This window comes from Mesorhizobium sp. WSM4313 (assembly GCF_002294725.1).
Taxonomy (GTDB): domain Bacteria; phylum Pseudomonadota; class Alphaproteobacteria; order Rhizobiales; family Rhizobiaceae; genus Mesorhizobium.
Genome location: NZ_NSFT01000014.1, coordinates 58,657 through 115,534, shown reverse-complemented (window position 1 = coordinate 115,534; position 56,878 = coordinate 58,657). Strand labels below are relative to the sequence as shown.

The 56,878-nt window shown below is 64.3% G+C and carries 53 protein-coding genes (2 of these 53 running past the window's edge); 20 read left to right on the top strand and 33 right to left on the bottom strand.

Features of this window, described 5'->3' with window-relative positions; genetic code table 11:
- Positions 1–207 carry the 3' end of an ornithine cyclodeaminase family protein gene (locus CK219_RS24925; RefSeq protein ID WP_095769261.1) on the top strand. It extends 756 nt beyond the left edge of the window, so 207 of the gene's 963 nt are visible here — the last part of the coding sequence; its start codon lies off the left edge, out of view; its stop codon occupies positions 205–207.
- 45 nt (positions 208–252) lie between these two features.
- On the opposite strand, the gene CK219_RS24920 is transcribed toward CK219_RS24925, so the two are convergent.
- A complete protein-coding gene (locus CK219_RS24920) occupies positions 253–624 on the bottom strand; it encodes a VOC family protein (RefSeq protein WP_095769260.1) in 372 nt (123 codons plus the stop codon).
- 70 nt (positions 625–694) lie between these two features.
- Positions 695–1,405 (bottom strand): YafY family protein, encoded by a 711-nt coding sequence (locus CK219_RS24915; protein ID WP_095769259.1) that lies wholly within the window; start codon positions 1,403–1,405, stop codon positions 695–697.
- Positions 1,406–1,506: 101 nt separating this feature from the next.
- Here CK219_RS24915 and CK219_RS24910 point away from each other — a divergent pair, with 101 nt between their 5' ends.
- From CK219_RS24910 to CK219_RS24880, 7 genes are all read left to right on the top strand, one after another.
- Complete coding sequence (locus tag CK219_RS24910; protein WP_095769258.1) at positions 1,507–1,992, top strand: hypothetical protein; 486 nt, start codon at positions 1,507–1,509, stop codon at positions 1,990–1,992.
- Between the two features lie 88 nt (positions 1,993–2,080).
- On the top strand, positions 2,081–3,163 hold the full coding sequence (locus CK219_RS24905; protein ID WP_095769257.1) for a class I SAM-dependent rRNA methyltransferase: 1,083 nt from the start codon (positions 2,081–2,083) through the stop codon (positions 3,161–3,163).
- A complete protein-coding gene (locus CK219_RS24900) occupies positions 3,164–4,024 on the top strand; it encodes an RNA methyltransferase (protein ID WP_095769256.1) in 861 nt (286 codons plus the stop codon).
- Between the two features lie 10 nt (positions 4,025–4,034).
- A complete protein-coding gene (gene lspA / locus CK219_RS24895; RefSeq protein ID WP_095769307.1) occupies positions 4,035–4,523 on the top strand; it encodes a signal peptidase II in 489 nt (162 codons plus the stop codon).
- Positions 4,524–4,578: 55 nt separating this feature from the next.
- Positions 4,579–5,568, top strand: a complete 990-nt coding sequence (locus CK219_RS24890) for an MDR family oxidoreductase (protein ID WP_095769255.1) — start codon at positions 4,579–4,581, stop codon at positions 5,566–5,568.
- 124 nt (positions 5,569–5,692) lie between these two features.
- Positions 5,693–7,975 carry a PAS domain-containing hybrid sensor histidine kinase/response regulator gene (locus tag CK219_RS24885; protein ID WP_095769254.1) on the top strand — a complete coding sequence of 761 codons (2,283 nt, stop codon included), beginning with the start codon at positions 5,693–5,695 and terminating at the stop codon, positions 7,973–7,975.
- A 183-nt stretch (positions 7,976–8,158) separates the two neighbouring features.
- The gene (locus CK219_RS24880; protein ID WP_095769253.1) at positions 8,159–9,046 is read left to right on the top strand and encodes a GNAT family N-acetyltransferase; all 888 of its coding nucleotides are present in this window, start codon (positions 8,159–8,161) and stop codon (positions 9,044–9,046) included.
- A 128-nt stretch (positions 9,047–9,174) separates the two neighbouring features.
- Here CK219_RS24880 and CK219_RS24875 read toward each other — a convergent pair whose 3' ends face one another.
- Positions 9,175–9,807 carry a trimeric intracellular cation channel family protein gene (locus CK219_RS24875; protein WP_095769252.1) on the bottom strand — a complete coding sequence of 211 codons (633 nt, stop codon included), beginning with the start codon at positions 9,805–9,807 and terminating at the stop codon, positions 9,175–9,177.
- A gap of 95 nt (positions 9,808–9,902) precedes the next feature.
- Positions 9,903–10,535 (bottom strand): nucleotide exchange factor GrpE, encoded by a 633-nt coding sequence (gene grpE / locus CK219_RS24870; RefSeq protein ID WP_095769251.1) that lies wholly within the window; start codon positions 10,533–10,535, stop codon positions 9,903–9,905.
- Positions 10,536–10,753: 218 nt separating this feature from the next.
- Here grpE and CK219_RS24865 point away from each other — a divergent pair, with 218 nt between their 5' ends.
- On the top strand, positions 10,754–10,954 hold the full coding sequence (locus CK219_RS24865) for a hypothetical protein (protein ID WP_095769250.1): 201 nt from the start codon (positions 10,754–10,756) through the stop codon (positions 10,952–10,954).
- A gap of 23 nt (positions 10,955–10,977) precedes the next feature.
- Here CK219_RS24865 and CK219_RS24860 read toward each other — a convergent pair whose 3' ends face one another.
- From CK219_RS24860 to cysG, 6 genes are all read right to left on the bottom strand, one after another.
- Positions 10,978–11,598 carry a DJ-1/PfpI family protein gene (locus CK219_RS24860; protein WP_095769249.1) on the bottom strand — a complete coding sequence of 207 codons (621 nt, stop codon included), beginning with the start codon at positions 11,596–11,598 and terminating at the stop codon, positions 10,978–10,980.
- A 214-nt stretch (positions 11,599–11,812) separates the two neighbouring features.
- Positions 11,813–12,346, bottom strand: coding sequence for a DUF934 domain-containing protein (locus tag CK219_RS24855; protein ID WP_095769248.1), 534 nt, complete (start codon positions 12,344–12,346; stop codon positions 11,813–11,815).
- 97 nt (positions 12,347–12,443) lie between these two features.
- Positions 12,444–13,205 (bottom strand): phosphoadenylyl-sulfate reductase, encoded by a 762-nt coding sequence (locus CK219_RS24850; RefSeq protein ID WP_095769247.1) that lies wholly within the window; start codon positions 13,203–13,205, stop codon positions 12,444–12,446.
- Positions 13,180–14,850 carry a nitrite/sulfite reductase gene (locus CK219_RS24845; RefSeq protein WP_095769246.1) on the bottom strand — a complete coding sequence of 557 codons (1,671 nt, stop codon included), beginning with the start codon at positions 14,848–14,850 and terminating at the stop codon, positions 13,180–13,182. Before CK219_RS24845 ends, CK219_RS24850 begins: the two co-directional genes overlap by 26 nt.
- 43 nt (positions 14,851–14,893) lie before the next feature.
- The gene (locus tag CK219_RS24840; RefSeq protein WP_095769245.1) at positions 14,894–15,199 is read right to left on the bottom strand and encodes a DUF2849 domain-containing protein; all 306 of its coding nucleotides are present in this window, start codon (positions 15,197–15,199) and stop codon (positions 14,894–14,896) included.
- Entirely contained in the window at positions 15,196–16,644 is a 1,449-nt protein-coding gene (cysG, locus tag CK219_RS24835; RefSeq protein ID WP_095769244.1) for a siroheme synthase CysG, read from the bottom strand. The genes CK219_RS24840 and cysG overlap by 4 nt, the downstream gene beginning before the upstream one ends.
- A gap of 416 nt (positions 16,645–17,060) precedes the next feature.
- Here cysG and CK219_RS24830 point away from each other — a divergent pair, with 416 nt between their 5' ends.
- Together CK219_RS24830 and ybaL are read left to right on the top strand one after the other, a co-directional pair.
- A complete protein-coding gene (locus CK219_RS24830) occupies positions 17,061–17,501 on the top strand; it encodes a host attachment family protein (protein ID WP_095769243.1) in 441 nt (146 codons plus the stop codon).
- Positions 17,502–17,715: 214 nt separating this feature from the next.
- Entirely contained in the window at positions 17,716–19,515 is a 1,800-nt protein-coding gene (ybaL, locus tag CK219_RS24825; RefSeq protein WP_176477138.1) for a YbaL family putative K(+) efflux transporter, read from the top strand.
- Between the two features lie 6 nt (positions 19,516–19,521).
- Here the strand turns inward: ybaL and CK219_RS24820 are convergent, their stop codons facing one another.
- Positions 19,522–20,328, bottom strand: coding sequence for a helix-turn-helix transcriptional regulator (locus tag CK219_RS24820; RefSeq protein ID WP_095769242.1), 807 nt, complete (start codon positions 20,326–20,328; stop codon positions 19,522–19,524).
- A 124-nt stretch (positions 20,329–20,452) separates the two neighbouring features.
- Between CK219_RS24820 and CK219_RS24815 the strand changes: the two genes are divergently transcribed.
- Positions 20,453–21,373, top strand: a complete 921-nt coding sequence (locus tag CK219_RS24815; protein WP_095769241.1) for a zinc-binding dehydrogenase — start codon at positions 20,453–20,455, stop codon at positions 21,371–21,373.
- Between the two features lie 21 nt (positions 21,374–21,394).
- Here the strand turns inward: CK219_RS24815 and CK219_RS24810 are convergent, their stop codons facing one another.
- The 7 genes from CK219_RS24810 to CK219_RS24780 form a co-directional block, all read right to left on the bottom strand.
- Positions 21,395–22,144 carry an SDR family oxidoreductase gene (locus tag CK219_RS24810; RefSeq protein WP_095769240.1) on the bottom strand — a complete coding sequence of 250 codons (750 nt, stop codon included), beginning with the start codon at positions 22,142–22,144 and terminating at the stop codon, positions 21,395–21,397.
- Between the two features lie 65 nt (positions 22,145–22,209).
- Positions 22,210–24,486 (bottom strand): transglycosylase domain-containing protein, encoded by a 2,277-nt coding sequence (locus CK219_RS24805; RefSeq protein WP_095769239.1) that lies wholly within the window; start codon positions 24,484–24,486, stop codon positions 22,210–22,212.
- Between the two features lie 199 nt (positions 24,487–24,685).
- On the bottom strand, positions 24,686–26,653 hold the full coding sequence (locus CK219_RS24800) for an acyltransferase family protein (protein WP_095769238.1): 1,968 nt from the start codon (positions 26,651–26,653) through the stop codon (positions 24,686–24,688).
- A 48-nt stretch (positions 26,654–26,701) separates the two neighbouring features.
- Complete coding sequence (locus tag CK219_RS24795) at positions 26,702–26,848, bottom strand: hypothetical protein (protein ID WP_095769237.1); 147 nt, start codon at positions 26,846–26,848, stop codon at positions 26,702–26,704.
- Between the two features lie 60 nt (positions 26,849–26,908).
- Complete coding sequence (locus CK219_RS24790) at positions 26,909–27,115, bottom strand: hypothetical protein (protein WP_095769236.1); 207 nt, start codon at positions 27,113–27,115, stop codon at positions 26,909–26,911.
- Positions 27,116–27,154: 39 nt separating this feature from the next.
- Positions 27,155–27,775, bottom strand: a complete 621-nt coding sequence (locus CK219_RS24785; protein WP_095769235.1) for a ribonuclease D — start codon at positions 27,773–27,775, stop codon at positions 27,155–27,157.
- 135 nt (positions 27,776–27,910) lie between these two features.
- Positions 27,911–29,296: a M20/M25/M40 family metallo-hydrolase gene (locus CK219_RS24780; RefSeq protein ID WP_095769234.1), complete on the bottom strand. Its 1,386-nt coding sequence runs from the start codon at positions 29,294–29,296 to the stop codon at positions 27,911–27,913.
- 426 nt (positions 29,297–29,722) lie between these two features.
- On the opposite strand from CK219_RS24780, the gene polA reads away from it, so the two are divergent.
- Positions 29,723–32,686: a DNA polymerase I gene (polA, locus tag CK219_RS24775; RefSeq protein ID WP_095769233.1), complete on the top strand. Its 2,964-nt coding sequence runs from the start codon at positions 29,723–29,725 to the stop codon at positions 32,684–32,686.
- 239 nt (positions 32,687–32,925) lie between these two features.
- On the opposite strand, the gene CK219_RS24770 is transcribed toward polA, so the two are convergent.
- From CK219_RS24770 to CK219_RS24735, 8 genes are all read right to left on the bottom strand, one after another.
- Positions 32,926–33,330, bottom strand: coding sequence for a Fur family transcriptional regulator (locus CK219_RS24770; protein ID WP_095769232.1), 405 nt, complete (start codon positions 33,328–33,330; stop codon positions 32,926–32,928).
- A gap of 250 nt (positions 33,331–33,580) precedes the next feature.
- Positions 33,581–34,627: an L-glyceraldehyde 3-phosphate reductase gene (gene mgrA, locus CK219_RS24765; RefSeq protein WP_095769231.1), complete on the bottom strand. Its 1,047-nt coding sequence runs from the start codon at positions 34,625–34,627 to the stop codon at positions 33,581–33,583.
- A gap of 112 nt (positions 34,628–34,739) precedes the next feature.
- Entirely contained in the window at positions 34,740–35,882 is a 1,143-nt protein-coding gene (locus CK219_RS24760; RefSeq protein ID WP_095769230.1) for a Gfo/Idh/MocA family oxidoreductase, read from the bottom strand.
- Between the two features lie 5 nt (positions 35,883–35,887).
- A complete protein-coding gene (locus CK219_RS24755) occupies positions 35,888–36,640 on the bottom strand; it encodes a sugar phosphate isomerase/epimerase (protein WP_095769229.1) in 753 nt (250 codons plus the stop codon).
- Between the two features lie 22 nt (positions 36,641–36,662).
- Positions 36,663–37,763, bottom strand: coding sequence for a sn-glycerol-3-phosphate ABC transporter ATP-binding protein UgpC (ugpC, locus tag CK219_RS24750; protein WP_095769306.1), 1,101 nt, complete (start codon positions 37,761–37,763; stop codon positions 36,663–36,665).
- Between the two features lie 2 nt (positions 37,764–37,765).
- Entirely contained in the window at positions 37,766–38,698 is a 933-nt protein-coding gene (locus CK219_RS24745) for a carbohydrate ABC transporter permease (RefSeq protein WP_176477137.1), read from the bottom strand.
- Complete coding sequence (locus CK219_RS24740; protein ID WP_095769228.1) at positions 38,691–39,584, bottom strand: sugar ABC transporter permease; 894 nt, start codon at positions 39,582–39,584, stop codon at positions 38,691–38,693. Before CK219_RS24740 ends, CK219_RS24745 begins: the two co-directional genes overlap by 8 nt.
- An 85-nt stretch (positions 39,585–39,669) precedes the next feature.
- Entirely contained in the window at positions 39,670–40,908 is a 1,239-nt protein-coding gene (locus CK219_RS24735) for an ABC transporter substrate-binding protein (RefSeq protein ID WP_095769227.1), read from the bottom strand.
- Between the two features lie 384 nt (positions 40,909–41,292).
- On the opposite strand from CK219_RS24735, the gene CK219_RS24730 reads away from it, so the two are divergent.
- Complete coding sequence (locus CK219_RS24730; RefSeq protein WP_095769304.1) at positions 41,293–42,339, top strand: LacI family transcriptional regulator; 1,047 nt, start codon at positions 41,293–41,295, stop codon at positions 42,337–42,339.
- 133 nt (positions 42,340–42,472) lie between these two features.
- On the opposite strand, the gene gndA is transcribed toward CK219_RS24730, so the two are convergent.
- From gndA to CK219_RS24700, 6 genes are all read right to left on the bottom strand, one after another.
- Positions 42,473–43,960 carry an NADP-dependent phosphogluconate dehydrogenase gene (gene gndA, locus CK219_RS24725; RefSeq protein WP_280950924.1) on the bottom strand — a complete coding sequence of 496 codons (1,488 nt, stop codon included), beginning with the start codon at positions 43,958–43,960 and terminating at the stop codon, positions 42,473–42,475.
- Between the two features lie 195 nt (positions 43,961–44,155).
- Positions 44,156–45,784 carry a copper resistance CopC/CopD family protein gene (locus CK219_RS24720; RefSeq protein ID WP_245340610.1) on the bottom strand — a complete coding sequence of 543 codons (1,629 nt, stop codon included), beginning with the start codon at positions 45,782–45,784 and terminating at the stop codon, positions 44,156–44,158.
- A 52-nt stretch (positions 45,785–45,836) separates the two neighbouring features.
- Positions 45,837–46,355, bottom strand: a complete 519-nt coding sequence (locus CK219_RS24715; RefSeq protein ID WP_095769225.1) for a YcnI family protein — start codon at positions 46,353–46,355, stop codon at positions 45,837–45,839.
- 30 nt (positions 46,356–46,385) lie between these two features.
- Positions 46,386–46,943 (bottom strand): copper chaperone PCu(A)C, encoded by a 558-nt coding sequence (locus CK219_RS24710; protein ID WP_095769224.1) that lies wholly within the window; start codon positions 46,941–46,943, stop codon positions 46,386–46,388.
- A gap of 88 nt (positions 46,944–47,031) precedes the next feature.
- Positions 47,032–47,379: a hypothetical protein gene (locus CK219_RS24705; RefSeq protein ID WP_095769223.1), complete on the bottom strand. Its 348-nt coding sequence runs from the start codon at positions 47,377–47,379 to the stop codon at positions 47,032–47,034.
- Between the two features lie 321 nt (positions 47,380–47,700).
- Positions 47,701–48,603: a GntR family transcriptional regulator gene (locus CK219_RS24700; protein ID WP_095769222.1), complete on the bottom strand. Its 903-nt coding sequence runs from the start codon at positions 48,601–48,603 to the stop codon at positions 47,701–47,703.
- Between the two features lie 355 nt (positions 48,604–48,958).
- Here CK219_RS24700 and CK219_RS24695 point away from each other — a divergent pair, with 355 nt between their 5' ends.
- The 5 genes from CK219_RS24695 (at position 48,959) to CK219_RS24675 (ending at position 55,556) form a co-directional block, all read left to right on the top strand.
- Entirely contained in the window at positions 48,959–50,464 is a 1,506-nt protein-coding gene (locus tag CK219_RS24695) for an altronate dehydratase family protein (RefSeq protein ID WP_095769221.1), read from the top strand.
- A 338-nt stretch (positions 50,465–50,802) separates the two neighbouring features.
- Positions 50,803–51,798, top strand: coding sequence for an ABC transporter substrate-binding protein (locus CK219_RS24690; RefSeq protein WP_095769220.1), 996 nt, complete (start codon positions 50,803–50,805; stop codon positions 51,796–51,798).
- Positions 51,799–51,955: 157 nt separating this feature from the next.
- Positions 51,956–53,509, top strand: coding sequence for a sugar ABC transporter ATP-binding protein (locus CK219_RS24685; protein WP_095769219.1), 1,554 nt, complete (start codon positions 51,956–51,958; stop codon positions 53,507–53,509).
- Positions 53,506–54,471: an ABC transporter permease gene (locus tag CK219_RS24680; protein ID WP_095769218.1), complete on the top strand. Its 966-nt coding sequence runs from the start codon at positions 53,506–53,508 to the stop codon at positions 54,469–54,471. The genes CK219_RS24685 and CK219_RS24680 overlap by 4 nt, the downstream gene beginning before the upstream one ends.
- Before the next feature lie 68 nt (positions 54,472–54,539).
- Positions 54,540–55,556 carry a zinc-binding alcohol dehydrogenase family protein gene (locus CK219_RS24675; RefSeq protein ID WP_095769217.1) on the top strand — a complete coding sequence of 339 codons (1,017 nt, stop codon included), beginning with the start codon at positions 54,540–54,542 and terminating at the stop codon, positions 55,554–55,556.
- 306 nt (positions 55,557–55,862) lie between these two features.
- Here the strand turns inward: CK219_RS24675 and phnF are convergent, their stop codons facing one another.
- Positions 55,863–56,609 carry a phosphonate metabolism transcriptional regulator PhnF gene (gene phnF / locus CK219_RS24670; RefSeq protein ID WP_095769216.1) on the bottom strand — a complete coding sequence of 249 codons (747 nt, stop codon included), beginning with the start codon at positions 56,607–56,609 and terminating at the stop codon, positions 55,863–55,865.
- 139 nt (positions 56,610–56,748) lie between these two features.
- Here phnF and phnG point away from each other — a divergent pair, with 139 nt between their 5' ends.
- Positions 56,749–56,878, top strand: partial view of a phosphonate C-P lyase system protein PhnG gene (gene phnG, locus CK219_RS24665; RefSeq protein ID WP_095769215.1) — the 5' portion only. Its footprint extends 332 nt past the window's final position; the window shows 130 of its 462 coding nt (coding positions 1–130); it begins with the start codon at positions 56,749–56,751; the stop codon falls past the right edge of the window.

Here is a 56,878-nt window from a genome sequence, read left to right as displayed (position 1 = left end):
GGCGCCACCAAGGAGGCAGGCGACATCGTCCAGCCGCTGGCGTCAGGCGTGCTGAAGCCGGAAGCGATCGTCGCCGACCTGCACGAGCTCGCGCGCGGCGAGAAACAGGGCCGCCAAACCGACGACGAGATCACGCTGTTCAAGTCGGTCGGCGCGGCGCTAGAGGATCTCGCCGCCGGCGTCGCCGTCTACAACGCGCTCAAATAGGCAGTAGGGATTGGGCAGCAGGCAATAGGGAAGATAGCCTGCTGCCTACTGCCCATTCGGCCAATAGACGCGCAGGCGATGATTGTCAGGATCGAGGGCGACGAAGGTGCGGCCGAAGTCGAGATCTAGTGGCGCCTGCAGTACCTTAAGGCCCCTGCCAGTCCAATCCGCATGGGTGGCGTCGACCGCAGCCGCATTCTCGACCGCGATCACGAGCTCGCCGCCACCGCCTGCCGCCGCCGCAGCCGGCTCGACCGTGTGGCGCGACCAGAGGCCGAGCTTGAAACCTTTGTCGAGCACGAACATGACGAAGGTCGGCGAGGATTCGACCGGCTCGCGTCCGAGCAACCTGGCGTAGAAAGCGCCACTGTTTTCAGGGCTGTCGACATAGAGGATCACGAAATTCGGCGTGGTCATATCTGATCTCCAAAGTGTCTGAACCTTGGAGACGATATGCGAACCTGCTGTCAGATTCTGGCAGCAGCGATCAGCCGGAAGCGTCTTTCGCGCCGTTCCGGCCGGGCGCGTCAAGACTCGCCCGCCACTCCTTCAGCATCGCATGGCGGCGGCGCGGATAGCGGATGTCTGTCGCTGTCAGGCCGGACATCCGGTCGGCGCGGAAATGCCGGAAATCCTGGCGCGTTTCGCACCACGCCACCATCACCCGCACCTTGTCGAAGAAGGCGAGCGCGAACGGCCAGACCAGGCGCTTCGATGCCGCTCCCCCGGCGTCGCGATAGAGGAAGCCAAGCTTGCGCTCGTCGCGGATCGCCTGCCGCACGATGCCGAGGTCGATCGCTTCGGCATTCTCCGAGCCCGGTCCGACAAGCAGCGTCGTCGCGTCGAGATCGTCGCGCAGATCATCCGGCAGCACCGCCGCGATCTTGGCCAGCGCATCCGCCGCGGCGGCCGCCAGCCTTTTGTCCGGCTGCTTAGCCACCCAGCGCGAGCCGAGCACGATTGCCTCGATCTCCTCGTCGGTGAACATCAGCGGCGGCAGCATGAAGCCGGGCTTCAGCACATAGCCAAGCCCCGCCTCGCCTTCGATCGGCGCGCCCTGCCCCTGCAGCGTGGCGATGTCGCGATAGAGGGTGCGGATCGACACGCCGATTGCGTCCGCAAGCGTGCGGCCGCTCACCGGCCGGCGATGGCGGCGAAGGATCTGGACGAGGTCGAGCAGGCGGGCTGAACGGGACATGAATGGCTAACCGGCGTGCCGGACAATAGGGCTGGCCTGCACATCGCGGCAAGCGACCTTCTGCCACGGAACGCCCGCGTCCCGTTCCCGTTCTCCCCACAATGGAGATGCGCGGGACCCTGCTGTTCTGGTCGGTGCTGACCGCTTTCGTCGCGGCGCTCAGCCTTGGGCCGTCCTTTGCCCATGTGCTGGAATCGCTGCCGAGGCTGACGAAATGGTCGCCGGCGCTCTGGCGAGAGGCGACGGTCTTCAACGGTCAGTTCCTGCTCTTTGCCGTCATCGGAGCGCCGCTCGATATCGCTGCGATCCTCTGCCCGGCGCTGCTTGCCTGGATGCTGCGCGGCCAAGCGACAGCTTTCTGGCTCTTGCTCGCCGCCACACTGCTTTATGCCGTCTCGCTGGCGCTCTGGTTCGGACTGGTCAAACCGGCCAACGACATTCTTGCGACCTGGGCGCCCGGACCGATCCCGGACAATTTCGAAGCCGTCCGGCTGCGTTGGGAGACCGGCCACATGGCGGTGGCCGCGGCGAAGGCGCTTGGCTTCGTTTCGCTTTGTTTCGGCCTGCTCGGTATCCGGCATGGTTGATGACAGCACCATTGAATGAGCCAGGCTTTGTTGCGCCGGTGGGCTGAGCTGTGGCAGAAGCGGGCCGAACCGCCGGAGATGACCTTTCTTGAAATCTTTTCGCGACAAACGCCGGGATGGCCGCCCGCATCCCGCAAGGGCGGAACAGCCCCGCCCGCGTGATGCGTTCGCGGCCGGACGGCAGCAGGCCGCACCTGCCGAGCGCCGTGAAACAAAGCCGGCGGAGCGGCAGGAAGCCAAGCCGGCGCCGCGCGTGCTTGCGCGCCGCGAAGGCGCGTTGCCTGCCGAGCGCCTGCCGTTGATCCTCGAAGTCGCGCCCAACGCCGATTACGCCCTGCTTGACAGCGGCGCCGGTGAGAAGCTCGAGCAATACGGCCCGTACCGCATCGTGCGCCCCGAGGGCCAGGCAATCTGGCAGCGGGCCCTGCCGGCGAAGGAATGGGAGCGCGCCGACGCCATCTTCACCGGCGACACCGACGAAGAAGGCATCGGCCGCTGGCGGTTTCCCAAAACGCCGCTCGGCGAAACCTGGCCGATGAAGCATGACGGCATCGATTATCTCGGCCGCTTCACCTCGTTTCGCCATGTCGGCGTCTTTCCGGAGCAGGCCTCGCATTGGGACCATATGGCGGGACTGATCACGTCGGCGAGACGCCCGGTCAAGGTGCTTAACCTGTTCGGCTATACCGGCCTCGCCTCGCTGGTGGCGGCCCGCGCCGGCGCCGAGGTCACCCATGTCGATGCCTCGAAGAAGGCGATCGGCTGGGCGCGCGAGAACCAGGAGATGGCCGGCCTTGCCGACAAGCCGATCCGCTGGATCGTCGAGGACGCGATGAAATTCGCCGAGCGCGAGGAACGCCGCGGCAGCCGCTACGACATCGTGCTGTTCGATCCGCCGGCCTATGGCCGCGGACCCAAGGGCGAGGTCTGGCAATTGTTCGAGGACCTGCCGGGCCTCACCGAGCTTTGCCGCTCGATCCTGACGCCGAAACCGCTCGCCGTCGTCCTCACCGCCTATTCGATCCGCGCTTCCTTCTTCGCCATCCATGCGCTGATGCGCGATACCTTCGCCGGTATGGGCGGCACGGTCGAATCCGGCGAGCTGATCATTCGCGAGAAATCCGCCGGCCGCGCGCTGTCGACTTCGCTGTTCTCGCGCTGGGTGGCTTGAATGACGGCACATGACGGCGCTCGCCCGGTCGGGCAGGTCAAGGAAGTCACCAGCCTTGCCAATCCCCTGGTCAAGGACATCAAGGCGCTGGCGCTCAAGAAATTCCGCGACCAGCAGAACGCCTTCATGGCCGAGGGCCTGAAGCTGGTCATCGATGCCCTCGACCTCGGCTGGTCGATCAGGACCTTGGTCTTCGCCAAGGCCGGACGCGGCAACCCGGCCGTCGAAAAAGTCGCTGCGCGGACCGTTGCCGCCGGCGGCATGGTGCTCGAAGTTTCCGAAAAGGTGCTCGCTGCCATCACCCGCCGTGAGAACCCGCAAATGGTGGTCGGCGTCTTCGCGCAGCAGACGGTGCCGCTGAAGGAGATCCGCGCCAGGGACGGCGATGTCTGGGTGGCGCTCGACCGGGTGCGCGACCCCGGCAATCTCGGCACCGTGATCCGCACCGTCGACGCCGTCGGCGCCAAGGGCGTCATCCTGGTCGGCGACACCACCGACCCGTTCTCGCTGGAGACGGTGCGCGCCACCATGGGCTCGATCTTCGCTGTGCCGGTCGCCAGGGCGACCGAGCAGGCCTTCCTCGCCTGGCGCCGCGATTTCTCCGGCCTTGTCGCCGGAACCCATCTCAAGGGCGCGGTCGACTATCGCTCGGTCGATTTCTCCAGGGGACCGGTCCTGCTGCTGATGGGCAACGAGCAGCAGGGCCTGCCGGACAGTCTCGCCGAAAGCTGCGACCGGCTGCTCAGAATTCCCCAGGCAGGCCGGGCCGATTCGCTCAATCTGGCGGTCGCCACCGGCGTGATGTTGTTCGAGATCCGGCGCGGCGCGTTGAAGCTCGAGCATGCCAATGACATCCGATGAGAACCGCCAAATGAAATACTGGTCGCCTTACGTCGTGCTGGTCGTCATCGCCATTGCGCTCGACCAGTGGATCAAGCAGCTGGTCGAGAACGGTCTCGCCTTTCAGGAGAAGGTCGATCTGCTGCCATTCCTGGCGCTGTTTCGCACCTACAACACCGGCATCGCCTTCTCGATGTTCCAGTCCTTCGGCGATACCGGCCTGGTGGTCATCGCCGTGCTCGTCGTCGCCTTCGTGCTCTATCTCGCCACGCGCACGTCGGCCGGCCATGTCGTCGCTCGTATCGGCTTTGCGCTGATCATCGGCGGCGCGCTCGGCAACCTCATCGACCGCGCCGTCTACGGTCACGTCATCGACTACATCCTGTTCCACACGCCCGTCTGGTCCTTCGCGGTCTTCAATCTCGCCGACACCTTCATCTCGGTCGGCGCAGCGCTTGTCGTCTTCGACGAACTGATCGGCTGGCGGCGCGAAGCCAAGTCCCAGGACCTTGGCAATTGACCTCACGCTGTTGAAACCGCAGACTTCCTCATCAGCCAGAGGCGAGGAGAAAATCATGCCCGACACCTTCAAAGCCATCCTCATCTCGCGCGATGCGGACAAGAAGCAGTCCGTCGATGTCGTCGACCTCGCCGAGGCCGACCTGATGGAAGGCGACGTCACCGTCGCCGTCGAGGCGACGACGGTGAACTACAAGGACGGGCTCGCCATCACCGGCAAGGCCCCGGTCGTGCGCCGCTGGCCGCTGGTTCCAGGCATCGATTTCGCCGGCACCGTGATCTCCTCCTCGCATGCGGACTGGCGCAAGGGAGACAAGGTGATCCTCAACGGCTGGGGCGTCGGCGAGACGCATTACGGCGCCTATGCCGGCCGCGCCCGCGTCAAAGGCGACTGGCTGGTGCCGCTGCCCGAGGGCATGAGCGCGCATGATGCGATGGCTGTCGGCACGGCGGGCTACACGGCAATGCTCTCGGTCATGGCGCTGGAGCGGCACGGCATCGTGCCGGACCGCGGTCCCGTGGTGGTGACGGGCGCTGCCGGCGGCGTCGGCTCGGTCGCCATCTCGATCCTGTCGAGCCTGGGCTATCATGTCATCGCCTCGACCGGTCGCAACGCCGAGAGCCCGTATCTGATCGATCTTGGCGCGGCTGAGGTGATCTCGCGCGAAGAGCTCAGCCAGCCCGCGAAACCGCTCGCCAAGGAGCGCTGGGCAGGCGGCGTCGACTCGGTCGGCAGCCATACCTTGGCCAATGTGCTGTCGATGACCTCCTATGGCGGCGCGATCGCCGCTTGCGGCCTGGCCGGCGGCATGGATCTGCCCGGAAGCGTCGCGCCCTTCATTCTGCGTGGCGTCTCGCTGCTCGGCATCGATTCGGTGATGGCGCCGAAGCCGGTACGCCTGGAAGCATGGCGCCGCATCGGCACCGACCTCGACTCCAAGAAGCTGTCGACATTGTCCCGCACGATCGGTTTCGACGGCATTGTCGCCGCCGCGCGCGATATCGTCGAAGGCAAGGTCAGGGGTCGCGTCGTTGTCGATATGTAGCTCGCAACGACCTCGCGAAGCTCGGTTTCGCCCGCGCATGCGCGCGGCCGGAATCTGCGCGATTCGCTAAAATTCGAACGATCCCTCCCAGCCTTCCATAATTTCTGTCTGGCATGGTCTGCGCATGGTCGCGGACTCCGACATCAGACAGGACAGCAAAGCCGCCGGCGCTGACAGGCTCATCCCCGATGCGCCGAAGCGGCAGGTGCTCGTCGCGCCGCCGCTGGCTCCCGACCTGCCGGGGGCCCGCCACGACGGCCTGCCCTTCCTGACGATCGTTGCCGCCATCGCCATCATGGCGGGGCTCGCGCATCTCACCGGAGCGCCGCTCATCATCACCGCCGGCCTCGCCGCCATAGCCTTTGCGGGCTTGGCCATGCATCTGCGCAGCCGTCGCGATGAGCGCCGCACCGCAGCGCTTCTCGACGAGACCGCCGCGCGCAGCCGCGCCGAGATCGAAACCCTCGCCGACCGCATGTGGGAGATGCAGGAGAGCGAGGAGCGCTTCCGCGGCCTGATCGACGCGCTGGGCGACCTCGTCGTCCATCGCGATCGCGACGGCCACATCGTTTATGCCAACAGCGTCTTTGCCTCGCTTGTCGAGCTCGATGCGCGCGATCTTGCCGGCAAGACCTTGTCCGAGCTTGGCATCGATGTCGGCATCGTTCCCGACGCCGCCTTCTCCGATCATGAATGCCTGAGCTCGACCGATGTCGCGATCCGCACCCCGAACGGACCACGCTGGTTCTCCTGGATCGAATTGTCGGTGCGCGACAAGGACACGGGCGCGGTCTCGCACCGGGCGATCGCCCGCGACATCACCGCCCGCAAGCGCGCCGAATCCTCGCTGATCACCGCGCGCGAACGGGCCGAATATGCCAGCCAGGCCAAGTCACGCTTCCTCGCCACCGTCAGCCATGAGATCCGCACGCCGATGAACGGCATCATGGGCATGGCGAAGCTGCTTGCCGATACCGACCTCTCGCCCGAACAGCGCACCTATGTCGGCGCCGTTTCCACCTCGGCCAGCGCGCTGCTCGCGCTCATCGAGGACCTGCTCGACTATTCCAAGATCGAGGCCGGCCGCTTCGAACCCGAGCCCCAACCGACCTCGCTGCGCGAGATCGCCGACAACATCATCGAACTTCTGGCCGCAAAGGCTTTCGCCAAGAACATCGGCCTCGGCTGCCATGTCGAGCCCGATGTGCCGCAGATGATCACCGCCGATCCAGGCCGCGTGCGCCAGGTGCTGCTCAACCTCATCGGCAATGCGGTGAAGTTCACCGACACGGGCGGGGTGCTGCTCACCGTGGCGCGCGCCCGCAGCGAAACCACCGACCGTATCTGCTTCACCATCGCCGACACCGGCCCGGGCCTGCGCGAAGAGGACATGGAGCGCATTTTCGAGGAATTCGAGCAGTCCGACGGCACCTCGACCAGGGTGCATGGCGGCGCCGGCCTCGGGCTTGCCATCTCGAAGCGGCTGGCGACGGCGATGGGCGGCTCGATCTCGGTTTCGAGCCGGCTCGGCGAAGGATCCGAATTCGTCCTGGAGCTTCCGGCGGTCGCCGCGACCGAGCGGCCGCCGCATCGCCACAACATCCTTGCCGACCGGCGGGCCGTAATCGTGTCGAAAAACGCCATCGAGGCCGATGCCATCGCCCGCGCGATCAAGGCCCATGGCGGCATCGTCGAGGTTGCCGCGACACCGGGCCAGGCCGCCACCTTCGCTGCAGGCTGCAACGTCCTTCTGATCGATGCCGCGCTCGAAAACAGCGACGGGAGGCTGCTCAAGCGGCTGCGCGATTCTGGCTTTGCCGACTGCGAGGCCATCACCCTGATTGCGCCGACGGATCGCGGCATGCTCGGCGAATTCCGGGGCAGCGGCTATGCCACCTTCCTGGCCCGGCCGGTGCGGGGCGAGACCCTGCTGCGTGTGCTGTTGACCAGCCATGGCTCGGCGCTAGCCAAGCCGCTGCCGAAGCCGCGCGGTGCCCCCTCGGTGCGCAAGCGCGACCAGGGCCTGTCGGTGCTGATTGCGGAAGACAACGACATCAACGCCATGCTCGCCCGCGCCACGCTGCTCAAGGCCGGACACCGCGTCAAGATCGTCGGCAACGGCAAGGCCGCGGTCGATGCCGTTACCGATGCCGGCCTCAAGTTCCGCTTCGATGTGGTGCTGATGGACCTGCATATGCCTGTCATGGACGGGCTGGACGCGATCGCCGCCATCCGTCGCCATGAAGAGTCCCTGGCCATGCCCCCGATTCCGATCATGGTGCTTTCGGCCGACAGCCAGGAAAAGACCCGGCATGCTGTGCTTGCCCATGGCGCCAGCGGTTTCGTGACCAAGCCGCTCGACCCGGACGCGCTCGTCCAGGCGGTCGAGGGCCAGGTTGCCGCCTGAGGAAATTTCCAACCGTTGAACGCCTTGGCTTGCTTGGCTTTCGCGATCACAAGATAGCCGGTTGAGTGTATTGCCCAGCCGACAAAGTATTGCCCGCCACGTCGTATCACGGTACTGTCACAATCCTGTTGCACCTACACCGTATCCCCGTGCCAAGAGGGATGGCTCGAAGGAGAATCACTCGTGCATACAGTCGTGCCTGAATGTGACACTCGGCCGAATGCCGGCGGCGCCCTGCTCGCCGCCCGTACCGCCGACGCCGTCGCAAGCGGCGCTCCGCTGGGCCGCATCGGCAATCTCGAAGTGCGGCTCGCCCGCAACGAGGCCGAGATCGCCGCCGCCCAGGAAGTGCGCTACCGGGTATTCTACGACGAGCTTGGCGCGAGGAAGGACCTGTTCCAGGCGCAGGACCGGCGCGACGCCGACCGGTTCGACCCGCTCTGCGATCACCTTCTGGTGTTGGACAATTCCCTTCCCGGCCCTGAGCACCGCCGCATCGTCGGCACCTACCGCCTGCTGCGGCAGGAAATCGCCGCGACGGCCGGCGGCTTCTATTCCGAGGGCGAGTTCGAGCTTACCAAGCTGATTGCGCGGCATCCCGGCCAGCGCTTCCTCGAACTCGGCCGTTCCTGCGTTCTGCCGGAATACCGCTCCAAACGCACCATCGAGGCGCTCTGGCAAGGCATCTGGGCCTATATCAACCACTACGACATCGGCGTGATGACCGGCTGCGCCTCGTTCCATGGCATCGTGCCGGCGGCGCATGCCGAGGCGCTGACCTATCTCGCCCATCATTGCCGCACCAACTCCGCCTGGGATGTTCGCGCGGTTCCGGGACGCTACTGTTCGATGGACCTGATGCCGATCGAGGCGGTGAACGCCAAGGCGGCGATCGCCGCCATGCCGCCGCTGGTCAAGGGCTATCTACGCGTCGGTGCCCGCATCGGCGACGGCTGCGTCATCGACCACGAATTCTCGACCGTCGACGTCTTCGTCGTCATGCCGGTCAAGGAGATCGGCGCCCGCTACGTCAACTACTATGGCGGTGAAGGGCAGCGTTTCGCGGCATAGCGAATAGCGAATAGCGAATAGCGAATAGCGAATAGCGAATAGCGAATAGCGAATAGCGAATAGAAGAAAGTGGCGGGATCTGTTCCGTTCAACCCCTATTCGCTACTCCCTATTCGCTGCTCGCTCCCTCAGGGAATATCCTCCGGCCTTCGCCCCGGCCGGCTTTTATAGGCCGGAAATGACCAGCCGAATTTAAGCGCTCCGCCGCGCACCGCGAATGCGCCCGCGAAGCCGAGCAGGCTGGACGCCAGCGCCGGCAGGCCGGCAAGATCGCCAAGGGTGAAGATGGCGGCGCCGGCAAGCGCGGCCGTGACATAGATCTCGGGCCTGAGCAGCACCGATGGCTCGCCGGCAAGCAGGTCGCGCAGAATACCGCCGAAGGTCGCCGTCAAGACGCCGGTGATGACCGACACGACGGGCGAGCCGGTGATCGCCAGCCCCTTGGCCGCGCCCATCACCGAAAAAGCGGCAAGGCCGACGGCATCGAGCCACAGCAGCAGCTTGTAGCGGGATTCGAACCGGTGGGCGCTGAAGAAGACCAGCACCGCGACGACGGCGCAGATCAGTACATAACCGCTGTTGGCGACCCAGAACACCGGCAGGTTGAGGATGACGTCGCGCAGCGTCCCGCCGCCGATGCCGGTGACGCTGGCCAGGAACAGAAAGCCGATGATGTCGAGTTCTTTGCGCGATGCGGCAAGCGCGCCCGTCGCCGCGAAGACGGCCACGCCGGCATAGTCGAGCGACGCGATGGGGTTCATGGGCGAGCGAGTAGTGAGTAGCGAATAGAGTAGGGAAATAGCACGAAGCCGGGGATAAATATCAGCCCCTACTCACTACTTCCTATTCGCTACTCTCACGCATCCTTCTCGGCCTGCTCGTTCACCGGGCCCGGCTCGACCTTGGCCTCGGCGGCCGCCTTCGGGCCGCCCTTGGCGACGCCGACCATCGCTGGCCGCAGCACGCGCTCGCCGATCGAATAGCCTGGCTGCACAACCTGGACGACAGTGCCTGCGGGAACATCCGGATTGGGGACCTCGAACATCGCCTGGTGGAAGTTCGGATCGAACTTCTCGCCTTCGGGCGCGAGTCTCTTCACCCCGTGGCGCTCCAGCGCCGAAAGCATGGCGCGCTCGGTAAGGTCGACCCCTTCGATCAGCGATTTGAAGCCGGCGTCGCCGCTGGCCTTCGCCTCGGCGGGAATCGCGTCCAGCGCGCGGCGCAGATTGTCGGACACCGACAGCATGTCGCGCGCGAAGTTGGCGACGGCATAGGCGCGGGCGTCCTGCACGTCGCGCGCGGTGCGCCGCCGCAAATTCTCCATTTCGGCCGCCGCGCGCAGCGCACGGTCCTTCAGTTCCTCGTTTTCCTTCAGCAGCCGCACCAACGCTTCGTAGTCGCCGTCGACGCCGCCCTCCGCACGCTCGCCGGAAGCCTCGGCGGCTTCGATCTCTTCGGGCGTGCGTTCGTCTTTTGCCTGGTCGCTCATCGCGTTTCCCGTCATTTCGAATTGCTCTGGATTTGCGCCCGATATCGAGGTTTGGAGGGCAAAAATCAAGGGGCAAGCGCAGGCGGCTGATGGCAGGCTGCCGTTCCAAATTAATTCAAACTTTACCGTATCACGCAGCTTTGCTTGCTCTCGGGCACTACTACGGGAACCATGGACCGGCTGCAGGAGTTTCGAAACCGACACAGGATTTTGGGACGATGAACGGCAACAACGGCCATAGGCGCGTCGAATTGGCCAGCGATATCAGGCGACAGGCGGGCAGCGAAACGACGAAGCGCTTTCTGCGCACATTGCCGGTATTTCGCCTGGAAAAGGAAATGCCCCAGCAATTGACCGACCTGCTTGACCGCCTCGACGGCGCCGAGGCGGAGAACGCAGGCGGCAGGCGGCGTCAATAGCCGCATACCGCAACTGACAAGTTTCAGGCCGCCTTCCTGTCGTCGCGCATCAGCACTTCGCCGTGACGGATCTCGGTGCCGAGCACCTTCAGGCATTCCCGCATGAAGGCGGCTAGGCCCGGCCAGCCCTTGGCTGAAACCAGATTGCCGTCGACATGGGCGCCGGTCGGCGCGACATCGATATAGATGCCGCCGGCGAGGGTGACTTCCGGCTCGCAATAATGCAGCGCCGCCACTTCCTTGCCGCGCACCACGCCGTCGACCGCGATCAGGATCTGCGCGCCGTGACAGATGGTGAAGATCGGCTTGCCGGTTTCATGGAAATGCCTGACCAGCGCCTGCACCCGCTTGTCGATGCGGATATATTCCGGCCCGCGCCCGCCCGCCGCATAAACCGCATCGTAGTCGGCAGGGTTCACCTCGGCGAAGGTCTTGTTGAGGATGTAATCGTGACCGGGTTTTTCGGTATAGGTCTGGTGGCCCTCGAAGTCGTGCAATGAGGTCTTGAGCACGTCGCCGGCCTTCTTGTCCGGGCACACGACATGGACGGTGTGGCCGACCGCGTGCATGGCCTGCTCGAAGACGAAAATCTCGTATTCCTCGCTGAACTCGCCAACGAGCATCAATATCTTCTTGCCTGCCATGCCGCTTCCTCCCTTAGCTGGCCGTTATTTCGTGGTCCGAAGTAATGGCCCTATCCTAAGGGCAGGTCGGCCGAAGCGGAAGCCCGAATCGGCAATGTGGTCTGACCAGACCAGCGCGGCGCTCTTTCCAAACCTATCTTGAGCTGAGCTGACCAACAAAATGCGTGACGCTGGTCGGACCACAGCGATTTCATTTGCCCTATGAAATGCCGCGTCAGCTGGGGCGCTTGCGCCGCCAGGAATATTTTGGGCCCTTGGCCTCCGGTTCGACCGCCGGCTGATAGTAAAGCGGCAAGCCGCCGGTGCGGCCTTCCTCCAACCGCTTCAAGAGCACCGGATTGGAGACCTCGAACTCGTCGAAGCCGAGCCGCAGCATATGCGGCAGCTGGTCGACCAGCACCTGTCCGGTGGCGCGCACCGCGCCCTTGAATTGATGCCGGGCGCGCAGCAATTCGCCTTTGGAAAAAGAGCGGCCGTCATTGAAGGCCGGGAAGGCCAGAGCCACCAGCGACAGCTGGTCGAGCAGGCCAGTTATCTTGTCCAGCTCGTCGCCGGGCTGCAGCAGGACGCCGAGACGCTCCTTGGCTGACTTACGAACGTCTTCATCCAGCCCGAGAAAGGCCTGCAGAGGCAGGATGAAGCGGCCGTTGCCGGCAAGCGCCTCGGCGCTTTCGGCGTGGGTCCACTCATCCTCGCGAAAACCGTCACGGGTCCAGAGGCGGGTCCCCGCTGTCGTCGATCCTGTCATCAAAAATCCCAAAGTCACAAAATTTCGAGGCGAGCCGGCAGGCCGCCAGCGACCGGAAGCCGCTTGCGGACCGGCCTCACGTGAATAGGGATATACCCTAAAGCGAGGCGTCGGTCAGCGACTTCTCCAAACCGGAGAGGTGAATACCGCACTCGGTCTTGGCGTGGCCCGCCCAGCGGCCGCTGCGCGCATCCTCGCCCGGCTGCACCGGCTGCGTGCAAGGGAAGCAGCCGATCGAGAGATAACCATAGGCGACCAGCGGATTTTCGCGCAGCGCATGCGCCCGCATATAGTCTGCCTGGTCCGATGTCGTCCAATGCGCCAGCGGATTGATGCGGATGCGCGAGCCGACGGCCTCGAAGACGGGCAAAGCCGTGCGCGTCGAAGCCTGGAAGCGCTTGCGCCCCGTGAACCAGGCGCGGAACGGTTCGACGCCGCGCGCCAGGGGCTCGACCTTGCGAACATTGCAGCAGGAATCGGTGTCGGTCTCGTGCAGCCTGCCGGTCGGATCGACGCGTTGCAGCGCGGTCTCTTCCGGCTTGATCACCCTGATGTCGGTGAGGCCGAAATCGGCGACCAGCGCGTCGCGATAGCCGAGCGTCTCCTCGAAATGCTTGCCGGTGTCGAGGAAGATGACCGGCAGCGCGCGGTCGATCTCCGAAATCATGTGCAGCAGCACGGCGGAGTCCGCGCCGAAGGAAGATACCGCGGCGACCGCGCCGCGGAATTCGTGCGCCGACCGTTCGATGATCTCGATCGGCTTCAGATGGCCCAACAGCGCGTCGAGCCCCGCTGCCTCGGCGGCAACGCCGGTCTCGACTTCGCCTGTCCGGTCAAGCGGCCTTGGTTTCGCCAGCATAGAGCGCCTCCTTGAACGGCGCGGGACCGACACGGCGGTAGGCGTCGATGAAACGTTCGTCGGGACTGAGCCGAAGGCCGAGATAGGTATCGACGATCTGCTCGATGGCATCGGTGATCTCATCGGAGGAGAAGCCGCGGCCGATGATCTCGCCGACGGATGTGTTTTCGTCGGCCGAACCGCCGAGCGTCACCTGATAGAGCTCGGTGCCTTTCTTCTCCACGCCCAGAATGCCGATATGGCCGACATGGTGGTGGCCGCAGGCATTGATGCAGCCGGAGATCTTCAGCTTCAACTCGCCGATTTCGCGCTGCCGCTCCAGCGAGGCGAAGCGGCGCGAGATTTCCTGCGCTACCGGGATCGAGCGCGCCGTGGCCAGCGCGCAATAATCGAGGCCCGGGCACGAGATGATGTCGCTGATCAGATTGGAATTGGCTGTCGCCAAGCCGATCTCGACCAGCGCGTCGTAGACGGCCTTGAGGTCGGCGCGCGCCACATGCGGCAGGATCAGGTTCTGTTCGTGGCTGACGCGCAATTCGTCGAAGGCGTATTTCTCGGCAATGTCGGCAACCGCTTCCATCTGGCTGTCCGTTGCGTCGCCGGGCACCTCGCCGATGCCCTTGAGCGAGATGGTCACCGCCGCATAGTCGGGATGGCGATGCGTCACGACATTCTGGTCGAGCCATTCCGAAAAGCTCTTGGAATCGAGCCTGGCCTGTTTCACCGCATCATCGCCTTCCGGACGGGAAACCAGCGCCGGCGGCGCGAAATAGGCGTTGATCGCCTGGATATCGGCTTCCGGCAGCTTGAGCTCGGCGTCCCTCAGCTCCTGCCACTCGGCCTCGACCTGGCGGGTGATCTCCTCCACGCCAGTCTCGTGCACCAGGATCTTGATGCGCGCCTTGAACTTGTTGTCGCGACGGCCGTAGAGGTTGTACACGCGCAGGATGGCCGTGCAGTAGGACAGCAACTCCGCCTCCGGCAGGAAGTCGCGGATCTTTCTCGCCACCATCGGCGTGCGGCCCTGGCCGCCGCCTATGTAGACGGCAAAGCCCAGCTCGCCGGCCGCGTTCTTCTTCAGATGCAGGCCGATGTCATGCGTCTGGATGGCGGCGCGGTCGCGCTCGGCACCGGTCACCGCGATCTTGAACTTGCGCGGCAGGTACGAGAACTCGGGATGCACCGACGACCATTGGCGCAGGATTTCCGCATAGGGACGCGGATCGGCGACCTCGTCGGCGGCGGCTCCCGCGAAATGGTCGGCGGTGACGTTGCGGATGCAGTTGCCGCTGGTCTGGATGGCGTGCATCTCGACGCTCGCCAGATCGGCGAGGATCGCCGGGATGTCCGACAGCGCCGGCCAGTTGAACTGGATGTTCTGGCGCGTGGTGAAATGGCCGTAGCCCTTGTCGTATTTGCGCGCGATGTGGCCGAGCATGCGCAATTGCCTGCTGTTCAGCGTGCCGTAGGGCACGGCGATGCGCAGCATATAGGCGTGCAGCTGCAGATAGACGCCGTTCATCAGCCTGAGCGGCCGGAACTGGTCCTCGGTGATCTCGCCGGCAAGCCGGCGCTGCACCTGGTCGCTGAACTCGGCGACACGGGCGTGAACGAAATCCTGGTCGAACTCGTCGTAACGGTACATGCTTCGTCTTTCAGGGCGCGTCCGCCCGCTGCTTTTCTTGGGGCTAAGCCGCCCGCGCCGCTTCCGGGCTTGCCTGCTTGCCGAGATCGGTGCGGATGGTCGGGCCCGCGGCGCGGATCTTTTCGCGCAGCCGCACCGGCTCGACCAGGCCATCGACCACCGTGACGTCGATCAGGTTGACGTCGACCACCTCATTGTTGGCGCCAGCCGCGGCGCCGATCGCTTCCAGCCGGTCCTCCGCCGTCTTGTCATGCGCGATATCGGCGTGACCAACCGTCTCCGCCCAGCCGCCGGCGGCGTACCAGACGGCGATGCCGTCGGAGAGCCTGTTCGCGGTGAGAACCTTCATTGCCGGACTCCTTCGGCCACGGCTGAAGCCGCGCCCTCATGCTTATGTACCGCGAGCGGCTCGGATTGTTCAAAATTGGCGCCGGCGACGGCGTCGCCGATGATCGTCATCACCGGTCCGGTGAGATCGGCGCGCTCCTCCAGCGAGGGCAGGTCGGCAAGCGTGCCGTGGAAACGGCGACGGTTGCCGAGGCTGGCATTCTCGACGACGGCAACGGCAGTATCCGGCGACAGCCCCGCTTCGATCAGTCGGCCGGCGACTTCCGCCGCGACCGAACGGCCCATATAGACGGCAATGGTCGCGCCCGAAATGGCAAGCTTGGCCCAGTCGGGCAGCGAGTTGCCCTTGAGGTCGTGGCCGGTGGTGAACACCATCGAGGACGAAACGCCGCGCAGCGTCAGCGGCAGCTCGAAGTCGGCGGCGGCGGCGAAGGCGGCGGTGACGCCCGGAACAACCTCATAGGCGACCCCGGCCTCGCGCAGCGCCGCCATCTCTTCGCCGGCACGGCCGAACACCAGCGGATCGCCGGACTTCAGCCGCACCACGCGCTTGCCGCCGCGGCCCAGCTCGATGAGCAGCGCGTTGATCTCTTCCTGGCTCTTGGAATGGCAGCCCTTGCGTTTTCCCACCGGCAGGCGCTCGGCGTCGCGGCGGCCCATGGCGACGATCGCCTCCGGCACCAGCGCGTCGTAGATGATGGCGTCGGCCTCCAACAGCAGGCGGTGCGCGCGCAAGGTCAAAAGGTCCTCCGCACCCGGACCGGCGCCGACCAGCGCGATATGTCCCTCGACCGGAGCATCGTGAGCCAAGAGCTCGAGCGCCGCGCCGTGCGCCTCGGCGGGATCGCCGGCTTCGATGGCCTTGGCCGGCGAACCGGCGAAGAAATCGCTCCAGAAGCGGCGGCGGCGATTGCCCTTCGGCAGCGTCTCGGCGGCGGCGCGGAAGGACGCGGCAAGTGAAGCCAGCCGGCCGAGCGACGGCGACAGCATGCGGTCGATGCGCCCGCGCAGCATCTGCGCCAGAACCGGTCCGGCGCCCTCTGTGCCGATGGCGATCGCCACCGGCGCCCGGTTGACCAATGCGGGCGTGAAGAAATCGCACAGCTCCGGACGATCCACGGCGTTGACCGCAATGCCCAGCCGCCGCGCGTCCTCGACGACGCGGCGATCGAGCGCCTCGTCGCCGCTGGCGGCGAACACCAGGGCGGCACCTTGGAGATGCGCGGCTTCATAAGCTGCGTTGATATGAACGGCGCCGGTCGATGCGATGAAATCCAGCAGCCCGCCGCTGACATTATCGGCGATGATGCGCAGCACCGCGCTCGACTGTGCAAGCAGCCTGGCCTTGGCAAGTGCTTCCTCGCCATTGCCGACGATGGCTACGGCTTCGCCGTCGACCCGCATGAAGACGGGAAAGGCATTGAGCTTGGTATTGGTTTGCGACATGGCGGCGAGCAATATTGGAACAGTCTGGCAGTTTTACGCGGGCTGGCCAAAAATCAGAAGGCAAGCACTCGCGCGTCGCCGAACGGCAGGCAATCGCTTTTTCGCAACTGCGAAGGCCAAGAGAAAAAAATTCTACTTTGACGGTGAGACGGCCGGAGCGACATAAGAAACAGCCTTGATCCGTCGTAATTTTTAGCGCCTGACCGAGAAAGCCGCAAAACAGTTTATTCTAAATTCTACAAAGTTAGTAGATTAAAGCTGGCCCTGCGGGATAGACGCTCGACCGAGTCTGCCGGAAGCGATCGAGACGCCATCGCCGGATCGGAACAATCATGCCTCGCGGCTCGTTTGCCTAGCAATCCATTTGCGGATCCCAAGCTCCATCTATCGGCAAGCAGCAAGCAAGGAGGAACGCCATGAGCATCAAGCTGAAACACGGACTGTGGGTCATCGTGGCTGATGGCGAAAAGGCGCTTTTCCTGCGCAACCAGGGCGACGCCAAGTTCCCGAACCTCGAAGTGGTGCAGGAGATGGAGCAGGAGAACCCCGCCACGCGCGAGCAAGGCAGCGACAAGCCGGGCCGCCAGAGCAACGAGGGTCCCCGCAGCGCCGTCGAGGAAACCGACTGGCACCGTCTCGGCAAGGAGCGCTTCGCCGTCGAGATTGCCGACCGGCTCTACAAGCTGGCGCACCGCGGCGCGTTCGACGCGGTCGTGCTGATTGCGCCGCCGCAGGTGCTTGGCGAGATGCGCCAGAAGCTGCACAAGGAGGTTTGCGAGAAGGTGCAGGCGGAAATCCCGAAGACACTCACGAACCATACGATTCCCGACATCGAGAACCTGTTGCAAGCGGCATAAGGCGCCGAAAAAAAGCGGCTTCGAGGCTGGGTCGCGTCCCGAAGCCGTCTCTTTGTCGGCGCGGCGCCGATTTCCGGTGCGCGCCACCTTCAGCGTCGAATTCTGCGCGGCGGCGGTTGCATCATCGCCGCTGCGGCCATCATATTGCCGAAGGCGACGGCCTCGGCGGGCGCCCATCCGACATCGTGAATTTTCGAAAGGCGCTCCATAGACAATGCCGCATGACACGCCCCTTATCGCCACCATCGTCGCCGGTCTGGGGCTTGCATTCGTCTTCGGGGCGTTAACCAACCGTTTCCGCATCCCGCCGCTCGTCGGCTATCTTGTCGCTGGCGTCCTTGTCGGTCCGAACACGCCCGGCTTCGTCGCCGACGCCAGCCTCGCCAACGAGCTCGCGGAAATCGGCGTCATCCTTTTGATGTTCGGCGTCGGCCTGCATTTTTCGCTGAAGGACCTTCTGTCCGTCCGCGCTATCGCGGTGCCGGGCGCCATCGTGCAGATCGGCTTTGCGACCCTGCTCGGCGTCGGGCTTGCCTGGCTGCTCGGCTGGTCGCCGGGCGCCGGCCTGGTCTTTGGCCTGGCGCTTTCGGTCGCCTCGACCGTGGTGCTTTTGCGCGCCTTGCAGGAGCGGCGGCTGATCGAGACCGAGCGCGGCCGCATCGCCGTCGGCTGGCTGATCGTCGAGGATCTCGCCATGGTGCTGGCGCTGGTGCTCTTGCCGGCGCTCGCCGGCGTGCTCGGGGGCCAGCCCCAGGTCGACGACCATGAGAGCCTGCTTTCGCTGCCCGCCAGCTATGGCATTTGGGGCGTGGTCGGCGTCACGCTCGCCAAGGTCGCCGCCTTCGTCGTGGTCATGCTGGTGGTCGGCCGCAGGGTCATTCCGTGGATCCTGCATTACGTCGCTCACACCGGCTCCCGGGAATTGTTCCGGCTCGCGGTGCTGGCCATCGCGCTCGGCGTCGCCTTCGGCGCGGCGAAGCTGTTCGGCGTCTCGCTGGCGCTCGGCGCCTTCTTCGCCGGCATGATCATGAGCGAATCCGAGCTCAGCCACCGCGCGGCGGAAGAATCGCTGCCGCTGCGCGACGCCTTTTCGGTGCTGTTCTTCGTCTCGGTCGGCATGCTGTTCGACCCGTTCAGCCTGATCAGCAACGGCCTGCCGATTCTCGCCACTTTGGCCATCATCATTATCGGCAAGTCGATCGCCGCTTTCGTTATCGTGATCGCCTTCCGCTATCCGATCGCGACCGCGCTGATGATTTCGGCGAGCCTTGCCCAGATCGGCGAATTCTCCTTCATCCTGGCCGAGCTTGGCGTCGGCCTGAAACTGTTGCCCGAGCAGGGCCGCGACCTGATCCTCGCTGGCGCCATCCTCTCGATCCTGCTCAACCCGCTGATGTTCCTCGTTGTCGACTGGATGAAGCCGTGGCTGGAAAAGCGCGCCGGCAAGGCCGCGCCGGCCGAAGAGCGAAGGCCTATCGGCCCGGCGACCGAGCCCGGCCAGGTCGCTTCGGTGTCGGCGGCTCCAGAAAAGGAAGACGGCCCGCCGCCGAGGACGACCCTCGCCGGCCATTCCATCCTCATCGGCTATGGTCGGGTCGGCAGCCTTGTGGGCGCTGCGCTGAAAGAAGCCGCCCTGCCCTTCCTGGTGATCGAGGACGCCGACAAGACGCTGGCCAAGCTGCGCGACGACGGCGTCGAGACCATCGCCGGCAACGCCGCCAATGCGGACGTCTTCGCGGCCGCCAACCCGGAGGGCGCCAAGCGGCTGATCCTCGCCATCCCCAATGCCTTCGAGGCCGGCCAGATCGTGCTTCGGGCCCGAGCCGCCAATCCGGCGATCAGCATCATTGCCCGCGCTCATTCCGACGCCGAGGTCGAGCATCTGAAAGGGCTCGGCGCAGACATCGTGATCATGGGCGAGCGCGAGATCGCCCGCGGCATCGTCGAGGTGGTGACCGGCAAGACCACCGATTGGGCCGGGCCTGCCGTGGAGATCAACCCGCAGCCTGCTTGATGGATGTCAGGCCAGGAACGCGGAGCCGCCATTCTGCGCGATATCGCTGAGGTATTTTGCCGGCGGCTTGCCCAGCGCCTTTTTGAACATGGTGATGAAAGCGGTCACGGATTCATAGCCGAGATCGCCCGACACCTGCTGCACGCTGGCGCCGGCGGACAGTTCCCTGAGCGCTACGATCAGATGCAGCTGCTGGCGCCAGCGCCCGAAACCTAAGCCTGTCTCCTTGACGACGAGCCGCGCCAGACTGCTCTCGCTGAGCGCGACACGGTCTGCCCATTGCGCCAACGTGCTGCGATCGGCGGGGTCGTCGGCCAGCGCTTCGGCGATCCGCCGCAACCGCGGCTCGGCCGAGATCGGCAAATGCAATTGCTGGACAGGCATACGCGGCAGTTCCGCGAGCAGCATGCTTCCCAGGAAATCGCCGCGCGCATCGTTCGGCGCGCACTCCGACAGTTCGATGATCAACTCGCGCAGCAGCGGCGAGATCGAAAGCGTGCAGCACCGGTCCGGCAGGTCGGCGGCGCCGGGCTCGATATAGACGAAGAAAATCCGCGCATTCGCCGTCGCGATGTTGCTGTGTTCCATGCGGCTCGGCACCCACACCCCGCAATGCGGCGGCACCATCCAAAGCCCGCTCGGAACGCGGCAGGTGACGCCGCCGCCGAGCGCGAAGACGAGCTGCCCCTTGCGGTGCCAATGCTCGCGCACCTCGGCCCTGGTCTCGGTGACATCGACGCCAACGGCCATCGCCGGCGCAGCCACATCGTCGACATCGAAATCCAGCCAGGGCCAGCGAAGCGGCTGTCTCATTCTTGACTGCTTTCAGCGATCATCTGGCTTTATCTCTAGATTCTTCGACCACGAAAGTCGATAGGCTCCAGCCACTTCGTCAATCGATCGCGACTCCCAAACGCCAATTTCAAAGGATGGGCCCATGCTCGCTCTCGCCATCTCTTCCGACAGCCCCGACCGGCTGAAGCTCACCAAGGTCGATCACCCAAACTGCAATGGAAATGAAGCGTTGGTGGCAGTTCATGCAACATCGTTGAATCGTGGCGAGCTGCGCCTGCTCGGCATCCGACCTGACGGGTGGATACCTGGCCAGGACATCGTCGGCATTGTCGAGCGCGCGGCGGCCGATGGCTCGGGCCCGACCGCGGGCACGCGCGTTGCCGCCTTGGTCGACCAGGCCGGCTGGGCTGAACGGGTCGCGGTTCCGACCGATCGTCTTGCCGTCGTGCCGGACGCGGTCAGCTTCGCGTCCGCAGCCACGCTTCCGGTGGCCGGCACGACGGCGCTCAGGACCTTGCGCCATGGCGGCAATCTCGCCGGACAGCGGGTCCTGATCACCGGCGCAAGCGGCGCGGTCGGCCGCTTCCAGATCCAGATCGCCCGCGAGCAAGGCGCTTCGGTGACAGCGGTCGCTTCGGCCCGGCACCACGATGATCTTCGCGATCTGGGCGCCGGGCAGGTCGTCGAGTCGATCGAACTGGCCGAGGGACCTTTTTCGCTGATCACCGAGTCGGTCGGCGGCAAAAGCCTCGCCGATGCGATCGAACGCATCGCGCCCGGCGGGACCATCGTCATGTTCGGTTCGAGCAGCGGCGAGCTCACGCCGATCGGCTTCCGCCAATTCGTTCCCGGCCACGAAGGCGCGCGGCTACAGACCTTCGCCTATTACACGTCCGGTTCAGCCATCGGCGCCGACATCGCCGTGCTGCTCGATCTTGTCGCGGCCGGCCGGCTGGAGACCCGCGTGGCCATGACCGTGCCGTGGGCGGACATCGGCCAGGCCCTGGATGCTCTGCGGCAGCGCAGCTTCAGCGGCAAAGCTGTTGTCACCATGGCTGGATGAGCGATTCATGGCGCCAGCAAATCACACGTGCTGGCCGCCATTGATGTGGATTTCCGAGCCGGTCACGTAGGACGCCTGGCCCGAGCACAGGAAGAAGATGATGTCGGCAACTTCCGAAGTGGCGCCCAGTCGTCTCAGCGGGATCGTCTCGACTATTCTGTCGGTGCCGGGCGAAAGGATCGCGGTGTCGATCTCGCCCGGGGCGATCGCGTTGACGCGGATGCCGTGCGGGCCGAAATCATGCGCCATCTCGCGCGTCAGCGAGCCGAGCGCCGCTTTCGACGTGGCATAGGCCGTGCCGGCGAAGGGATGCACACGGGTGCCGGCGATCGAGGTGACGTTGACGATCGAGCCCTTGGCAGCGGCGAGCTCCTTGAACAGCCCCCTTGCCAGCATGATCGGCGCGAAGAAATTGACCTGGAACACATCGCGCCAGACATGCATCGGCGTCTCGATCGAGTCCATGCGCCTGCCGTCTTTCAGCTTCGGCGAGATGCCGGCATTGTTGACCAGGGCGTGCAGCTGTCCGCCATGCGCCTCCAGCCGGTGACGGATTTCCGAAACGGCGATGCCGACATCCTCCTGGTCGGCGAGGTCGACCTTGATGTGGTCCTCGGGACCGGCCGGCCATGGACAGTCCTCGGCAAAGGCCTGGCGCGAGCAGGTGATGACGCGCCAACCCTCGCGCGAAAAGCGCTTCACCGTCGCATGGCCGATGCCGCGGCTGGCGCCGGTGAGCACGATTGTTTTTCTGCTGTCGGTCTCGGCCATGGTTTTGTCTCCGGCCGGACATGTAGCCGAAGGCGCTTGCCATTGCGAGAGGCGAAGTTGCCGCTCTAACCGCCGCCCAGAATATCGAGGATCGAAGTCTGGCGCTTTTTCGTCGGGCCGCCGACATTGCCGGGCGGCACCGGATGCTTGATCGAGGCGGTCTCGCCGCTGTCGCTCGGCATATCGAAGCCGGCGGCATCGACGGTCTCGGCAGGTCGCGCGGTCCGCACCGGACGCGCGGGCGCCTGGGCGACAGGCTGCGATGGAGCAGCAGGCTTTGACTGGCCGACGGCTGCGGGCGGCGCAGGCGGCGGCTGCGAGGCGTCCGCCGACGGGATCTCGTCCGGCACGATCGTATCGGACGGCGTCGACTTCCAGGTGCCCGGCAGCGGCCGCACAGGCACGCCCTCATGCGCGGCCACCATGAATTCGTGCCAGGCCTGCGCCGGCAGGGCGCCGCCGGTGACCTTCTTCATCGGGCTGCCGTCGTCATTGCCGAACCAAACGCCCGTCGTGAGATTGGCGGTGTAGCCGACGAACCAGGCATCGCGCGAGTTCTGGCTGGTGCCGGTCTTGCCGGCCGACGGCCAATTGAAGGCCGCCTTCTTGGCGGTGCCGATCTCGACCGTGCCGGTCATCATCGAATTCATCATGCCGACGGTGTCGGCCTTGACGACGCGCGGCGCGCTGCCGCCGCTGTTCTCGTAAAGCACCTTGCCCTCGCCGGTGGTGATGCGGCGGATGAAATGGACGTCCGGCTTGTAGCCGCCATTGGCGAACGGAACGTAGGCGGAAGTCAGCTCCAGCGGCGTCACCTCCGAGGTGCCGAGCGCGATCGAGGTGTTGGCCTGCAGGTCGGACTGGATGCCCATGCGATGCGCGGCTTCCACCACCGCGTCGGGCCCGACTTCCATGGTGAGCTGCGCCGCCACTGAGTTCAGCGACTTGGCCAGCGCCGTCGCCAGCGTCACCTTGCCGTAATATTTGCCGCCGTAATTGTCCGGCGTCCATTTGCCAATTTTGATCGGCGCGTCGTTGCGGATGCTGTCCGGCGTGCGGCCGGCCTCCAGCGCCGCCATGTAGACGAACGGCTTGAAGGCCGAGCCCGGCTGCCGGCGCGCTTCCGAGGCGCGGTCGAACTGGCTGGTCGAATAATCATAGCCACCGACCATGGCGCGCACCGCGCCGGAATCGTCGATCGACACCAGCGCGCCTTGGCTGACGTTGAGCTTCTTGCCGCTTTCGTCGATCAGCCGGCGGATCGACTGTTCGGCAAGCTTCTGCAGGGTCAAGTCGACAGTGGTGTCGACGATGATGTCGCCGCGCACCTCGCCGATGAGATCGGGAAGCTCCTCCATCACCGTGTCGGCGACATAGTTCTCGGAGCCGGTCCAGTAGGACGGCGCGCGCGTCGCCGGCGCGCTCAGCGCCACCTTGTATTCCTTGTCGCTGATCTTGCCTTCCGCGCGCATGGCCGCGAGCACGAGCTGCGCCCGCTCCTCGGCCGCCTTCGGGTCGCGCGCCGGCGAAAGCTTGGACGGTGCCTTGAGCAGCCCCGCCAGCAGTGCTGCCTCGGAAAGGCTCACGTCGCGCGCGCTCTTGCCGAAATAGCGCCGCGAAGCCGCTTCCACGCCATAGGCTCCGGATCCGAAATAGACCCGGTTGAGATACATTTCGAGGATCTGGTCCTTGCTGTGCTTGTGTTCGAGCCAGAGCGCGAGCAGCACTTCCTGCACCTTGCGCTCCAGCGTGCGGTCCGGCGTCAGGAACAGGTTCTTCGCCAGCTGCTGCGTCAGCGTCGAGCCGCCCTGCGAGAAATGACCGCCGAGAACGTTGGTGACCATGGCGCGTGAAAGCCCGATCGGGTCGATGCCGAAATGCGAATAGAAGCGGCGGTCCTCGATGGCGACGACGGCTTGCGGGATATAAGGCGACATTTCGTGCAGGCCGACGGCCTCGCCGCCCGACATGCCGCGATTGGCGATCAGCCCGCCATCGACCGACACGATCTTGATGTTGGGCGCGCGGTCGGGGATCGACCAAGTGGTCGCCGCCGGCATCTTAGCACCGTAATAGACGACGATGCCGGCCGCCGCGATGCCGCCCCAAATACAAAGCACGAAGCACCAGTAGACCAGGCGGGTTGCGATGCCGAGCAAGCCCCGCCGGCTGCGGTCGCGGCCGCGACCGCGTGATTTCTTTGCGGATCTGCCCTTTGCAGTGGATTTACGGCTGCGCGGCACGACGCGATCCTCCTCGCTCACCGAAAAGCCTTCGGAGGATTTCGCGCGCGGCGCCTCCTCGAAGCTCGGTTCGATGCGACTGTCTCTGCGGTTCGCCATGCGCTCTTGCTAACCTGCCCCCGGGTGCCGATGGCGTTCGGGTTGAAGACTAGATGCGGCGGTTTAAAGGCGGGTTAAAGCAGGGTTTATGCAGCGTTTTGAAAACCCTTAGGATTTTCTAAATCCAACGGCATCGCACTATCCTTCGCTGTCGAATTCGCGCCTGCGGGACGCCGAATCATCGCGGGTGGACGGTTGCTCAAAGTCCCGCTGCCTTGGCCAGGTAGGGAGCCAGCGCCAGCGCGTAGGTTGCCGTGAGATGATGGTTGTCGCGCAGCACGACGATGTTGCCGACCACCGCCGGGCAGCTGTCCTTGCTGCATAGCGCATCGTTCATGTCGACCAAGGTCACCCCGGCCACGGACCGGGCGGCGAGCGCGTAGATGTTTTCCCGTTCGACCTCGGCGCGCGGATTGATGCATTTGGCCGGGTCCGTGCCCAGGCAGGTGCGCGGGTCGAACAGGCTGAAAGGCGTGTTGCGGATGGCGACGACGCGCACGCCCTGACGTGTGAGCTCGCCCCAGACGCTGCGCAATCCCTCAATCATCGCACCCTGGGCAACGCTGGTATAGTTGCTCTGGCTGGTGATCACGAAATGGGGCTTCAATTTGGCGATTTCGGCGAGAACTTTCTCCCGCCACAGCGCGCATTGCTGATACGGCTTGCCGTCTTCAAGGATGGTGACCCGGGTTACCGGGCATGCCGCCTTGGTGAAGGTGACGAGCCTCCATTTTCTGTCTTTGGCGATTTTGTCGACAGCCGGCACCCATTGCGCCGCGTGGGAATCGCCCATCACGACAATGGTCCTCGTCCCCGCCGGGTCGCCGAGCTGGCAACCGGTCGCGTCGGTTCCCTTCTGCTGCTGGTGACACTTCATCCTGTAGATGACGGGCACGTCGCTGCCGATCTTGCTCAAGGGCGGCAATGGCTTGACACCCTGGGGTACGACAGCGTTCGCCAGCAAGGCCGCAGGTCCCGGATAATTCGGCGTTCCGATCAGGCCGGTATCGATGGGCTGCCGGTCGATCGCGTAGACGAGTCCGCCGGCCACCGCCACGCACAACCCCACCGCCGCCGTGCCGTCGATCAGTGGCCGCCATGCCCGGGACGAGCGCGAATGGCGATAGGGCTGTTCGACGAAGCGGTAGGAGAGTTCGGAAACCATCAGGGTGACGACGATCAGCAGAACACCATCAACAAGGTCGATGGCGCCGCGCTGCGCGGCGTAAAAAATGATCAGCGGCCAATGCCACAGGTAGATCGAATAGGAGCGATCGCCGATATAGCGCAGCATGGCGATGTCGAGGCCGCGGAAGCGGCCCATGCGTACGCTGCCGGCCGCAATGATCAAGGTCGTGCCGAGTGTCGGCAGCAGCGCCTTGAAACCCGGAAAATCGGTCGACCTTGAAAACAGCATCGCCGATGCGAGCGCCGCCAAGCTGCCGGCGACAACCATCGCTGTCCGCACGCGGCCGTTTGGCCGGAAGCGGTCGGAGGTCAGCGCCAGCAGTCCGCCGAGGGCCAGCTCCCAGACCCGCGTATGGGTGACGAAATAGGCCCAAGCCGGATCGGATCGGGTGAGAGCGACGGAAGCCGCGAGCGAGCCCGCCATGACCACGCCGAGCACGAAGACGAGCGTCTGCATCGGCGAATGTCCGCGACGCCTGGCCCACCACAGGACCGCCAACATCAGCAGCGGCCAGACGATGTAGAACTGCTCCTCGATCGACAGCGACCAGAAATGCTGCACGGGGCTCGGCGCGTCCTCGGCGCCGAGATAATCCACGGCCTGTTCGGCAAGCCGCCAGTTCTGCATGTAGAGCGCGCTTGCGATCACCTGTTTGGCGGTTTCTTCCCACCATGCGTCCGACACGAACAGCAGCGTTCCAGCGAGCGTGACCAGGAGCGCGACGATCGCCGCCGGCAGCAGCCGCCTGACCCGACGCGTGTAAAAGCCGACCAGCGAGATGCCGTCATCGCTGAGCGCCATGCGGGTGAGCAGGCCGGTGATCAGGAAGCCGGAGATGACGAAGAAGATGTCGACCCCGACATAGCCGCCGGGAAGCGCTGCCGGCCAGATGTGGAAAATCACCACAAAGGCGACGGCAAGCCCGCGCAGCCCCTGTATCTCCGGCCGAAATCCCCCCGGCGCAATGTCGTCTCGCAAAGCCGGTCTAGCCCCTCACCGCGCCGGTCTCCCGGCTGGCCACCATGGTCAATTCTGCTGGATCGAAATGCCCTTGTCGTCGATCTTGAGCTCGACGCCTTTCGGCCTGGTCTGCTCGCGATAGACATAGATGCCGAGCGCGATGACAATCGCGACCAGCGCCCCGATGATGAGATAGAGCGTGTTCTGTCTCATTGCGCCCCCTTGTTGCGGCCAAGCCTCGCGCCCGCCCTGAAATTGTCAGGTGAGGATCACCTACTGGCCGTCGTCCCCATCATCGGTTGCCGGCCGCCAGCTCGTCGGTTCGACTTTCTTCTGCGTGTCGCTGTCGGTGTAGACCCACCAGCCGCCGTCGCGATATTGCCCGACGGATTCATTGACGACACCGTCGCGGTCCTTCCACATGATCGTGACTTTGGAGCCGTCCTTGGGCGCGCTCGCGATCGGTTTGCGCTCTGCCATTTCACTTCTCCACGGGCTGGGTCGACGGACCTTCGTCCCTCAACTATGCGCGAAAATATCTTCCTCAGCCCAGCCCATAAGGTCGAGCTTGGCGCGCGTCGGCAGGAAACGGAAGCAGGCGTCCGCCTCCTTGGTGCGGTTCTCGCGCGCCAGGCGCGCGCCCAGCACCTCGCGCAACCTGTGCAGGTAGAGCACGTCCGAGGCGGCATATTCGAGCTGTTCGGGCGAGAGCGTTTCGGCCGCCCAGTCGGAGGATTGCTGCACCTTGGACAGGCCGATGCCGAGCAGTTCGCCGCAGAGATCCTTCAGCCCGTGGCGGTCGGTATAGGTGCGGGTGAGCCGTGAGGCGATCTTGGTGCAAAACACCGGCTCGGCCATCACGCCGAAGGCATGGTAGAGCACGGCGATGTCGAAGCGGCCGTAGTGAAACAGCTTGGTGATCGTGTTGTTTCTCAGCAGGCTGGCGAGGTTCGGCGCCTCCTTCTGGCCTGGTGCGATCTGGATGACATCGGCGCTGCCGTCGCCGGGCGAAATCTGCACCACGCAGAGCCGGTCACGATGCGGGTTGAGCCCTAGCGTTTCCGTGTCGATGGCCACCGCCCCGACATTGTAGCGCGACAGGTCGGGCAGATCGTTTTTGTGGAAACGGATATCGGTCATTCTCTTCTCCCGGTCGCGCCTGCGGCGTTGCCCATCCTCGCAACGCCGCGGCACTTCGCGCTAGCTAATTCGTCCTCGCCGCGATCCGAAGAAAAATCAACAGAAAGTTGAATTTCAAGGTTTTCGTGATTTCGCTCAGCGGGTCAGCGCGTCGAGAATGCGCGCCCAGGACCGCTGCCCCTTGTGGAACGAGGTCAGCTCGTATTTCTCGTTCGGCGAATGAATGCGGTCGTCGTCGAGGCCGAAGCCGACCAGCAGTGATTCCATGCCGAGATAGGTCTGGAAATCGCCGACCACGGGAATGGAGCCGCCGCCGCCGGTGGTGACCGCCTGCTTCTCCCATTCGTCGGACAGCGCATCCTTGGCCTTGGCCAGGAACGGCGAGTCGTAGGAGAGCTGGATCGCCGGCGAGCCGCCATGCGGGTGGAATTCGACCGAGCAGTCGCCGGGAATGCGTTCGCGCACGAAAGCCTGGAAGGCGGCGCGGATCTTCTTTGGATCCTGCTTGTGAACGAGCCGGAACGACACTTTCGCCGACGCTTGCGCCGCGATTACCGTCTTGAAACCCTTGCCGGTATAACCGCCGATGATGCCGTTGAATTCCGCGGTCGGCCGCGCCCAGGTGAGCTCGAGCACCGAGCGGCCCTTCTCGCCGGCGGGAATGGAAAGGCCGACCGGTCCGAGGAAGGTCTCGGCCGTCTCGCCAAGTCCCTCCCAGGATTTCAGCACCTGCGAGGGCGTCTCCTCGACGCCGTCATAGAAGCCCGCAATGGTGACGCGGCCGTCCTTGTCGTGAATATCCGCCAGCACCTTGGCCAGGATGCGGATCGGATTGGCGGCCGGGCCGCCATAGAGGCCCGAATGCAGGTCGCGGTTGGCCGCCTTGACGGTGACCTCCTCGCCGACCATGCCGCGCAGCGACACGCAGATCGACGGCGTCTCGCGGTTCCACATGCTGGTGTCGCAGACCAGCGCGAAATCCGCCTTCAGCTCGGCCGCGTTGGCTTCCAGGAACGGCTTCAGCGACGGCGAGCCGGATTCCTCCTCGCCTTCGAACAGGATAGTGACGCGGCAAGGCAGGTTGCCATGCACCTGCTTCCACGCGCGGCAGGCCTCGACGAAGGTCATCAGCTGGCCCTTATCATCGGCCGAGCCGCGGCCGGTGATCACTTTGCGGCCGGGCTCGATCTCCTTGATCGACGGCGCGAACGGATCGGTTTCCCACAATTCGATCGGATCGACCGGCTGGACGTCATAGTGGCCGTAGAACAGCACATGCGGCGCGCCCGCCGGTCCCTCATGATGCGCCACCACCATCGGATGTCCGGGCGTATCGCGCACACTGGCGTCGAAGCCGATCCGCTTGAGCTCGGCGACCAGCCATTCGGCGCCCGCGCGGCAATCGGCGGCAAAGGCCGGATCGGTGGAGATTGACTTGATGCCGAGCAGGCCGAACAGCCGCTCCAGGCTTTGGTCGAGATTCTGGTCGAGACGGTCGAGGACGGGGGAAATTCTGGACATGCTTTTTGCCTTTCGATTTTGGGCAGACCCTAAAGGGCCATGCCGAAAACGAAAAGCCCGCGATCATTGGACCAAGCGGCAAAGGCTTGCCTGAAGGCAAAAAAGAACCGCCGTGGTGGAGGGGGAACCACGGCGGTCTCTACTCGAAACGTTGCGGCAGCCCGGAGAGGGGGGATAGGCTGCCGCAGTTTGCCCGGGATAGGCGGGGGACGGGCCTTACTCCGGACTTCGGCGAAAAACTGCCGATGACGTGTATTTGGGTCTGTGAACATGGCGATTCAAGGGCACGAAAATTACACTTTTGTAACATACCCGTGAGCGGCAAATTTCCAGCCGGACAGGATGTGTCAGGGGTGTTGCCCGAACCGGTGGGTTCCACAGCCTTAGCCATGGACCGCGAAGCCGGGCCGCGCTATCCCTGCCGGCATGAAAAAAGGCGATCACCTCTTCCTCGTCGACGGCTCCGGCTACATTTTCCGCGCCTATCACGCGCTGCCGCCGCTCAACCGCAAATCCGACGGCCTGCCGACCAGCGCCGTGCTCGGCTTCTGCAACATGGTGTGGAAGCTGATGCAGGACGCCCGCAACACCGATGTCGGCGTGGTGCCGACGCATTTCGCCGTCATCTTCGACTATTCGTCGAAAACCTTCCGCAGCGATCTCTACCCCGAATACAAGGCCAACCGCTCTGCGCCGCCGGAAGACCTGATCCCGCAATTCGGCCTGATCCGCCAGGCGACCGCAGCCTTCAATGTCCCTTGCATAGAGACGGAGGGTTTTGAAGCCGACGATATCATCGCGACTTATTGCCGGCTGGCTTGCGAAGCCGGCGCTGATACCACCATCATCTCCTCCGACAAGGATCTGATGCAGTTGGTCGGTCCGACGGTCGGCATGTACGACCCGATGAAGGATCGCCAGATCGGCATTCCCGAGGTGATCGAGAAATGGGGCGTGCCGCCCGAAAAGATGATCGACCTGCAGGCGCTGACCGGCGACTCGGTCGACAATGTTCCGGGCGTGCCGGGCATCGGCCCGAAGACCGCGGCGCAATTGCTGGAGCAGTTCGGCGACCTCGACGGGCTGCTGGCGCGCGCTTCGGAGATCAAGCAGGAGAAACGGCGCGAGACCATCATCGCCAATGCCGACAAGGCGCGCATCTCGCGCGAGTTGGTGACGTTGAAGAACGACGTGCCGCTGAAGGAAGGGCTGGACGATCTTGTCCTGCATGCGCCGGATGGCCCGAAGCTGATCGGCTTCCTAAAGACGATGGAGTTCACCACACTGACCCGACGTGTCGCCGAAGCGACCGCAACCGACATTGGCGACGTCCAGGCCACCGCCGTCTCCATCGAGCGCGCCGATACCGCGCATGGCCCCGATGTCGGCGCCGGCGCACCGCCGGTGCCAAGGCCGGCGGCCGCGCCGAACGATGCCGCAAAGCCGGCGGCGCCGGTCAGGGGCGAGGACGCGCCGCCGCAAGGCGATACCCCATCGCTCCTCTCTGCCCTGCGGCTGGAGCAGGCGGCCGCTCGCAAGATCGACCCTTCGGCCTATGTCCCCATCCGCGACACGGCCGCGCTCGAGGCCTGGATAGCCGAAGCCCGCGAGGCCGGTGTCCTTGCGTTCGACGCCGAGACCAGCTCGTCCGACCCGATGCGGGCGGACCTGATCGGCCTGTCCATGGCGCTCGCGCCTGGCCGCGCCGTCTATGTGCCGCTCGCCCACAAGAGCGGCAATGGCGACCTGCTCGGCGGCGGCATGCTGGAGAACCAGATCCCGGTCCGCAAGGCGCTGGCGCTGCTGAAGCCGCTGCTTGAGGACCGATCGGTCCTCAAGATCGTCCAGGATATGAAATACGACATCGTCGTGATGAGCCGGCACGGCATCGAGATCGGTCCGTTCGACGACACGATGCTGATCTCCTACGTGCTCGATGCGGGCACATCCGGCGGTCACGACCTCGTCTCGCTGTCGGAGAAGTGGCTCGGCCACGCGCCGGCCTCGAAGAAGGAGCTCGCCGGCTCGGGCAAGAGCGCCATCGGCTTCGACCAGGTCGATATAGAGCGTGCGACCGCCTACGCTGCCGAGCAGGCCGACCTGGCGCTGCAGCTCTGGCGGGTGCTGAAGCCGAGGCTTGCCGCCAAGGGCCTCGTTTCCGTCTATGAGCGTCTGGAGCGGCCGCTGGTGCCCGTGCTCGCCCGCATGGAACAGCGCGGCATCTCGGTCGACCGCCAGATCCTGTCGCGGCTCTCCGGCGAGCTGGCTCAAGGCGCGGCCCGCGTCGAGGAAGAGATTTACGGGATCGTCGGCGAGCGCATCAACATCGGCTCGCCAAAACAGCTCGGCGACATATTGTTCGGCAAGATGGGGCTGCCGGGCGGCTCGAAGACCAAGACCGGCCAATGGTCGACCTCGGCACAGTTGCTGGAGGATCTCGCCGCCGAGGGCCACGAGCTGCCGCGCAAGATCGTCGACTGGCGCCAGCTTACCAAGCTGAAGTCGACCTATACCGACGCGCTGCCCGGTTTCATCAACCCCGGCACCAACCGCGTCCACACTTCCTATGCGCTGGCCGCGACCACCACCGGGCGGCTGTCATCCTCCGATCCCAATTTGCAGAACATCCCGGTGCGCACGGCGGAAGGCCGCAAGATCAGGACCGCCTTCATCGCGGAGAAAGGCCACAAGCTGGTCTCGGCCGACTACAGCCAGATCGAATTGCGCGTGCTTGCCCATGTCGCCGAAATCCCGCAGCTCAAACAGGCCTTCGCCGACGGCGCCGACATCCATGCCATCACCGCGTCGGAAATGTTCAATGTGCCGGTCGAAGGCATGCCTTCGGAGGTGCGCCGGCGCGCCAAGGCGATCAATTTCGGCATCATCTACGGCATCTCGGCCTTCGGCCTCGCCAACCAGCTGTCGATCCCGCGCGAAGAGGCGGGCGCCTACATCAAACGCTATTTCGAGCGTTTTCCGGGCATCCGGGACTATATCGAGGAGACCAAGGCCTATGCGCGGGAGAACGGTTTCGTCGAAACGATCTTCGGCCGTCGCATCCACTATCCGGAGATAAGGGCTTCCAACCCGTCGGTGCGCGCCTTCAACGAGCGCGCCTCAATCAACGCCAGACTCCAAGGCACCGCCGCCGACATCATCCGCCGCGCCATGGTCCATATGGAAGAAGCGCTGGAGAAGGCGAAGCTCTCCGCCCGCATGCTGTTGCAGGTGCATGACGAGCTGATCTTCGAAACGGTGGAAGCGGAGGTGGAGGCGACGATCCCCGTGGTGCGCAAGGTGATGGAGAATGCGCCGATGCCGGCGGTCTCGATGTCGGTGCCGCTGCATGTCGATGCGCGGGCCGCGGACAATTGGGACGAGGCGCATTAGGCGTCTCACGTTCGTTCGTCATCCACGGGCGGAGCAAGGAGCGAAGCGACGCGCGCAGACCCGAGGATCCATGCCGCGACGCGCGCCGTAGTGCGCGGCGGTTGTGGATAGCTTGGCGAGCACGCCGCTTGTCAATGCAGATTCTGCACCGTGGCGGTGCGTGTATGTCACGGAATGGATACTAGGGTCTGCGCGCGTCGCTTCGCTCCTTGCTCCGCCCTAGTATGACGATGTGAAGCTTACGCAGCCTCAGCCCTGCACTTGGCGCACACACCGCGAAACTCGATCACCGCCTTCTTGGCGGCAAATCCCGTCGAGCGCATCCATTCGTCCAGCCGGTGGCCGACATCGTGGTCGGACATCTCGGTCACCTGGCCGCAATTGTCGCAGATGGCGAAGGCCGTCATCGAATGGCTGTGGTCGTGCGGCTCGGCGCAGGCGACGAAGGAGTTGAGGCTTTCGAGCCGGTGCACGAAGCCGGACTTCACCAGCGTGTCGAGCGCCCGGTAGACCTGCAGCGGCGCGCGGAAACCGCGCTCGCGCAGCTGGTCGAGCAAAGTATAGGCGCTGAGCGGTCCGCTGGACGCCTCGAGCTTCTCGAGCACGCAGAGCTGGTTCTTGGTCAGCGCATCTCTTGCCGTCATCTTGTTCGCCCAATCGACGCTCGCGGCATATCTCGCATGCGAACGACTTCAATTCCCCTGAGATAACGACGAACAAGCGATTTTGCCACTGTTTCCGCAGCACATCCCTTCTGGTACGCGCCCCGACGAGATGGTTCGCCAGTTAGAGCATTTCACCGTTTCACGGAAACGGCGAAATGCCCTATCTCCTTGTTTTGAGGCAATTCCGGGCGGAAAACCGCTCACACTTTTCCTGGAATTGCTCTAATCGCTACTTGCGCGGCGGCCCCTTGCGTTCGGCCGAAGCCGCCCAGAGGTTGATGTCGGACTCGCGGGCGTGGCTGTCGATCTCGGCGAGCTCGGCGTCGGAGAACTCGAGCGCCTTGAGCGCGCCGACGCAATCCTCCACCTGTTCCGGCCGGCTAGCCCCTATCAGCGCCGTGGTCACGCGGCCTTTGCGCAGCACCCAGGCCAGCGCCATCTGCGCCAAGGTCTGGCCGCGGCGGCCGGCAATGGCGTTGAGCGCCTTGATGTTAGCGATCGACTTGTCGTTGATGAAGGCCGGTCGCAACGACTTGCCCTGGGATGCGCGGCTGCCCTCGGGGATGCCGCCGAGATATTTGTCGGTCAGCATGCCCTGCGCCAGCGGCGAGAACACGATCGAGCCGATGCCGAGCCCCTCCAGCGTGTCGAGCAGCCCATCCTCCTCGACCCAGCGGTTGAGCATCGAATAGCTCGGCTGGTGGATGAGGCAAGGAGTGCCGAGCTGGCGCAGAATGTCGGCCGCCTCGCGTGTGCGCTGCGAATTGTAGGACGAGATGCCAGCATAGAGCGCCTTGCCCGAGCGCACCGCGTGGTCGAGCGCGCCCATCGTTTCTTCGAGCGGCGTCTCGGGGTCGAAACGGTGCGAATAGAAGATATCGACATAGTCGAGCCCCATTCGCTTGAGGCTCTGGTCGAGGCTGGCGAGCATGTATTTGCGGCTGCCCCATTCGCCATACGGACCGGCCCACATCTCGTAGCCAGCCTTGGTCGAGATGATCATCTCATCGCGATAGGCAGCGAAATCGGTGCGCAGTATCTCGCCGAACGCGATTTCCGCCGAGCCGGGCGGCGGGCCGTAATTGTTGGCGAGGTCGAAATGCGTGATGCCGAGATCGAAGGCCTTGCGCACGATCGCCTGCTTGGTCCTGTGCGGCGTGTCGCTGCCGAAATTGTGCCATAGCCCGAGCGAGATCGCCGGCAGCTTCAGGCCGGACCGTCCGCAGCGGTTATAGATCATCTTCTCGTAGCGATTTTCGGCGGCGACATAGGGCATAGGGAATCCTTGGGATCGAAACGGCGTGGCGACCACCGCCAACCTGATTTGAATCGATGCTTGCCCCTAACCCTTACCCTCTCCCCGCCGGAACGGGGAGAGGGGTTGCCACCTACTTTTTCTTCGCCAGCAACGCCTTCGCGTCCTTGACGCCGAGCGCGGCCGGCCGCTCGCAGGTCGTCTGCATGGCGACATATTTGCCGCTTTCGCCCGAGCGCAGGATGCCTGTCATGACATCGACGGCGTGCAGTGCCAGCTCCATCGAGCAGCGGTGCGGCCGCCCTTCGCCAATCGCGATTGCCATGTCGGCAAGGCCGGCGGTGCGATAATTAGCCATCATGCCCTGGCCGTGCATCTCGTTCGGCACGCCGAACGGATGGTTCCACTTGGGCAGCCTCTTCACCGGCTTGGCCGAGTCGGTGAAGCGTACATCGCCGCCGAAGAAATTCGGATCCGGCACGAAGACGGTGCCCAATTCGCCGTAGAGCTCCATCGGCGCGTGGCCATGGCTCCAGACGTCCCAGCTGGTGTTGAGCGTGATCACCGCGCCATTCGCGAATTCGAGCAGCGCATGGATGGTGGTCGGCGTGTTCACCGGGATCTTCTCGCCCGCCCGCGGTTTGGAGCTGATGGTGCGCTCCTTGGCCGGCGTCGTTGCGAAGGCGGCCACCTGCTTCACCGGCCCGATCAGCTGGATCAGGTTGGTGACATAGTATGGCCCGATGTCGAGCACCGGGCCGGCGCCCGGCTGGAAGAAGAAATCCGGGTTGGGGTGCCAGTGCTCCATGCCGTGGCCCATCACATGGCAGGTGCCGCTGGTGATCGCGCCGAGCTTGCCGCTGTCGATGAGATCGCGGACCAGTTGGTGCGCGCCGCCGAGGAAGGTGTCCGGCGCCGAACCGATGCGCAGGCCCTTCTTCTCGGCCCGTTTCTTGAGATCGAGTCCTTCCTCGATCGACAAGACGAACGGCTTTTCCGAATAGACATGCTTGCCGGCATCGAGCACCGCTTTGGAGATTTCGTAGTGCACCGCCGGAACCGTCAGGTTGACGATGATGTCGATCTCGTCGTCCTTGAGCAGGTCGTTGACCGTCTCGGCGCGGAGCTTGAACTCCTTCGCCCGCGCTTTCGCGGCCTCCATGTTGATATCCGCGCAGGCGCGCATCTTGATGCCGCGGAACAGCGGCGCCAGCGAGAAATACGCCTTCGAGATGTTGCCGCAGCCGATGACGCCGATGCCAAGTTTCTCTGCCATTTTGATTACTCCTGCCAGCTCTTGGCTGCTGCGATTGAGCGGCGGGCATAGCGCTCGATGTCATTGGGGTTGTCCTGCTCCATGACGAAATACTGCGCCGCGCTCTTGGCGCGCAACGTCTTGAACAGGCCCGCCCAGTCGATCGTGCCGTGACCGACATCGGACCAGCCGTCCTCGTCCAGCCCCTCGCCCGGCTTCGCCATGTCCTTGACGTGGACGGCAACGATCCGCTTGCCATGCTTCTCGATCCAGGGCAGCGGATCGGCGCCGCCGCGCACCACCCAGGCGACATCCATTTCCCAGCCGATGTCCGGTGCCGCGGACAGGATGTGGTCCTGCGGCAGCGAGCCGTCCGCAAGCGCCTTGAACTCGAAATCATGGTTGTGCCAGGCAAAGCCGTAGCCGGCCTTTTTTGCCACCTCGCCCACCTTGGCGAGGCGCTCGCCGAAGCCGCGCCAGCCGGCGGCGTCGGACGGGCGCTGATCGGGCACCAGATAGGGGCAGATCAGCAGCCTGATGCCGAGCGCGTCGGCGATCTTGCGCACGCCGTCGAAATCGTTCTCCAGCGCCTCGATCGAGAAATGCCCGGTCGGCATCGCAAGCCCGTTCTTGTCGAGCTCGGCGCGAAACGCCTTCGGGTCGTCATAGACACCGCCAAAGCCTTCGACCTGGCTGTAGCCGAGCTCGCCGAGCATTTTCACCACGTTGTTCCATGGTTGAAAATTGCGAGCGCTGTAGAGTTGGAATGACCAGTTCATGTCCTGTCCGTTCTGCTTGGGGTTAAAGGCGGTTGCCGGTCTGGGCATCGAAGAGCGAAGCGCGCATCGGATCGAAGCCGACGGTCACCGCCTCATCATTCCCGGGCGTGCGCTCCGAGGTAACCCGGACGCTGAATTTCTGTTGGGCGAGCTGCAGCCAGACCAGCGTGTCGGAGCCCATCGGTTCCACCACTTCGACTTTGCTGGCCGCCGAGAACGGCCAGCCGGCGCCGCTGTTCAGACTCACATGTTCGGGCCTGATGCCGAACACGGCCGGTCCGGGTTCCGGCTGCCGATCGAAACCATAGGTACTGAGTGGAATCTTCAGACCATCGGCGAGAAAATGCCAGCCGCCATCCGCGTTTTCCAAATGGCCGTCGACAAAGTTCATCGCCGGCGAGCCGAGGAAGCCGGCGACGAAGCGGTTGACCGGACGGTTGTAGATGGTCTGCGGCGCGTCGAGCTGCTGGATGACGCCGCCCTTCATCACCGCGATGCGGTCGGCGAGCGTCATTGCCTCGATCTGATCGTGGGTGACGTAGATCATGGTGTTTTCGAGCTTGCGGTGCAGCAGCTTGATCTCGACGCGCAGTTCCGCCCGCAGCTTGGCATCGAGATTGGAGAGCGGCTCGTCGAACAGGAAGACGTCGACGTCGCGCACCAGTGCCCGCCCGATCGCCACGCGCTGGCGCTGGCCGCCGGAGAGCGCCGAGGGCTTGCGCTGCAACAGCGGCTCGATCTGCAGGATCTCGGCGGCGCGTGCGATGCGCTTGGCGATCTCGTCCTTGGCCAGGCCGGCAACGCGCAGACCGAAGGACAGGTTCTTCTCGACCGTCATCTGCGGATAGAGCGCGTAGGACTGGAACACCATGCCGATGCCGCGGTCCTTAGGCTCCTCCCAGGTGACGTTCTTGCCCTTGATGAAGATGCGGCCTTCCGAAATGTCGAGCAGGCCGGCGATGCAGTTGAGCAAGGTGGATTTGCCGCAGCCGGACGGTCCCAGAAGCACGATGAACTCGCCCTCGGCGACGTCGAGATTGAGCGTTTTCAGCACCGACATCACACCGAAATTGAGCGACAGGTCCTGGATCGAAACGCTGGGATTGGCGATTGCCGCTGCCATCATCATCCTTTCACTGCGCCGGCCGCGATGCCGCGCACGAAGAGCTTGCCGGAAATGAAATAGACGATGAGCGGAACGAGTCCGGTGAGGATCGTCGCGGCCATGTTGACGTTGTATTCCTTCACGCCCTGCACCGAATTGACGATGTTGTTGAGCTGCACCGTCATCGGGTAGGTGTCGGGGCGCGTGTAGACGACGCCGAACAGGAAGTCGTTCCAGATGCCGGTGACCTGCAGGATGATGGCGACGACGAAGATCGGCAGCGACATCGGCAGCATGATGCGCAGATAGATGCCCCAGAAGCCGGCGCCGTCGACGCGCGCCGCGCGGAACAGTTCCTCCGGCATCGACGTGAAATAGTTGCGGAACAAGAGCGTCAGGATCGGCATGCCGAAGATCGAATGCACGATCACAAGGCCGGTCAGCGTGCCGTATATGCCGATCTCGCGCAGGATGATGACGATCGGGTAGATCATCACCTGGTAGGGGATGAAGGCGCCGACGATCAGGATGATGAAGAAGGTGTCGGCGCCCTTGAAGCGCCAGTTGGCCAAGGCATAGCCGTTCACCGAGGCGATCGCGATCGACAGCAGCACCGACGGCACGGTGATGCGCACCGAGTTCCAGAAACCGCGCGAGAGCCCGTCGCAGTTGAGGCCGGTGCAGGCAGTCGCCCAGGCTTTCACCCAGGGTTCGAAGGTGATTTCCACCGGCGGCGAGAAGATGTTGCCGAGGCGGATTTCCGGCATGCCCTTCAGCGACGTGACGATCATCACGTAGAGCGGCAAAAGGTAATAGAGCGCCACGACGATCAGCGTGCCGTAGAGGAAGATGTTGCGGCGCGAGAGCGCATGCCGCGGCTTCGCGCCGGCAGGCCCGGCTTCGTCGCGCCGAAGGACGATCGCATCGGACGGAGAGGCAGCGACATCAACCACGCCGGCGGCCTCCGAATTCGAGATAGGCCCATGGCACGATGACGATCATCACCGAGAGCAGCATCATGGTCGAGGCGGCGAAACCCTGGCCGAGATTCTGGGCGAAGAACATGTAGTCGTAGACGTATTTTGCCGGCACTTCGGAGGCGATGCCCGGCCCGCCGCTGGTCTGCGCCACGACGAGATCATAGACCTTGACGATGCCGGCGGCGATGATGACCAGCGTGGTGATGAAGACCGGCCGCATCATCGGGATGACGATGAACAGGTAGGTCTTCCACATCGGGATGCCGTCCACCCGCGCCGCCTTCCATATGTCTTCGTCGATGCCGCGCAGGCCGGCAAGCATCAGGCACATGATCAGCCCCGTGCCCTGCCAGAGCGCGGCGATGGAAATGCCGTAGATGACGATGCTGGAATTATAAAGCGGGTCGAAGCTGAAGCTCGTCCAGCCAAGGTCGCGCACGACGCGCTGGATGCCGAAATCCGGGTTGAGCAGCCATTGCCAGACCAGCCCGGTGACGATGAAGGAGAGCGCGAAGGGATAGAGGAAGATGGTGCGGAACGTATCCTCGAAGCGGATCTTCTGGTCGAGGAGCGCCGCCAGGACGAAGCCGATCACCAGCGAGAACACCAGCGAGATCACGCCGTAGATCAGGAGGTTCTCGATCGAGATCAGCCAGCGCGGCGTCGCCCACAACCGATAATACTGGTCGAGGCCGACGAAGTTGAGCCGTGGCAGCAGCTTCGAATTGGTGAAGGAGTAGAGAACCGTCCACGCCGTGCCGCCGACGAACACCACAAGCGCGGTGAGCACCATCGGAATCGATGCGATCTTCGCATTGAGGTTACGGAAAAGCTGGTTGGGACGTTCGCTATTGCTCATCTCGACAGCCGGGCTGGGGCAATGAGGACATCATGCTCCCGACCCCCGTTAGGCAGGGACCGGGAGCTGGCGGGGCGCCGGTAGATCAATCGGCCGAAGCGATGATGGCGGCGAAGCGCTTCTGCGCCTCTTCGACCGTCATGTCCGGCTTGGCGAAGAACTCGGAGAACAGGTCCTCCTTCTGCTTCTGGCTGTCCTGCGAAAGCAGTTGGTCCGTCCACGGCATGACGGCGCCCTTGGCGAGGATGGCGAGGCCCTTCTTCATGCAGTCGTTCGCCGCGTTGAGGTCGACGTCGCCACGCACCGGCAGCGAGCCCTTCTTGAGGTTGAAGGCGACCTGGGTCTTCGGATCGAGCAAGGTCTCGGCGAGCACCGCCTGCGCCTTCGTCTTTGCCTCATCCTTGAGCAGCGGGAAGTAGAAGGCATCGCCGCCCGTGGCAATGACTTCGTTCAGGCCGAGGCCGGGCAGGCAGGTATAGTCCTTGCCGGCCGTCTTGCCGGCAACCTGGAACTCGCCCTGCGCCCAGTCGCCCATGATCTGGCCGGCAGCCTTGCCGGTGATGACCAGATTGGTGGCCTGGTTCCAGTCCTGCACATTGGTGTTCTTGGCCATCTTGCGGGCGTCGTCCGCCGCCTTGAACACCTTGGCGATCTCCGGGCCTGCCGCGAAGGCGGCATCCTTGTCCTTATAGACCTTGAGGAACGTGTCGGTGCCCCCGGTCGCGGCCATCAGCACGTCGAAGGCGCCCGAGGCTTGCCAGGCCTGTCCGCCGACCGCGAGCGGAATGATGCCCGCCTTTTCGAGCGCCGGCGCATCCGCCACGAATTCATTCCAGTCCTTGGGCACAGGCAGGCCGGCCTTCTGGAAGGCCTCGTTGGACAGCCACAGCCACTGCCAGGAATGGATATTGACCGGCACGCAATAGATCTTGCCGTCGATGGTGCAACTATCGAGCAGGCTCTTCGGCCGCACGATCTCCGTCCACTTGTCCTTGGTGGCGATATCGGTGAGGTCGCGCATCAGCCCGGCCTGCACCAGTTCCTCGGCCTGGCGGCCGTGGTTGAACTGGGTGGCGCCCATTGGATCGCCGCCGGTGATGCGGCTGATCATGATCGGCCGCGCCGTGCCGCCGGAGCCTGCAATGGCGCCGTCGACCCAGTGGTTGCCCGTCGCGTCGAATGCCTTGGCAAGCTCGGCCACCGCTGCCGCCTCGCCGCCGGAAGTCCACCAATGGGTGACTTCCAGGTCGGTCGCGGCCGCCGGACCGGCGAAATTGAGCGCAACTGTCGCGGCAAAGGCGGCAGTCAGGAATTTGTATCGCATTTCGGCTCCTCCCAGAATCTGAAACGTTACAGATTTTCGATACGGCAAATGATCCGCCTAGGCAACCCCTCGCCTTGAGGCCGGCCAAGATTTTTTCGCGACGCGAACAAAATCTTTCTCCCGAGGCGGCAATGTCGGTGTCGGATCAGTCGATTGGTGCCAAAAGCAGGCCCAGACCGATATTTCTTTGTGATTCCAGCGACTTTCGGCTCCTCTCCGCATCCACGATGCCGACGGCGCGACCTTGCCGGTTGATCACGAAGATTGGCAATCTGTAACGTTTCAGTATATTGAGCCGAGCCGCAAACTGAAGGTCGCGCAAATGTCACCGCCGCACGATTGCCGGTCGGCCCCGCGACTGCTATGCGCCTGACGGGCGGGACGATGGATAGACGGATAACGAAGAAGGGCGACGACGACACGTCGGGCAAGGAACGGCCGACGCTGAAGACGCTTGCCTTCATGACCGGGCTGGGCGTCACGACAGTCTCGCGCGCGCTGAAGGATGCGCCCGAGATCGGCGCCGAGACCAGGCGTCGCGTCCAGCTCGTCGCCAAGCAGATCGGCTACCGCCCCAACCGCGCCGGCGTACGTTTGCGGACCGGCAAGACCAACGTGATATCGCTTGTGCTGAACACCGAGCACGAGCTCATGAGCTTCGTCTCGGACATCATCTACGGCGTCACCGAGGTGATCGCCGACACGCCCTACCATCTGATCGTCACGCCCTATTCGCGCTCGCAGGATCCGCTGGACCCGGTGCGCTATCTGGTCGAGACGGGCTCGGCCGACGGCGTCATCATCTCGCGCACCCAGCCCAACGATCCACGGGCGCGCTATATGCTGGAGCGCGGCATTCCCTTCGCCACGCATGGTCGCACCGACATGGGGCTGGTGCATCCCTATCACGACTTCGATAATTATGCCTTTGCCGGCGAAGCCGTCCGCTACCTCGCCGGCAGGGGCCGCAACCGGCTTGCCCTGGTGACGCCTCCGGTCGGCCTCACCTATCACGGCCATACGGTCGCCGGCTTTGCCGATGCGCTGAGCGAGGTGGGTGCCAGCGAGGTGCCGTTCAACACCGTGTCCATCGACCAGTCGATCGAGCAGATCAGGATGCGGACCGCGCAATTGATGCGGCGCAAGGACCGTCCGGACGGCTTCGTCAGCAGCGCCGCCGCCGCCACGCTCGCCATCGTGGCCGGCATAGAGGACGCCGGGCTGAAGCTCGGCCGCGACGTCGACGTGGTGTCGAAACAATCGTCGGAACTGCTGCATCTGTTCCGGCGGGAGCTGCTTGTCGTCAACGAGAACTTCCGGCTCGCCGGCTCCGAGCTCGCCCGCGCCGTGCTCGGCTGGATCGGTGGCGCCGATCCAGGCACGCTGCAATCGCTCAGCACGCCGAGCGAGGTTTTGCCCTATCGCGGCTGACTGGCGCGACTTGAGGGGCAGGTCAGGCCGAGTCGAAAATGGTGGCTTCCGAGAACCGGAGCGGAGCTTACTTAAAGTACGTGAGCACCGGAAGCGCAGGAAGCCGCCATTTGCAGGCCGGCCTCACCTGGCCCTAGGCGGCCCCACTCCCCCATGGGCCATGAAACGACCCCTCTTCCCCGATGCGCTCGAAGCCGTGCGCGCCGAAGAAGTCGCGCTGCGCCTGGATCAGGTTTGAGGTGCCGCGTCCCTGGCGGTAGCTGTCGAAATAGGCGAGCGCCGACGACAGCGCCGGCACCGGCGAGCCGGCTTCGGAAGCGCGCGCCACGATGCGCCTGAGCGACGGATGCGCCTCCTTCATCATGGCGATGAAGGCCGGCGCCATCATCAGGTTGGTGGAAGCGCCGCCCGAACCGAACGCCTCGGCCATCGTGTCCAGCATCTGCGAGCGGATGATGCAGCCGGCGCGCCAGATCTTGGCGATGGTCGGCATCGGCAGGTTCCAGTTGAATTCCTTGGAGGCGCCGGTCATCACCGCAAAGCCTTGGGCGTAAGCCGCGATCTTGCCGGCGAACAAGGCCAGCTCCAGATCCTTGAGCAGCGCGGCCTTGTCGCCGGAGATCCTTTCGACGCCGATATTGCCATAGGCCTTTTCCGCCGCGTACCGCTCGTCCTTGAGCGACGACAGCACGCGCGCCGCGACCGCCGCCTCGATCGCCGTCGCCGGAATGCCGAGCTGCTGCGCCTCGATGACCGACCATTTGCCGGTGCCCTTCTGCCCGGCGCGATCGAGGATGATGTCGACCACCGGCTTGCCGGTCTTGGGATCGTCGGCGGCGAGAACTTTTGCGGTGATCTCGATCAGGTAAGAGTTGAGCCGGCCCTTGTTCCATTCTTCGAAGACCTTGCCGATCTCCTTGGGCGCCATGCCGAGGCCGTCGCGCAATATGCCGTAGATCTCGGCGATCATCTGCATGTCGGCATATTCGATGCCGTTGTGGATGGTCTTGACGAAATGGCCGGCGCCGTCATGTCCGAGCCAGGCGGCGCAAGGCTCGTCCTTGAACTTGGCGGAGATCGCGGTCAGCACCTTTTCAACGCGCTTCCAGGACTCTTCGGTGCCGCCGACCATGATCGAGGGGCCGTGCCGCGCGCCCTCCTCGCCGCCCGACACGCCCATGCCGATGAAGGTCAGGCCCGAGCCGGACAGCTCCGAGAAGCGGCGCATCGTGTCGCGGAAATTGGCGTTGCCGGCATCGATGACGATGTCGTTGTGAGAGAGCACACCGCGCAGGGCCGCGATCTGCTCGTCGACCGGCTTGCCGGCCAGCACCATGATGATGATCGGCCGCGGGGGCCGGATCGCGGCGGCGAGCTCCTCCAGGCTGTAGCAGGGAACGACCATGTCCTTCAGCGAACCGGCACTCTCGACAAAGGCGTCGGTGCGCGATGCCGTGCGGTTGAAGACGGCGATGCGGTGCCCGTGCTCGGCGATGTTGAGCGCCAGGTTGGAACCCATCGTGCCAAGGCCGATCAGGCCGATTTCGGCTTTTTCCATCGTTTCTTCCCTGCGTTCGGATGCTTGTTGTGGGTTGCGTCCTGGAGAACGCCTTTCCCAGATGAATGACGGGCCTTGGCGGCTGCGTCAACCGTCTCGCCGAATTGTGTCGAGATCGGTGAGACCGAGGGTGAAGACTGAGGGCGAATGGTGAATGGTGAATAGTGAAATGGACAGGCGAACGCCGTCGCGACGCGGAAACGAAAATCGCCTGCTATTCACCATTCACCATTCACTATTCACCATTCACTCTCAATTTCACTCTGCGCGAATATTAATTGGCGCCTCGATCTTCACCACCTCGAAGTCCGAAACGAGGATATCGAGCCGGGCGTCCCAGCGGCCCGGCAGCGGGATGACGAGGTTGTCGATACGCCAGGTGCCGTCGCCGGATTTTCTCGCCGGCCGCTTGATCGGCTCGATGCCGGAATCCGGCTTCGACAGCACCAGCGTCACCTCCTTGGCGTCGAGCGGCCCGAATTCGCCGGTCATGATCATCATCGAAGCGGCAACCTCGCCGGCATGGCCCGGCGTGATGCCGAGATCGGCCATCGCCTTCAGCGTGTGGATGTGGATCGAAACCGGTTGCGCGGCGGCGATCGCCAACGCGCGTGGCGGCGGGGTGAAGCGCCAGCCGGCGGCGACGCCGAAAATGGCGAGCGCGATCAGCATCTCGATGCCGATCGAGCGCACCATCCGCCGCTGCACCTCGGTGTCGCCGGCCACGGCGGGCGCTGTCAACGTCCAGCGGTTGATGGAGGCCAACGTGAACAGGAAGAGCAGCAGGGTGAGCTTGAGCAGCAGCAGCCGGCCATAAGCGGTATGGATCAGCGCGGCCGGCTGCTGCAGCTGGATGATCGCCAGTACGATGCCGCTGGCGGCAAGGACAGCCACGACCGGCAGGATCGCGCGCGAGAAGCGCCGCAGAAAGACCTTCGCTTGCGCCGGCTGCTGCCGCAGCGCGAGGCCGAGCGGCGCCAGCGCACCCGCCCAGAAGGCGATCGCGGTGCCGTGCAGGAATACCAGCGGCCGCGTCAGCCATTGCGGCTCGGCGGCGCTGGCGTGACCGCTCGCGGCAAGGGCCGCGCCAACACCGAGCAGTGCTACGGACGCCGCCAGCTTGCGCAAGCCCGACGGTCCGGCAAGAGAAAGCAAAGCCAAGCCGAGCGCGATCAGGCCGAGCAGCACCGTCCAGACGAAGCTCGTCTCGAGCGCGGTCTTCCAGACAGCCGGTGTCGCAAACCGGGCGAGCGGCGCGCCGAGCGCATCCAGCCCCTGCAGGCCGAGCGAAAGCGGCGCTCCGACGAGACCGATAAGAAGCGCCGCGATGACGAAGCGTCGGCCGCGGCGCCGGTCCTCGGCGAGCCAGGCAAGTGCGAACGCGCCGCCGATGCCGAGAAAAAGTCCGGCATAGAGAAACAGCTTGCCGAGCCAGATCGCTGCCCGCAGCGTCCAGTCGACGGCCTCACCCGCCACTGGTGCCGCGCTTGGCGCGCCCATGGAAAACAGCGCCGAGCCGCCGACCGGATGACCATCGACCGAAACGACTCGCCAACTCAGCACATGCGTGCCGGATTTGAGCGCTTCGGGATTGTCGATCTCGACGGTCTGGTCCTTGAGGCGGAAGGATGTCAGCGCAAGCTGTGAGCCGTCCGGCCGCACAAGCGTCAGCACCAGCGGCGAGACGGGCTCGCTGAAGGTCAGCGAGAATTTGCCGGGACTTTGCGTCAGCACGGCGCCGTCAGCCGGGTCGGTCGCGACCAGCGCGGCATGCGCCAAAGCGCGGCCGGGCACGACGAGCAGCGCCATCGTCACGAGCATTGCCGCCAGCCAGACAAGCGAGCCGGCAAGCATGCAGTTCATCGAGGAAGGCAGTGCTGCGTTCATGCCGTCATAACTGGAAATGTTGGCGCATCCCGAGGGAGCGCGCCAACAGAGATCATTTCTTCGGCAGCAATTTGATGCCGGGCGCTGGCGTTTCCAAGGCGTCCTCGTCCTGGCCGGCCGCCGGGATCTCGATCCAGCGCTCGGCGGCATCGCCGCATTCCTGCACCACCGGGAAATAGAGCATCTGGCCGGCCGGCAGATCGGCCGCCAGCGAGGCGCGGAAGACGAATTCGTCATAGAATTCGTCCGGTAGATTGCCGCCGCTCCAGTCGACTTCCTTCACGCCGGTGGTCAAGGCCTCGCCATAGAGCTGGTAGGATTTCTCGTATTTGCCCTTCTTGACCTGCAGCGTCCAGCCGGGCTTGGGCATCGGCTTCACCGCGATGACGCCTTCGGGGATCTGCACACGCACCGCGGTCGTTGCCTTGCCCTCGCAGCCATGCGGCACGCGCAAGACGGCCTTGTAGGTCGAGCCGACGGCCGCTTCCTGCGTTTCGAGCGTGATGTGGGCGAGCGCGGCGTTGGTCCCGAGCGCGCAAAGCGCGCCCGCCGCCAAAATATACTTTTTCATGAATTGTGCCTCTGATTTCGAATTGGCGGATTACTCGGCGTGATCCATGTCGCCCATATCGCCACTGCCCGTCTCGCCGATGCCTTCGACGGCGAACTCGACGGTGACGCTGCCCGCCTTCTCGAAGGTCAGCGTCGCGGGGAATTTCTCGCCCTGCTTCGGCTGCCGCTTCAGGCCGGTGAACATCAGGTGATAAGCGCCCGGCTTCAGCGCGACCTTGCCGCCGGCCGGGATCTCCAGCCCGCCCTCGACCGGCCGCATGGTCATGACGCCGTCCTTGACGCCCATCTCATGCAGTTCGGCCTTTTCGGAGATGTCGGAGGAGATCGACAGCAGCCGGTCCGGCGCGCTGCCCTTGTTGATCACGGTGAAATAGCCGCCGCCCACCTTGGCGCCCGGCGGCGTCGCCCGCGACCAGGGATGCTCGATCTCGAGATCGCCGACCTTGAACTCATGCGCCAAGGCGGCGGGAATGCAGGCCAAGAGAAAGAAAAGGCTGAGCACGGCAAGGCCAACGCGCAGCGGGAGGTGAAACGGCGGCGCGCCGCGAAGGGCGAAGGCTTGCGCCTTGGGAAGAAGATTGGACATGGTTGCTCCATGAGTACGGGATCGCGCCGCAATGCGGCCGCGAACAGTCTGATCTTTGGATGAACAGGCCTGCGGAAGGTTCCGCGGATCAGACCATCGCCGGCGGCGCGCGCGGATTGGCCGGAGAGCGGTCGCGGGCGAAATCCTGGTGCCGGAAGGCCGGAAGCTGGAAGGCGACGGCCTCGAAAAGCTGGGGCCTGGCCAGGGCGCCGGCCTCCGGCGGCGGCAGATGCGCCGCCGAAACCATGTTGCAGCCGAGCGAGCAGCAGGCCGGCAGATGTTGTTGGTGGGAATCGCCGCCGGGGAGTTTTACAGCGCCTTCATGCGTGCAGATGACGTTGCCGAAGGCGTCGACCTGCGAAGGCGCGCCGAAGGCGAAAGCGCCGAGAGAGGACTGAAGCAATAGAAGCAGCGCCGCGACGAACGCGGCCGGCATGCTCCATCGTCTCAGCCGGATATCCAACGCAAAGCCTCTCCCGGAAACGCGTCGACGGTAGCACGGGGAATGCGCGCGGGAAATCGGCAAAACCGCGCTGCGGCAACGCGGCGCGACGCGCTTGTTTTTATGCATGTCGTTGTCCCAAAACCGCTGCACGCTTCTGGACGACATGCGTGAGGGTCTGTCGAGATTCAGGTCAGGCCGAGCCGAGAATGGTGGCTTCCGAGAACCGGAGCGGAGCGTACTTAAGGTACGTGAGCACCGGAAGCGCAGGAAGCCGCCCTTCGCAGGCCGGCATCACCTGAATCTCGACAGACCCTAGGCGGGCTGCATCTGCCGCCCTTCGGGAATTGAGGTCAGCAGCGTCTGGCGCGCCGACTTCAGGTGCTTGCGACAGGCGGCGTCCACCTTGCCGGGATCGCGCGATTTCAGCGCCGCGATATAGGCGAGATGCTCCTGGATAGCGACCTCGTTGCGCTGGCGCTCCTCAGCCTTGTTCCACTGATAGTGGTAATGGAAGATCATCGCGATGACATCGTAAAAGTCGACGATGAAGCGATTGTGCGAGGCGCGGTGGATCAGCCGGTGGAAGCGCTCGTCGAGCTCGGAGAATTCGTTGAAGCGCGTGGCGATCTCGCTGGCGAGCTGGCGATGCTCGAGCTCCAGCCGGTCAAGATCGGCCCATACGGCGCTATCTTCCGGCAGCGCGGCGAAAGCCGCCGCCGAACGCAGCTCGAAAATCTCGCGGATCTCGGTCAGCTCCAGCGCGAAGGCGCGTGTGAAACCCTTCAGCACCCAGTGGCTGTTGCGCCGCTTCTCGATCAGCCCGAAGCGCGAGAAGCGGATCAGGAATTCGCGCACGCTGGTGGTGCCGACGCCGATCTCGCGCGCCAGCTCCAGCTCGTTGATCTGCATGCCGGCTTCGGCGCCTCCCGCAAGCAGACGCCGCATGAAAGAGCGCTCGATGATCTCGGCCAGCGAGTCGGTCTCCTCCTCGGGGAAGAAGTCCTCGGACCGCGGCGCCCTGAGCACGGTCTTATTACGCTTGTTCCAGTCGATAAGCCCGGTTTCTTCCATGCGCGCAAGGATGCTGCGCACCGTGGTGCGGCTGACGCCGAGCAGCGTGCCGAGCTCAGGCTCCGACGGCAGGCTCTTGGTCTCGTCGAGCAACCTGAGGCAGCGGTTGAAGGCGTCCTTGTAGACATTGTTGCTTTTCGACATGCCCCGTATCCCCCAACGCTTGCGGCGGCCTGCCGGAAACGCGATATGATCGGTGTTCCTAGAGCAGTTCAGCGTTTCTCGGAATCGCCGAACTGCGCTAAATCTTTGTTTCTGCGCAATTCCGGACGGAAAGCCGCTACGCCCTTTTCCTGGAATTGCTCTGGCGCAAGCCTCCGAAAAGCGGAACGCTTTTCGCCGGCTTGCCAAACGGGCGGCGCGGGCGTCCAAAAGACGAGCGCCAACCGAGCGAAAAAACAATTGACGCAAAATTGTTTTTTCCCGATAAAAGACATTACCTTTAAACGGGCGCAAGTCAATCCGCCCGCATTCCCAGGATCACCCAGGACAGCCGCCCGTGAACGTTGCAAACACCATCCTTCTCTCACCCTCCGATAATGTCGCCGTTGCCAACGGGCGCATCGAGATTGGAACGCCATTGCCGGGCGGCGCAACCGCGACTGCCGTGATCGAGCCGGGCCACAAGGTGGCGATCAAGCCGATCCCAGCGGGCGAAGCGGTTGTGAAATACGCCCAGGCGATCGGCCGCGCCACGCAAGACATCGCGCCCGGCGAGCATGTTCATTCGCACAATCTGGTTTTCGAGAGCGGCCGCTTGCCGGTGGTGCCGCCGAGCGAGGCCGAGCACGCCACCGAGGCCGACCGCAAGCGTACCTTCATGGGCTACCGCCGCGCCGATGGGCGCTCCGGCACGCGCAACTTCATCGGCATCATCGCCAGCGTCAATTGCTCGTCGACCGTCTGCCACGCCATTGCGGACGAAGCCAACCGCACACTTCTGCCGAAATATCCCGGCATCGACGGCTTCGTGCCGATCGTGCACGGCCAGGGCTGCGGCATGAGCGCCACCGGCGACGGCATGATGGTTCTGCACCGCACTTTAGCCGGCTATGCGCGCCATCCGAATTTCGGCGGCGTGCTGATGGTGGGCCTGGGCTGCGAGGTCAACCAACTCACGCTTTACGGCCAGAAGGGCGTGGCCGCGGGAAAGCGGCATTTCAACATCCAGGAAGCCGGCGGCTCGCGCAAATCGGTCGAGCGCGCGATGGGCGTTCTGGCCGAGATCGCCGAGGAAGTGGGCCAGCTGCAGCGTGAGCCGATCCCGGTCTCGGAGATCGTTGTCGGGCTGCAATGCGGCGGCTCGGACGGCATGTCCGGCATCACGGCAAATCCGGCATTGGGCGCCGCCGTCGATATCCTGGCAGACTGCGGCGGCATCGGCATCTTGTCGGAGACGACCGAGATCTACGGCGCCGAGCATCTGCTGGCCTACCGCGCCGCCTCGCCCGAGATCGCCGCCAAGCTTGACGGCTTTGTGAAGTGGTGGGAGGACCATACCGCCAAGCACGGCGCCTCGATCGACAACAATCCCTCGCCCGGCAACAAGCGCGGCGGCCTGACCACGATCCTCGAGAAATCGCTGGGCGCGGTCGCCAAGGGCGGCCAGACGCCGCTCAACGGCGTCTTCGGCTATGCCGAGAAAGTCTCGGGCCGCGGCCTGGTGTTCATGGACACGCCCGGCTACGACCCGGTCTCGGCCACCGGCCAGGTCGCCGGCGGCGCCAATGTCATCGTCTTCACCACCGGCCGCGGCTCCTGCTTTGGCTGCCGGCCGACGCCGTCGATCAAGGTCGCCACCAATTCGACCATGTATCACCAGATGGAAGAGGACATGGACGTCAATTGCGGGGTTATCGCCTCGGGCGAGAAGACCATCGCCGGCATGGGCCGCGAGATCTTCGAGCTGATCATCGAGACGGCGTCCGGCCGCAAGACCAAGAGCGAGGCGTTCGGCTACGGCGACAACGAATTCGTGCCGTGGCATCTCGGCGCGACGCTTTAATCAAAGGCCGTTATCGCGTCGGAAGCGCCCCCGACAACAGGAGGCGACCTTCACAACCGTGCAGGCTTTTCTATGGAATGAATATTCCATATTGACAGAAATATGAAATTATTGTTCCATGCCGATAAGGAGGAACGGGAGCATCCGAGCACTGCCCAGGGACGAGCCGAACGGACCCTAGCCCGCATCGCGCACGGCAGCAGACATCGCTTGCATCGGTCACGGCAATGCTCTATCAAAAAACGGTATCTGTTTTTTATTGATAAAGTTCTGTTTGGGCCGCGCCTATCCAGATGGAGCTTCCGCAACCTTCACCAGGCGACTTAGGGAGGAACCTAATGAAATTCGTGACCAGCCTTCTCAACCGCCGCGCCTTCGTGGCCTTGGCCGCCGCTTCGATGCTCGCCGGCGCGATGCATTCCGCGCCCGCCTCGGCGGCCGACGTGACCATTCCGATCATCGTCAAGGATACCACATCCTTCTACTGGCAGATCGTTCTGGCCGGCGCCCGCAAGGCCGGCAAGGATCTCGGCGTCAACGTGCCGGAACTCGGCGCCCAGGCCGAAACCGACGTCAACGGCCAGATCTCGATCCTGGAAAACGCCGTCGCCAGCAACCCGGCGGCCGTCGTCATCTCGCCGACCGAGTTCAAGGCGCTCGGCAAGCCGATCGACGAGGCTGCCTCCAAGGTCAAGGTCATCGGCATCGACTCCGGCGCCGATTCCAAGGCCTTCACCTCCTTCCTGACCACCGACAACGTGCAGGGCGGCCGCGTCGCCGCTGACGGCCTCGCCGCCGCAATCGGCGCCGCCAACGGCGGCAAGGTGGAAGGCAAAGTCGCGCTGATCACGGCACTTCCCGGCGCCGGCTCGCTCGAGCAGCGCAAGCAAGGCTTCATCGAACAGATCAAGGCCAAGTATCCGGGCCTCGAGCTTGTCGCCGACAAATATGCCGACGGCCAGGCCACCACCGGCCTCAACATCGCGACCGACCTGATCACCGCCAATCCGGACCTCAAGGGCATCTTCGCCTCGAACCTGATCATGGCGCAGGGCGTCGGCCAGGCGATCGCCGAAAACAATCTCGGCGGCAAGGTGGCGCTGATCGGCTTCGACAGCGACGAAAAGCTGATCAAGTTCCTCAATGACGGCGTCATCTCGGGCCTGGTCGTCCAGGATCCGTACCGGATGGGCTATGACGGCATCAAGACCGCCTTGGCCGCCTCGAAGGGCGAGAAGGTCGAGGCCAATGTCGACACCGGCGCGAACCTCGTCACCAAAGACAACATGAAGGATCCCAAGATCGACGCGCTGCTCAACCCGAAGCTCAAGTGAGCAGCATCGCGACAGTCGTTTCCGGGGCCTCGCGCCCCGGAAACATCCATCGGGGCGATTTGGAAATTCGCCGGCCCGATTTAGGCTCCGCCTTCAAGATGCGCGCCAGACGCATCGCCGCGTACCCAATGGTTGAGGCCAATCTGGGAGGATTGTCATGACGTCGACGGCGCAGGAATTGCATCCGGCCCCCATGCTGGAACCGGGCAGGACGATCCTCGAGCTCAACGGCCTGGAAAAGCGCTACCCCGGCACGCATGCGCTGAAGCCTGTGCATCTTGCCTTCAAGGCAGGCGAGATCCACGCGATCGTCGGCGAGAACGGCGCCGGCAAGTCGACCCTGATAAAACTCCTGACCGGCGTCATGCCGCGCACTTCCGGCGAGGTGATCTGGGAAGGCAAGCCGACCGCCTTGGCCACGCCGCATGAGGCGATGGCGCTGGGCATCAACGCCGTCCACCAGGAGGTGGTGCTGTGCCGCCATCTCACCGTCGCCGCCAACATGTTCCTCGGCGAGGAGGAGTCACGCTTCGGCCTGCTGCAGCAGCGCGCCATGGTGAAGGACGCGCAGAAGATCATTGACGGGCTGGGCTTCGACTTGCCGGCGCATGTCATGCTCGGCGATCTCACCATCGGCCAGCAGCAGCTGATCGCCGCGGCGCGGGCCACCGTGCGCGGCACCAAATTCCTGATTTTCGACGAGCCTACCGCTTATCTCACCCGCAAGGAGGCCGACCAGCTCTTCAAGCTGATCCGCCGGCTCAAAGGCGAAGGCGTCACCATCATCTATATCAGCCACCGCATGGAGGAAGTGTTCGAGCTCGCCGACCGCGTTTCCGTGCTGCGCGACGGCACTCTGGTCGGCACCCGCAACATCGCCAAGACCGACGAGCCCGAACTGGTCAAGCTGATGATCAACCGCTCGATCGAGCAGATCTACCACAAGGAACATTTCACCCCCGGCGCCACGATTGTCGAGACGAGGAACCTTTCGGGCAAAGGCTTCGAGAATGTCTCGGTGACCGTCCGCGCCGGCGAGATCGTCGGCCTCTACGGCCTGATCGGCGCCGGGCGCAGCGAGTTCGTCACCACGCTTTACGGCCGCCACAGGAAGTCGGCCGGCCAGATTCTCTGGCAAGGCAAGGAGGTCCAGGTCAACTCCGAGCACGATGCGATCCGGCTCGGCATGGCGCTGGCGCCGGAAAGCCGCCGCGACCAGGGTCTGTGCCTCAATTTGCCGGTCGGCATCAACCTCAACCTGCCTATCTACAAGCGCATCTCCAGCAATTTTCTGATCTCCGGCGCCAAGGAGAAGGCCGAGGCCGACCGCCAGATCGCCGACCTGCGCATCAAGACGCCGACGCGCCATGCGCTCGCCTCCAGCCTGTCGGGCGGCAACCAGCAGAAGATCGTCATCGGCAAATGGCTGGCGCATGGCGCCAAGCTGTTCATCTTCGACGAGCCGACGGTGGGCGTCGACGTCGGCACCAAGGCCGAGATCTACCGCCTGTTCTCGACGCTCTTGTCCAAGGGCGCCGGCATCATCCTGATCTCGTCCTATCTGCCGGAAGTCTATGAGCTTGCAGACACGCTGCACGTGTTCCGGCGCGGCAAGCTGGTCGCGACCCACGGTTTCCGCACCGCCAGCCACGAGGACATTTTGGGTCAGGCACTGGCCGAGAAACAAGAAAAGTCGGGAGGACAAAAATGAGCACCGAGGCGATCCCCGCCGAAAAACCCAAGCGCAATTTCAACGCCCTGTTCGGCCTGACGCTGCTTGGCCTTTTGCTCCTGATGTGGATCGTGCTGGCCGTCGCCACGCCGTCCTTCGCCACGACGCTCAACATCACCAACCTTCTGCGTCAGGGATCGCTGATCGCCATCCTCGCCGTCGGCCAGACCTTCGTCATCATCACCGGCGGCATCGATCTGTCGGTCGGCGCGGTGGTCGGCTTCACCACCGTCATTGTCGCGCTTTTGATCAACGCCGGCTGGCCGATCTGGGCCGCGGTGCTGATCACGCTGCTGGTGGGCGTCGCCATCGGCCTCTTCCACGGCTTCGGCATCGTCAAGATGGGCCTGCCGCCCTTCATCATCACCTTGGCCACCATGACCTCGCTGCGCGGCATCGGCCTCCTGATGACGAACGGCAACTCGATCTCGATCAACAGCGACTCGTTCCAGGCTTTCTCGCGCGGCTCGCTCGCGGGCATTCCCTACCTGTTCTGGATGGTGATCCTGGTCGCCATCCCGTCCTACGTCTTCCTGCACCACACGCGCTGGGGCCGCTACCTGTTCTCGGTCGGCTCCAATGCGGAGGCCGCGCGTCTGTCCGGCGTCAACGTGCCGCGCACCATCTTCATGGCCTACGTCCTGTCCGGCCTGCTTGCCGCCATCGTCGGCGTGCTCTTGGCCTCGCGCATCGGCATCGGCAATCCGACGCAGGGCGACACCTATGAGCTTCAGGCCATCGCCTCGTCGGTGATCGGCGGCACGTCGCTGTTCGGCGCCATCGGCTCCGTGCATGGACCGCTGATCGGTTCCTTCATCCTTTCGACGATCAACAACGGCGCCAACCTGCTCAACGTCAACACCTTCTGGCAGCGCGTCATCACCGGCCTGCTGATCATCGTCATCGTCTACTTCGACGGCCTGCGTCGTCGCGGCAAATGACTCCTACGTGAAACTAACGCGCCGGCCCCGCTCGAGCGGTGCCGGCGCTCTTTGCCTGGATTTGCGATATGAAAGCCGTTGTCTGCCGTTCGCCCGGCGAGCTTGTCCTCGAAGACCGCGCCGGGCCCGGCGCACCGCCGCCCGGCTGGGCGCGCGTTGCGGTCAGCCATGTCGGCATCTGCGGAACCGACTACCACATCTTCGAAGGCAAGCACCCGTTTCTGGCCTATCCGCGCATCATGGGCCATGAGGTTGCCGGCACGATCGTCGAGAAGGGCGAAGGTGTCGATCTCGCCGTCGGCGAGCCGGTCGTCATCAATCCCTATCTTTCATGCGGCAAATGCATTGCCTGCCGGCGCGGCAAGCCTAACTGCTGCGTGAAGATCGAGGTGCTGGGCGTCCATCGCGACGGCGCCATGTGCGACGAAATTTTGGTGCCGGCGCAGAACCTCTACCCGACGAACGGCCTGTCGCTGGCCGACGCCGCGGCGGTCGAATTCCTGGCCATCGGCGCGCATGCCGTGCGCCGATCGCTCGGGCTGCCCGGCCAGCGCACGCTGGTCATCGGCGCCGGCCCGATCGGCCTCGGCACGGCGATCTTCGCGCGCATCGCCGGGCTGAATGTCAGCCTGCTCGACATGAGCGCCGAACGTCTCGGATTCGCCGAGAAGCAGCTCGGCTTTGCACCGCTGGACAGCTCGAAGGCGCCGGCTGCCGAGCTGGTCCAACAGGCAACAGCCGGCGAAGGGTTCGACCTCGTGTTCGACGCGACCGGCAACACCCAGTCCGTGCAGTCGGCCTTCGCCCATGTCGCACATGGCGGCACGCTGGTGCTGGTCAGCGTCGTCAAGGACGACATCACCTTCTCCGACCCCGAATTCCACAAGCGCGAGATGATGCTGATCGGCAGCCGCAACGCACTGAAGGCCGATTTCGACCATGTCGCAGATTCGATCCGCAACGGCGCCGTGCCGTTGAACAAGCTCGTCACCCATCGCACCACGCTCGCCGGAACGCCGCGCGACCTTGCCCGATGGACGCACGAGAAGTCAGGACTGATCAAGGCGGTTATAGAGGTCGGGTGAGACGCCGGTTCGCCCGACACAAAAACTCCGTGGGTGACAGCACTGGATTTGGCAGAGCATGCCTTGCGATTAGCCGAAACCTCTGTCACATCGTCATCCACGGGCGGAGCAAGGAGCGTAGCGACGCAGCGCAGACCCGAGGATCCATTCCGTGACGCCAACGCGTTGCAACGATCCAGAATTCTGCTCCGCTGCGCTCTACGGTCGAGGTTACGGAATGGATCCTCGGGTCTGCGCTCCGCTTCGCGTCGCTACGCCCGTGGATGACGACCTCTGGGTTTATCGCCTTCGGTGACGACGCGGAAACTAATCGCCGGCCGACAACTTCAGCTCCACCCGCTCCGCGGGAAAGCGCGATTCCGCGAACTGGATCGGCTCACCGTCGAGCGTGACGTTGACGGCGACGGTGACCAGCACAATCGCGCCGGGCTGCAGATCGAGTGCTGCAAGGTCGTCGGCATCGGCGTGGCGCGCCGACAGCACGGTCGAATGCCGCAGATAATCGTTGATGCCGAAGCGCTTCAGTGAGGCGGTGATCGATCCCGTCTCCGCCATTGCCGCCTCGATTCCGGCGAAGCGCTTGGCATCGAACCAGGTCGTCGCGCGCGACACCGCATGACCGTCGGCCTCGCCGCGCGTCTCCAGGCGGATGACGGCAGCGCCTTTGGCGATGCCCAGCGCCTCGGCGATGCGCCGGCCGGCCGGCTCGGTGGATGACGATAGCAGCGCGATATGCCGCTCGCTCGTCTGCCCCTGCAGCCCGGTCGAGAAGCGCGTCCGCGCGCCGATCGGATAGGACAGCCGCTTGCGCGACAACACGAAGGTGCCGCGTCCCTGCTCGGCCCTCAGCACGCCTTCCTGCACCAGTGCTGCAATGGCGCTGCGCACCGTGTGGCGGTTGACGCCATAGCGCTCGGCCAGCGCGACTTCAGGCGGCAGCGCGGCATTCTCGGCGAAATCGCCGCTCGCAATCCCCTGCAGGATCCTGTCGGCGATCTGCCGCCATAGCGATACGCCGTTGCGCCTTTCGATGCTGCTTGCCAGCCCGGTCATTTCCCCGCCCCCAACGTCATCACCCTAAACTTTTGCACCCGTTGTCATCCACTCGTCATGGACTCCCGATACCAAGTGAGTATAATTTGTATAGTTGTCTATATCAATAGACAAATTTCTCTATGCGAGGAGCGATGCCATGCGAGGACAGGAAGCGCGCGAGCAGGCCGGGCGGAAAGCCTTGATGGCGACGCTGGCGCATGCCGCGGCCGACGAGATCGCCCGCCTGTGGAACGAGTCGGGCCTGCCCTCCGAAGCCGAGCTTTTGC

Bases quoted from the DNA above. Each gene is read 5' to 3' on its own strand.
- CK219_RS24920 (WP_095769260.1), bottom strand. From the start codon at position 624: ATGACCACGCCGAATTTCGTGATCCTCTATGTCGACAGCCCTGAAAAC.
- CK219_RS24915 (WP_095769259.1), bottom strand. From the start codon at position 1,405: ATGTCCCGTTCAGCCCGCCTGCTCGACCTCGTCCAGATCCTTCGCCGC.
- CK219_RS24910 (WP_095769258.1), top strand. From the start codon at position 1,507: ATGGAGATGCGCGGGACCCTGCTGTTCTGGTCGGTGCTGACCGCTTTC.
- CK219_RS24900 (WP_095769256.1), top strand. From the start codon at position 3,164: ATGACGGCACATGACGGCGCTCGCCCGGTCGGGCAGGTCAAGGAAGTC.
- lspA (WP_095769307.1), top strand. From the start codon at position 4,035: ATGAAATACTGGTCGCCTTACGTCGTGCTGGTCGTCATCGCCATTGCG.
- CK219_RS24890 (WP_095769255.1), top strand. From the start codon at position 4,579: ATGCCCGACACCTTCAAAGCCATCCTCATCTCGCGCGATGCGGACAAG.
- CK219_RS24885 (WP_095769254.1), top strand. From the start codon at position 5,693: ATGGTCGCGGACTCCGACATCAGACAGGACAGCAAAGCCGCCGGCGCT.
- CK219_RS24875 (WP_095769252.1), bottom strand. From the start codon at position 9,807: ATGAACCCCATCGCGTCGCTCGACTATGCCGGCGTGGCCGTCTTCGCG.
- grpE (WP_095769251.1), bottom strand. From the start codon at position 10,535: ATGAGCGACCAGGCAAAAGACGAACGCACGCCCGAAGAGATCGAAGCC.
- CK219_RS24865 (WP_095769250.1), top strand. From the start codon at position 10,754: ATGAACGGCAACAACGGCCATAGGCGCGTCGAATTGGCCAGCGATATC.
- CK219_RS24860 (WP_095769249.1), bottom strand. From the start codon at position 11,598: ATGGCAGGCAAGAAGATATTGATGCTCGTTGGCGAGTTCAGCGAGGAA.
- CK219_RS24855 (WP_095769248.1), bottom strand. From the start codon at position 12,346: ATGACAGGATCGACGACAGCGGGGACCCGCCTCTGGACCCGTGACGGT.
- CK219_RS24850 (WP_095769247.1), bottom strand. From the start codon at position 13,205: ATGCTGGCGAAACCAAGGCCGCTTGACCGGACAGGCGAAGTCGAGACC.
- CK219_RS24845 (WP_095769246.1), bottom strand. From the start codon at position 14,850: ATGTACCGTTACGACGAGTTCGACCAGGATTTCGTTCACGCCCGTGTC.
- CK219_RS24840 (WP_095769245.1), bottom strand. From the start codon at position 15,199: ATGAAGGTTCTCACCGCGAACAGGCTCTCCGACGGCATCGCCGTCTGG.
- cysG (WP_095769244.1), bottom strand. From the start codon at position 16,644: ATGTCGCAAACCAATACCAAGCTCAATGCCTTTCCCGTCTTCATGCGG.
- CK219_RS24830 (WP_095769243.1), top strand. From the start codon at position 17,061: ATGAGCATCAAGCTGAAACACGGACTGTGGGTCATCGTGGCTGATGGC.
- ybaL (WP_176477138.1), top strand. From the start codon at position 17,716: ATGCCGCATGACACGCCCCTTATCGCCACCATCGTCGCCGGTCTGGGG.
- CK219_RS24820 (WP_095769242.1), bottom strand. From the start codon at position 20,328: ATGAGACAGCCGCTTCGCTGGCCCTGGCTGGATTTCGATGTCGACGAT.
- CK219_RS24815 (WP_095769241.1), top strand. From the start codon at position 20,453: ATGCTCGCTCTCGCCATCTCTTCCGACAGCCCCGACCGGCTGAAGCTC.
- CK219_RS24810 (WP_095769240.1), bottom strand. From the start codon at position 22,144: ATGGCCGAGACCGACAGCAGAAAAACAATCGTGCTCACCGGCGCCAGC.
- CK219_RS24805 (WP_095769239.1), bottom strand. From the start codon at position 24,486: ATGGCGAACCGCAGAGACAGTCGCATCGAACCGAGCTTCGAGGAGGCG.
- CK219_RS24795 (WP_095769237.1), bottom strand. From the start codon at position 26,848: ATGAGACAGAACACGCTCTATCTCATCATCGGGGCGCTGGTCGCGATT.
- CK219_RS24790 (WP_095769236.1), bottom strand. From the start codon at position 27,115: ATGGCAGAGCGCAAACCGATCGCGAGCGCGCCCAAGGACGGCTCCAAA.
- CK219_RS24785 (WP_095769235.1), bottom strand. From the start codon at position 27,775: ATGACCGATATCCGTTTCCACAAAAACGATCTGCCCGACCTGTCGCGC.
- CK219_RS24780 (WP_095769234.1), bottom strand. From the start codon at position 29,296: ATGTCCAGAATTTCCCCCGTCCTCGACCGTCTCGACCAGAATCTCGAC.
- polA (WP_095769233.1), top strand. From the start codon at position 29,723: ATGAAAAAAGGCGATCACCTCTTCCTCGTCGACGGCTCCGGCTACATT.
- CK219_RS24770 (WP_095769232.1), bottom strand. From the start codon at position 33,330: ATGACGGCAAGAGATGCGCTGACCAAGAACCAGCTCTGCGTGCTCGAG.
- mgrA (WP_095769231.1), bottom strand. From the start codon at position 34,627: ATGCCCTATGTCGCCGCCGAAAATCGCTACGAGAAGATGATCTATAAC.
- CK219_RS24760 (WP_095769230.1), bottom strand. From the start codon at position 35,882: ATGGCAGAGAAACTTGGCATCGGCGTCATCGGCTGCGGCAACATCTCG.
- CK219_RS24755 (WP_095769229.1), bottom strand. From the start codon at position 36,640: ATGAACTGGTCATTCCAACTCTACAGCGCTCGCAATTTTCAACCATGG.
- ugpC (WP_095769306.1), bottom strand. From the start codon at position 37,763: ATGGCAGCGGCAATCGCCAATCCCAGCGTTTCGATCCAGGACCTGTCG.
- CK219_RS24740 (WP_095769228.1), bottom strand. From the start codon at position 39,584: ATGAGCAATAGCGAACGTCCCAACCAGCTTTTCCGTAACCTCAATGCG.
- CK219_RS24735 (WP_095769227.1), bottom strand. From the start codon at position 40,908: ATGCGATACAAATTCCTGACTGCCGCCTTTGCCGCGACAGTTGCGCTC.
- CK219_RS24730 (WP_095769304.1), top strand. From the start codon at position 41,293: ATGGATAGACGGATAACGAAGAAGGGCGACGACGACACGTCGGGCAAG.
- CK219_RS24720 (WP_245340610.1), bottom strand. From the start codon at position 45,784: ATGAACGCAGCACTGCCTTCCTCGATGAACTGCATGCTTGCCGGCTCG.
- CK219_RS24715 (WP_095769225.1), bottom strand. From the start codon at position 46,355: ATGAAAAAGTATATTTTGGCGGCGGGCGCGCTTTGCGCGCTCGGGACC.
- CK219_RS24710 (WP_095769224.1), bottom strand. From the start codon at position 46,943: ATGTCCAATCTTCTTCCCAAGGCGCAAGCCTTCGCCCTTCGCGGCGCG.
- CK219_RS24705 (WP_095769223.1), bottom strand. From the start codon at position 47,379: ATGCCGGCCGCGTTCGTCGCGGCGCTGCTTCTATTGCTTCAGTCCTCT.
- CK219_RS24700 (WP_095769222.1), bottom strand. From the start codon at position 48,603: ATGTCGAAAAGCAACAATGTCTACAAGGACGCCTTCAACCGCTGCCTC.
- CK219_RS24690 (WP_095769220.1), top strand. From the start codon at position 50,803: ATGAAATTCGTGACCAGCCTTCTCAACCGCCGCGCCTTCGTGGCCTTG.
- CK219_RS24685 (WP_095769219.1), top strand. From the start codon at position 51,956: ATGACGTCGACGGCGCAGGAATTGCATCCGGCCCCCATGCTGGAACCG.
- CK219_RS24680 (WP_095769218.1), top strand. From the start codon at position 53,506: ATGAGCACCGAGGCGATCCCCGCCGAAAAACCCAAGCGCAATTTCAAC.
- CK219_RS24675 (WP_095769217.1), top strand. From the start codon at position 54,540: ATGAAAGCCGTTGTCTGCCGTTCGCCCGGCGAGCTTGTCCTCGAAGAC.
- phnF (WP_095769216.1), bottom strand. From the start codon at position 56,609: ATGACCGGGCTGGCAAGCAGCATCGAAAGGCGCAACGGCGTATCGCTA.